Raw genomic sequence first — 57,671 nt, forward strand, 5'->3', positions numbered from 1 at the left:
GCCCGGTTGGAAAGCTGTGACCTGCTTGAACAGTCGAGCAAAGCTCAATGATCGTTCCGAAGCCAGCTAAATGAGCGGCAGGAAATGGTAAGGCGCGCGCATTTTGCGATCGAACTTGCACGTGGCCGCGGTATCCGCGTCGATAGCGACATTGATACCGAAGCGCTTGCACGTATTCTCGACCGCGTGATGGGGCTCAGATGATCCCGGTCCCGGCTGGGGAGAAGGCGCTACTTACGCCGGCGAAAATCCGTTTTCGCAAAGCTCCCGCAGCTCCCTCGGAGCGAGATGATCAAGCGAAAGCTCCGGCAGCAGATCATTGTCCGCTTCCAGATTGCGCGCGACCGATGCGGTGAAGATGCGAATACCGGCTTCGTGCAGGATGGCAGGACGATTGACGATGCGGCCTAGAAGGACGGTTGGTAAAAGACCGAAGGGCACATCCTCGAAGATATAGCGGCTGTCGATGGAGGAAGGTCCCATCCCGCCTCGTCCCTCACGATGCATCTGCTGGTTCATTTCCGACACAGAGGCGAGAGGTACATGAAAGGAGAGAGAAAAGTGCTCTCGGACCGTCTTTACCCCAAGGCCAAAGCTCTCGGCGATTGACAGTCGCTCGGCGTCGAGCGCTTCGATCAACTGCCCGACCGCCGGTGTGACATGTTCGCCCTGTCCCCAGCTCTCCGCCTTTTCCATCCGTGTCAGATTGAGCAATGCGATGCCGAGATGATTTTGCGGATTGAGGTTTGAGAGCGCGATGGCGAGCAAACCGTCGCGTTCGACGAAACGATCACCGAAGAGTTCAGTGCACAGGCTATGACCCTCAGCGGCTGCCGACTTCGGCAGGGTGGCAAAGTCCACCTTCTGGCGGATGGTGTTGACAACGACGCTGCGCCCGTCCGGTTGGCGGCGCGCCGTCAGAAGCGTCGTCCCCCAGGCGATGATCGGCAAATGGAGGTTGCGTTCGGCCAACCTCTTGGACAGATAAAGCGCTCCAAAGGAGCTATGAGAGCTGATGATGACGGGGAGTCCCTGCCGCAAATGCGGCAGTGCCGCGTCGATAGCGGCACGATGACCGTTGGCGGGCATTGCAATGATGACCGCATCTGCATCCGCAACAGCGGCCTCGCAGGTTGCCGCGACGTCGACTGGACCGACGAAGTCCAACGCGCCGGTAGCGATGAGCGGTTTGCCTTCCGACAAGGGCGTAGCACTGCGCCCGGAGGGCGACCACAGTGACGGGCGATGTCCCGCTTCGGCGAGAAAAGCCGCCATGCCATAAGCAATCGAACCCGCACCGAGAATGGCTATCCGCATGTCATCTATCCTTTCGGTTGTAGGAGTAGGCGTGGCGCCACCCTCTGGTCTCTATCTTTCGCGCAGGACACAAACCGGTTCTGTACATTGCCCGCCGATCGTTGCGCAAATGCATCATTTTTTCTGGCACGCCGGAAACCGCGTTCTCGGTTCTCCTGCCTCATTTATCAGCGCGCCTGCCTACACCCTCAGCAAGTCTTGGCTCCTTCGAGTAAATGCATGTGCTGCATGAGCAAAAGCCGCGCCCTGAGGCTTAATTTTCTGCACAGTTCGAAGTCAGCGAGCCATCTTTTTCATCTTCTCCCCCTCGAACGAAAAATTCTCTTTTGTCACTAGCAGATATCATGCGTTTAATGCACATTAAATTTGTCATAATGCAAAGGATGCATGATAGCGATGGAGATACGCGAGCTCGAGGCGTTTCTGGCGGTAATGTCCGCAGGCAGCATTACCGGTGCTGCGCGCCTCCTTGACCGTTCGCAATCTCAGGTGACGCGCCTCATTCAAGATCTTGAGACATCGCTCGGATTTCCGCTGTTCGATCGCAATGGCCCGCGTATTACGCCGAGTGACAAGGGGGTGGCTTTCCACGCCGAAGCGGAGCGCTTCATCAGCGGCATCGAGCATCTGCGCAACCGTGCCCAACGCATCAGTCTCAAGGAGCCTGAGCCGGTCGAGATCGCGGCGACCCCTGCTTTTGCAACCGGAATGGTGCCGCTCGCTCTCGCGGAGTTACCCGAAGCTCTTCTGCCGCATACGGTTTTTTTAAGAAGCATGCCGGCCGAGGCTGCGGTCCAGGCGGTGCTGGGACGGACTGCGGATTTCTGTGTGACGTCGCTTCCGGCAGAGCAACCGGGTCTCGAGGCGCATGGCTATTTCCAGGGCCGCTGTGCAGCGGTCTTGTCCGTCAACGATCCGCTGGCGGCCAAGGATGTCGTTTCTATTAGCGAACTTGCCGACCAGACGATCATTACGCTTGCAAACCCATTCCGTCTGCGCCGCCGCGTCGACAAGGCGCTGCAAGAGGCAAATGTCCGCGCACGGCGGATCATCGCCACGAGCGCGGCGATGAGTGCGGTACAAGTCGCGTCGACCGGCATGGGAATTGCGATCGTTGAACCGGCTACCGCTTACGGTCCCTTGACTGCGGGCGTGACTGTGCGACCGCTCGACGTCGACATTCCGTTTCTCTGGGGAATTTTCTCGGCAACAGCACGCCCGTTGTCGGCCACCGCCCAGGAGTTGATTCAGCTGATTATCCGTGTCGCCTCAGCCCGCATGCCGGATTTCATCGCCCACGATCCGCGCGCCTCAGGGCGTGTGGCTGACGTCACCTATGGGGGAACCGTCGAAGGGGACGCTCCCTGATCAGAATTTTTTGCCCCGTCGACCCCAACCAAGAAACAACAAAGGAGAGTGCCATGAATGAGTTTAAAGCGACCCGCCGTTCCACCCTCAAACTGCTCGCCGCCGGCTCCGGCATCCTGGCGGCGCCTGGCCTGATGCGCTCCGCCCACGCGCAGGGAAAGGTCGTCAACATCACGACCTACGACAAGTTCGTGCCGCAGTCTTTCATCGACCAGTTTCAGAAGGACACGGGGATCGAGATCCGCATCCGTCTGACGGACGATCAGGGCAAGCAGTATAACATTCTGACGGCCGAAGGCGCCACGCCGTCGACCGATATCGTGACGGTAACCGGCCACCGGCTCTCCCAGTTCATCGGCTCCAACCTCCTTTCGCCGCTTGATACCAGCCGACTGAAGAATTGGGACAAGCTGGCGGCAGCCTACAAAGGCGCACCACAGCTCACCATCAACGGCTCCACCTACGGCGTTCCGCTTCTGGCGGGCTTTGAAGGTCTGGCCCGCAACACGGAGTACACCAAGCCTTCCGACAGCTGGGGCATGATGTTCGACGAGGAATACAAGGGACTGACGTCCTACATCATTTCGGACTTCCTCTCTCTGACCATGCTGTATCAAGGCAATGACGGCGATTATGTCGCCTATGAAGGCAAGGAAGCCGTTGCCCAGGAAGCAACCAACAAGGCGCGCGACTTCCTGATCAGCCAAAAGGACAAGGTTCGCAAATATTACGATGCGGGCTCCGAGGTTCAGCAAATGTTCCTGAACGAGGACATCTACGTCGCGCAGGCCTGGTCCGGTCCGACGTCCAAGCTGATCATGGACGGTCACCCCATCGAACTGTCGGTTCCGAAGGAAGGCACCTACGGGTTCCTCTACTCCTTCAACGTTGTGAAGAACGGTCCGAATGCGGACGCTGCCTATGCCTTCCTGGACGCCATTCTCGCCTCACCGGAAATCGGTGCTGCCATGGTTCGCCAGTCCGGCTTTGCCTCGGCCTTTGATGGCGTCGACAAGCTGCTCAACGACCGCGAACGGGCCGCCATGGCGCTTCCACAGGACCAGATGGAGCGCATCAAGTTCTTCAGCTCGGTCAACCGGGCGATGAAGAACGCGATGATCGACAAGGCAGCTGCCGAAATCAAGGCTGCCTGAGTTACCGCTGCGATGCGACGCGAACCCGGCCTGCACCGGGTTCGCAGACCCCAATAAAAAGCTTGTCCAGAGCTGGGAACGATCATGGTGAACACGACAATGACTGAACTCCGAGAGGAAAGCGCGCCAGCCCCGGCGCCTTATTCCGGATGGATTGGCAAGGTGACAGGCTCAGCCCTTTACCGAACCACCATAGGCCGGCTGGCAGACAGTCGCCATGCGCGCCTCGCACTCCTTGCCGGTATACCCGTGATATGGCTTTTCGTCCTGCATGTCGGGCCGATCCTGCAAATGGCCAATATCAGTTTCACGGACAACTATCCGCCTCAACCGAACGAGACCACGCGCTATACCCTCGCCAACTATGCTTTGTTCTTCTCGGATTCGATTTACGTGCTGCCCTTCATACGCAGCCTCGTATTTGCGGCCGTCGTTACCGTGTCGACCCTGGTGATCGTTTATCCGGTTGCCTATTACGTGGCGAAGGTGCTCCAGCCGAAGCAGCGTATGCGCGCGCTGCTGCTCCTGCTCATCCCGTTCTGGGCCGGAGAACTGATCCGTACCTTTTCGGTCATCATGCTGCTGGCCAATCGCGGAGCCGTCAACGTTCTGTTGCGCGAGATCGGCCTCATCGATCGGCCTATCCCGATGCTTTACACGTCCTTTTCGCTGAGCTTCGGCGTCATCTACCTCCTGGCGCTCTACATGCTGCTCCCGCTCTATTCGGCCATAGAAAAGATCCCGGTACAGCTGGTGCATGCCGCTGCCGATCTTGGCGCAAGTCCTTTCCAACGCTTTCGTCGTGTTATCCTGCCGCTGTCGAAAGACGGTATCGTGTCCGGCTGCAGCCTGGTTTACCTAACGGCCGTCGGTGTCTTCGCGGCTCCCCTGCTGCTCGGTGGCCCGAACGCCGTCATCTTTCCGGAGGTGATCGCAACACTCTTCCACTCCTCCAACGACAAATGGCCTGAAGGCGCTGCCTTCGCCATGCTGATGCTCGCCGTATCGCTGACAACGGTTGGTCTCTTCATGCGCGTCGTTGGCGGTCGCTCTGTCCGGCTGATGTAGGAGATAACGATGCGGTCCCCGTTAAATGACCTTCCGAAGACGGCACTTGGTGCCTGTTACGCCATTTTCGTTATCTATCTGCTTTTGCCGCTGGCCCTGATGATGGCAATGAGCTTCAAGGATGCAAACTTCATCGCCTTTCCGATCAGTAACTGGACCCTGGACTGGTACGGCAAAGTGCTGCAGGACAAGCAGTTCATAGAAGCGTCGGTGTATTCGGCCGGCATTGCGCTTGCTACCACGATTGGTGCGACCGTCATCGGTGTGTGGATTGCCCTGCTGATTTCAGCCGAAGGCATCCGCGGCAAGGCTATTCTCTTTGCGCTCGCCTGTCTGCCTGCCGTCGTTCCCGGTCTCATCAACGCCATCTCGATGCGGATATTCATCCGGATGGTCGATATTCCCACGGGCACCTTCGCCATCATTCTGTCCCACACTGTACACGCGGTGCCGTTTGTCGTGATCATGGTGCTGACGCGCCTTCGTTCCATGCCTGCCAATCTCGTCGATGCTGCAAGAGACCTAGGGGCGGACGCTTTTATCGCCTTCATGCGCGTCACGGTCCCCTACATCCTGCCGGCGCTGATCGGCGGCATGATCTTCTGCGTCCTGACCAGTATCGACGATTTCGTGCGCACCTTCTTCCTGGGCGGATACAAGCCGACGCTACCGATGCTCATCTTCGCCAAGGTCCAGGGCGGCATGTCACCCGAGATCAATGCGATGGCGACCATCGTCCTCATCGTCACCGCCGCCATCGGCCTTTATGCCGAGCACTTCACCCGCCGTTCGAGGAGCTGAGTTATGCAGCCGGTTGTTCATTTTAAAAACGTCAACAAGTCGTACGGCGCTTCTCTTGCTGTCGACGATCTGGACCTGGCGGTCGCGCCGGGCCAATTCGTTACTCTGCTTGGCCCCTCCGGTTGCGGCAAATCCACGACGCTGAGAATGCTGGGCGGGTTTGAAACGCCATCTTCCGGCGAGATCTATCTCGACGGGCAGCCGATCTCGCATCTGCCGCCCAACAGGCGAAACGTCAATATCGTCTTTCAGGACTATGCCCTGTTTCCGCACCTGTCAGTCCAGCGCAACATTGCTTTCGGACTTGAACTGAAGGGGCTGGATTCGGCGTCCATCCACCGCCGGGTCATGGAACTCCTCGGTCTCGTCAAGCTGCAGGATTTTGCAGGGCGCATGCCTGAACAATTGTCAGGTGGTCAGCGCCAGCGCGTGGCTCTCATGCGGGCGCTGGCGCCGGACCCGAACGTCTTGTTGCTCGACGAGCCGCTATCGGCGCTCGACGCCAAGCTGCGTCATGAGATGCAGATCGAGTTGAAGTCGATCCAGCAGACGACCGGCAAAACCTTCATCTTCGTCACCCATGACCAGGAAGAGGCGCTGACCATGTCTGATGTCGTGGTGGTGATGAACAAGGGGCGGATCGAGCAGATGGGAGCGCCTGATGATCTCTATGCGCGCCCCCGCAGCCGCTTCGTCGCCGACTTCATTGGTCAGAGCAATTTTCTCGAAGGCCGATTAGTCTCTGCCGAGGGCGGGGTCGCTACGGTCGACTGGCAGGGCAGCTTGATCCGGGCCGATCTTAACGGCCACCATCACGCCATTGGCAGCCACGTTACGATTGCGCTGCGTCCGGAGGCTCTGTTCTGTCTGCCCGAGCAGCCGAGTGATCGTTTTGCCCTCAAGGGCCAGATCGAGCGGCGTGTGTTCAAGGGCGCGCACACGACGTTGACTGTCCGTCTGGATAACGGCGCCCTCCTGTCGGCCCAACTCGATCCGGTGGCGCTCTCGCATCTCGAAGGCGAGACAGTCTGGGTCGGCTGGCGTGATCGCGATGCCGTGGTGCTGGCCGATTAATCCTCATGCCCGTCGGTGCCGATGGGCAACAATATATTTCAGGAGATCACCTGATGACATTGGAACATCAAGACCGGACCGAGCAGCAGAGACTAGCTGCGCTCAACGCCCGGGTGAGGCAGGATCTGTCCTACCTCAACTATCCCGCAGCAAACTGGTCGAAACCGGTCTCGACCTCAGAGGGCCAGCGCGCCAGTGACGTCGTGATCATCGGCGGCGGCATGTGCGGCCTCGTTGCCTGGCATGCCCTGACACGGGCAGGGATCGCCAATATCCGGATTGTGGACCGGGCGGCAAAAGGCGAGGAGGGGCCCTGGGTGACTTACGCGCGCATGGAAACCCTGCGCTCGCCCAAGAACCTGCTTGGACCCGCCCTCGGCATGGCGTCGCTCACCTTCAGGGCTTGGTTCACCGCCCGCTTTGGCGAAGAGGCCTGGGAAGAACTCTTCCGCATTCCGCGCCCCATGTGGATGGAATATCTGGGCTGGTACCGGCAGGTGATGGAAATCCCGGTTGAAAACAATATCCACGTCACCCGCGTCGTCCCACGGCCCGATGGGCTTCTGGAGCTGGAGATCGAGGGTGGGAAGGCTGCCCCGATCGTCACCCGGAAACTGGTAATGGCAACGGGGCGCGATGGCCTTGGAGAACCGACGATCCCGGACTTTGTGAAGGGCATGCAGCGCCACGTCAGCTGGGCGCATTCCGCCGACATGATTGATTTTCAGCGTCTGAAAGGGAAACGCGTCGTTGTCATCGGGGTAGGGGCGTCCGCCGTGGACAATGCCGCCGAAGCGCTGGAGCAGGGGGCCGGTGAGGTGCGTCTCCTTGCCAGACGCAAGACAATGCCGACCATCAACAAGTTGATGGGCATCGGATCCTACGGCGTCACCGCCGGCTTCGCCAAAATTGACCCTGAGTGGCGCTGGCGTCTCATGGATTATTCCGTCAAGCAGCAGACCCCCGCCCCGCACAACTCGACGCTGAGGGTGAGCCGACATCCCAACGCCTATTTCCATTTCGACTGCGGTATCCAATCGATGAAGGAAGAGGGTGGCGAGGTTGTGATCACGACAATCAACGGTCGCGTCTTTCGGACCGATTTCGTGATTTTGGGAACGGGATTCTCAATCGACCCCGTCAGTCGTCCCGAGCTCGAAATGTTCAATGGGCAGATCGCCTGCTGGGAGGACCGCTACACACCGCCAGCAGGTGAGGAAAACCCCGGTCTTGGCAGGTTTCCCTGGCTGCAAGACGACTTCTCCTTCACCGAGAAAGAGCCGGGTGCCGCCCCTTGGCTGGAGCACATCCATTGTTTCAATTACGGTTCATCGGTCAGTCTGGGCAAAGTCAGCGGCGATATTCCGGCCATCAGCGAAGGTGCGCTCTGGCTCGCGCGAGGTATCGCCGCTTCGCTGTTCATCGCCGACATCGATCATCACTGGGAAGCGCTGAAGGCTTACGAAAAGCCTGAACTCGATGGGTCCGAATGGACCGATGCGGATGCCGGCCCTTCCATGCAGAAGACAGCCTGAGGCTAAAGTGATGAGCAGAAAAACGGTTTATTATTACCACGCGCTCAGTTCGCCCTGGGCCTATCTGGGCTGGCCACAGTTCAAGGCGCTGATCGAAAAATACGATCTTGATGTCGTCGTCCGCCCCACCCGTATCGTCACCGAAAACGGTGGTGTTCCGCTTCGTTCCAGACCTCAGCCGCGGCAGGACTACCACGCCGTCGAACTGGACCGCTGGCGCAAACGTCTGGGCATGCCGTTGGTGCTGAAGCCCAGATATTATCCGACCAACAACGAGTTTTCCGCGCGCATGGTGATTGCGGCCGACAGGCAGGGTTTGCCTGCACTGGAACTCAGTCATGCGCTTCTGCGAGCCCTATGGGCGGAGGAGAAGGACGTGACCGATCCGGACGTTCGCATTGCCGTGGCAAACAGCCTGGGTCTTGATGGTCGTGCGCTGCGTGCGCTCGAAGACACGCCCGAGATCATGGCGGCCTGGCATGACAGCCACGCCGAAGCGCAGTCGCGTGGTGTCTTTGGAACCCCCACCTGGGTTTATCGCGACACGCTCTATTGGGGGCAGGACCGCCTGACCTTTCTGGATGACGCTCTTTCCGAGGATTGAAAAAACAATGACAGCCACACCTCCAGAAGACGTGATCGACCGCGTCCTCGGCCTTGATGAAAGCTCCGATCTGCTGAAACTCCGCGAGCGGCGCTCTAACCTCAAACACCTGACGCAGACCAGCTATCTTGCGGCGTTGAGGCCAGCAGAGCCACGCAACTTTTCCTACGCCCTGCGGGCGGCACTTGCCGCGCGTATGTCCGCTTTGTGGAAGGCGAAAGAACTCCATGCGCACTACATTGAGCGGCTTGCCGAGGAGGAGGCAGGCTCCGACTACGCATCAGTCGCCGATCCGTCGTCGGTCCTTCAGCACGCGGATCCCCGTTTGCAAGCCATTCTAAACCACGTTGATCTCGTGACCCTTACGCCGAAGAACGCGACCCGGGAAAACATTGAAAAACTCTACGCCGTTGGTCTCGACGACCGCGATATCGTCACGCTCGCCGGCCTTATTGCCTATGTGAATTATCAGGTGCTGGTCGTCGCCGGCCTCAAGATGATGAGGGACAATTGATATGTCACAGCCCGTCCATGAATTCACCCTCGATGCGCTTGACTGGCATCCCTACGTCAAGCCTGTCGATCTCACGACGGCGACGCCCGAGCAATTGTCGGCCCTGAAGGTCACCCCTTCCAATACCAAGGTATCGGCCTATGTCCTGGTGCTCGCCAATGAGGCGGAGGCGCTGAACGAGCGCACCCCGCTCTTCAATGATATCATGTATAGTGAAAACGGATTATCACGCGGTGGGCGCGAGATCGGCGCGCTGGCGGCATCCTTCGTCAATCACTGCATCTATTGCGCCGCGGTTCACGCCAACCGCTATATCCAGCTGGAGAAACGGCCCGAGGTCGTTGACGAGATATACAAGAACGGGCTGGATGCGGACCTTCCGGATTTCGAGCAGGCGCTGTTCAATTTCGGTGTCGATCTGACCGCCCATCCAGACAATGTGGGGGTCTACCAATTTTATCACTTGCGGGAAATCGGCCTGGATGATCTTGAAATTCTCGACCTCATCCATTCCATCGCCATCTTCGGCTGGGCGAACCGGCTGATGCATACGTTGGGTGAACCACATCGGAAAGAATAAGTGAACGCAACGGCAATTACCGCGACCGAGGCAGCTGTCCGCCCGTTCAGCGTCGCGCACCGCGATGTCCTCAAAATCGCGATACCGATGATGATCGCGTATCTGTCGACGCCGCTAGTCGGTCTGGTGGCGACGGGTGTCATCGCGCATATGCGAAACGAGGCACTGGTGGGCGGTGTCGCGCTGGCCTCGGTTATCTTCGACGTCATCTTCGTGACCTTCAATTTTCTGCGCGGCGCCACGACCGGCTTTACGGCGCAGGCGATGGGCGCGGGCGACCGGGTGGCGGAACAGCGCATGTTGCTGAGCGGCCTTATCATCGCACTGGTGGCCGGTCTGTTGTTGCTGCTGCTCCAGGGCCCGATCGGCGCGCTTGGCATGAGCGTCATGGGCGCAGATGGGGTTGTCGCCGAAGCCGCCACGACCTACTTCCACTGGCGGATCTGGTCGGCCCCCTTTGTTCTGTTCAACTTTGTCGCCTTCGGCTGGCTTATTGGCCGCGGTGAGGCCATGTGGAGCATGATCCTTCAGACGCTGCTGAATGGCCTGAATGCCGCCCTCAGCGTTCACTGGGTCATAGGGCTCGGCTGGGGCGTGGAAGGTGTCGCGATCGCCACGCTGGTTGCAGAAGCCGTGACCGCTTTGGCAGGCGCAGCTTTGATCCTGGCCAAGACCGATCGCTCCTCCTGGCAGCTTCCTGATATACCGGCGATCAGGCGATCCTTTGCGGTCAACGGCGACATGATGATCCGCTCATTCGCATTGCTGATCGGCCTGTCCTTTTTTACGCGCCAGAGCGGCTTTCTCGGGATCGAGGTGCTTGCCGCCAACACCATTCTCTTGCGGTTCTATTTCTTCGGCGTCGCCTTCCTCGATGGTGTCGCTACAGCGGCAGAACAGCTTGCCGGCCGCGCCGTCGGCGCACGTTATCGACCCGCCTTCGATCGCACGATCAAATTGACGACGCTCTGGGGCGTCATTTTCGCGGCGCTGGTTTCCTTGGCATTCCTGGCTGGCGGGGATTGGGTCATCGCGCTGACGGCGCCTACCGATGCCGTTGCGAGAATGGCTGACGGTTATCTGATCTACGTGGTGGTTTTGCCTGTCGTCGGCATCATCGCCTTCCAGATGGACGGCGTCTATATCGGATCCACATGGTCGCGACAAATGCGCAACCTTATGGTGGCGTCTCTGATCATCTATTTCGCCGCCTGGGCGGTCCTGCAGCCTCTTTATGGCAACGATGGCCTATGGATTTCCCTGCTGTTGTTCCAGGGCGCTCGAAGCATCGCCTTTCGGCTTATGCTTCCGAGACTTGCGGCGGCAACGTTCCGGTAAAGATATGACGACGAATTGCCCTGGGCGGTCAGCCGTTGGAGAAATGGCGAGCGGCTTTGAATGAAGTCACTGAAGTCAGCGGGCTCGGTTTGTGCTATCCCCGCACATAATCCAGTTATTCCGCAGCGATTGTTGCGTTCTGATAACGTGCTTTTACAAGCAAGGCAGCCTCTGCGACTGCCTGATTTATCCGCGCGTTTATGGTCGGTGAAAGCTCACCTTCTACGAAATCCCGGCCGGAAGTGTAGATCGCGGTTGGTGTCACGAAGGCTTCGAAAAATGCAAATAGCGGCCTGAGCTGGTGTTCCACCACAAGCGAATGCCGGTCTCCGCCGCCGGTTGCCGTCAGGATGATCGGTTTACCTCTGAGGTCCGCGGGGTCGAGAAGATCGATGACGTGTTTAAAGAGCCCTGTATAGCTCCCCTTGTAGGTCGGTGAGCCGATCACCAGAGCCTCGGCATTGATGATCGTCTGAACAATCTGCCTTGCATCGCCATCGAGATCAGCAACGGACCGTGCCGAGCTCAACGATGCCCCGAGATCCTCGATGTCGAAAACCCGGTGCTTCAGGCCCAGTTGCCCGGCCAGCCCTTCGCTGACACTTTCGACAAAACGCTTCGTGCTGGATGGGCGCGATGTGTTGCCGGAGAAACCGACGATCAGATTATTGCTCATTGGGCGTTCTTTCGAGTGGTCTTGAGGAAAGGCGTTTTGCGCCATCGCACCTTAAGCTGTCTTCAGAATTGACAGGCCGCCTGGGTGTGCCGACCGGTCATTCTCGCCGGTTTTCCAACGCTCAAAGGCGGCGCGTCCCAGAATGGCGACGGACGTATCTTCCTGAGGGGCATGGACGAGAACCGACTGGATATCGCGAAAATGCCGCTCCAGGCCGAGATCGGCGTTGAGGCCGGGGTTGCCGATGCCTCGGACCGCCAGCTGGACAGCGTCGCGGATCTGCCTTCCGGCGAGAAGGCGGGCCCTTATCAGGTGTTCGGCATCGCCAATATGGTTTGCGAGCGTGCCAAAGATGATCTGGCGGGCGCCGGAAACCAGAAGGTCGATCTCACCCGAGAGCTCGACGAAACGGTCCGTCTGCGCAATCGGACGGCCAAGATTAGCCGGCACGCGCTCATGCGCGAAGCGGATGAACGCTTCTTGGGCGGCCTCCGCCGCGCCCAGATAGATGGCGGTGAGGGCAAGCGTCATTGCCGCATGGCCGCGATTATCCTGCTGGGCGACCGAGGGATCAACCAGCTCCAGCACATTTTCTGCCGGGATTTCAACCTCGGTATATTCGACGTCGTGCGAACCGGTCGCCCGCATGCCGAGGCTTTTCCAGTTCTCGATAATCTCGATGCCCGGCAGACCGTTGGGGACGACGAAGGTGCCGACCCGCGGCTGAACCTCATCGGTATGCGCCCAGACGAGAAAGTGGGTGAGGCCATGGGCACCCGTTACGAAGCGTTTGCGCCCGGTGATCGACCAGCCATTTGCGGTGCGGTGTGCCCGTGTGGCCGGTAATCCGCCGCGTGCCGGCGAGCCCAGTTCGGGCTCCACACGCGCGGCGTTCAGCAGAAGCGGTTGGTTTTTGGCCGTTGAAAGAAGGTCCCTGTAGAGACCGTCCGGCCAGTGGTCTTTTGCCGCTTGTCCCAGATGCGTGAAGATCGTCATCGCGCTGATGAGCGCCACAGAAGGATCACCGCGTCCAAGCGCCGCCAGAATATGGGCTGCGGTGTTCAAGGTGCCACCCGAACCGCCGTAACGCGTCGCCACGGTGCTCTCAAGAAGCCCAGCCTGATGAACGGCACGGATACCGGCCCAGGGAAATTGACCGGTCTGATCCGCAACCGGTGCGGCTTCGGAAACGACGCGCACGGCTGCGTCAAGGGCGGTGGGATCATAGGACATGCGGACAATGGCTTTCTGAAGGTCGGGATGCGGGATCACCCAATGCGGGCCTGGATGATCCTGGTCTTGGGGGAAGAGCTGGACAGGTCCAATGACCTGACCGGACTGCCGCGATCAGGCGGCAGCCTTCTTCTTTGCTTCTTCGCGTTCACGAATGCCTTCGCGGACGAGGGGCAGGATATATCGCCCGTAGTCGACAGCATCATTGTAGTTATCGTATCCGCGGATCGAAATCAGATCAGCGCCAAGATCGATATAATCGAGAATGGAGTCAGCGATCGTCCGCGGTGACCCGACCAAAGCGGTTGTCGCGCCGCTGGCATTGGTCGCGGTAACTGTCGGATACCAGAGTGCGCGGTCGTGAACATCGCCGCGCTTGGCAATGTCGAGCAGGCGCTGGGAGCCGATATTGGCGGGCGGCGTCGCATTGACCGGTGCGCGGGAAAGACCCTTCTGGCGGTTTTCGTTCAGTCGGTCGAGAACCCTGTGGGCCTTTTCCCAGGCCAATTCATCCGTTTCGGCAACGATCGGCCGGAAGGTGACCCAGATGCGCGGGCGATCGGTCCGGCCAGCTTTTGCGGCTTCGGCATAGATACGGTCAATCTGCTGCTTGGTTTCTGCCAGCGGTTCTCCCCACAGGCCGAAAATGTCGCACAGCGACCCGCCGATACGATAGGCGGCATCCGACGAACCACCGAGCGAAATCGGGATCAGCCCGTTGGTGGGACGCACGGCGCTGCGGAACTGCTTGAACTGGTAATATTTTCCGTCGAAATCGAAGGGTTCTTTCGACGTCCAGGCGAGGCGGAGAATGCGGATATATTCTTCCTGGCGTTCGTAACGCTCTTCCTTGTTGAGGAAATCGCCCTCACGCGCCTGCTCCTCATCGCTTCCGCCGGCGATGAAGTGAACGACGACGCGTCCGCCACTCAACTGATCGAGCGTTGCAAGCGATTTGGCCGCTACCGTCGGGTAAACAGTGTTGGGCCTGAGCGCGACGATGATCTTGATGTTCTTCGTATGCGCAAGCACCGTTGCGCCCAGCGTGAACGGATCGAACGAAGAAGAGGAATAGGGAATGAGCGTATAGTTGAATCCGTAGTCGTCCAATGCACGTGCATAACGCTCCAGAAACAGCGGATCGACCGGAGCATCCGGGATGGGGTTTAGATCATTGGACTCGTTGGGAAAGCTGACGCTGATGAATTCCGCAGCCATGGGAGCTCCTTGGTGTTTCTGAATATGGGTGAAAGCTAAAGCCGCGACGGCACATGAGGAAGACAGGTCTTTCTATTTCTATGGAAAATGTAGAAAATATTGCCCGACTTAGGCTCTGAGACCTTGGATTGTCATCTGTTACGGCTTTTCGTGATCCGGAGCGGGCGTCCACCCCAGAGATGGAGCGACCGTCGTTGCCAGATCGGAGAGCAATCGTAGATTTTCGGACAGCCCGAAAGCGGGTGGCAGAAACAGAACGAGTTCATCTGAGGCCGCCAATCCCGGGTCGCTCAATACGCTCTCGATGACTTCGTCCGGTGTGCCTTGAAAGACCGGAGAAATCTGGGCTCCGACGGGCTGGCCAGCAGGAGCCAGCGCTCCCTTGGGGCGTGAGGCGGCAATACCCACCGTGCGACGCTCAAGGTCGTAGGCGGCATATTTCTCACGCAATTCCGGGGTTGTGCCGACCAGAACGGAAGCGGCAACGGCGACCGGCGGCGGCGTCGTTTTCCAGAGGCGGAGCCAGTGGGTGCGATAAGCATCGATGATCCGCGCCTGATATTGTCCGAATGTCTCACCTTCGGCGTGATCGTGAAGGACGGTTCCCGAAATCAGCCCGATACCGAGCTCGGCGGCCTGGATTGCTGAATCGATGCTGGCTGAGCCCTGTCGGATGCGGCTGCGCAAGGTGGGGCTGTGCGGTGTAACCCGCAATTCGGCTCCTAAAGGTGCCCCTTGGTCCCGCTCCGTAACCTTGTGCAGAACATCTCCTGCAATAGCCGCGAGGAAGCGCGACTGACGGCGTTTTGCCTCCGTTCGCGCATCGGTATCGACCGTTCCGAACACGGCGTCAAACGCGCCGTTGGCCCCGGTCGAAATCGCCAGCTCAAGCCGGCCGTCTATCAACAGGTCTGTCGTTCCTGCCGCTTCCGCAAGGAGAATGGGATCTTGATAACGCATCGGAATGACGGCGGAGCCAAGCGTGATGTGCCTCGTATGCTGGCCGACTGCCGCAAAGAAGGGTAACGGGGAAGAAAGATAATGATCGAAGTGACGCTGATAGGCCCAGCCCGATTGATATCCCAGCTTTTCCGCCTGCCTGAACAGTTCAATGCCCTGCCGCAGTCCTTTCGCCGGACCGTCGTCGTCGTTGAACGATACCCGCGTATTGAAGCCCAGTCGCTGCTTCGGTCGAAACAGGAGGGGAAGATCGCCGGAAGGTGCCGCAATATTCATGCGTGTTGCTCCTTTCGTGGAGCGCGCTGGACAGCGGGAGCGTGAACCTTCCCGGCGATGCCCGACGGGATCGAGTTCAGCAGCGACGCGGTATAGTCGTGTTGCGGATTGTCGAAGATTTCGGTAACGGCCCCATGCTCCACAATGCGTCCCCGCTGCATAACGGAAACGCTGTGTGCAAGCTGCCGGACCAGGGCAAGGTCATGCGAAACGAAGACATAGGTCAGGCCGAGCTTCGCCTGCAGTGACAACAGAACCTCGACGATGTCCGCCTGAACGCTGACATCGAGAGCGGATGTGGGTTCGTCCAACACGATCACGTCCGGCTTCAGAACGAGCGAGCGGGCGATCGCCACACGCTGACGCTGCCCGCCGGAGAGAGCCGATGGCTTGCGCTCCAGCAGTTGCTCGCTCAAACCGACATTGGCGAGGGCTTCCCGTACCCGTTCGGACCGCTCTTTTGGCGTGCCGATTTTGAACCGGTCGAGCGGTTCACGAATAAGCTGCCCCACCTTCCAGGTCGGGTCGAGTGAGGTGAACGGGTTCTGGTAGACCAGTTGAAGATGCCGCCAGACGGACCGCAGCAAAGCCCTGCTCTGGCTCGTGACGGTCTCATCGGCAACCGTGATCGTACCGCTCTCCGGTTCTTCGAGCCCTAGCAGCAGGCGGATCGTCGTTGTCTTGCCGGAGCCGGACTCGCCGACGAGAGCATGGGTCGTGCCTGCCGGAACCGTAAATGAAATATCGTCCACCGCCGTCAGGGTTTTGCCATCCACTGTGAAACGTTTGGTGACACCCTCCACGCTGATCTTCGGTGCATTATCTCCCTTGAGGAGGCGGAACCCCGGATCGCGAAACGTCGCGTAGCGGTCCGGATTGAGTGCAGGCACGTCCCCATGGAGCTTTTTCGCATAGGGAGAAGAGGGGGAGGAAAAAACGGCGGATGTTTTGCCGGCCTCTTGCACGACACCGTTTTTCAGCACGACGAGCTTATCTGCCCGCTCTGCTGCTATCGCGAGATCATGGGTAATGAGAAGTAGGCTGATGTTCAGCTCATCGCGAAGGCGGGACAGGAGGTCGAGGATACGTTTCTGGATCGTGACATCGAGCGCCGAGGTCGGCTCGTCGGCCACCAGCAGGGCAGGACGCGGCAATATCGCCAGAGCGATCAGCACGCGCTGCAGCATTCCGCCCGAGAGTTGATGCGGATAGGAATCGTAGACCCGCTGCGGATTGTCGAGACCGACCTTGGCGAAGGTTTCGAGGATAAGTGCCTTGCGGATCGCCGGATTGACCTCTTCCGTCAGCGCTGCCGCCTCCAGCGCTTGTGCGCCGATTGTTCTCACAGGGTTGAGGGAGTTGCCGGGATCCTGCGGCACGAAACCGATCTCGCGACCGCGATACGGCCTGAAGCGCCGTTCCGGCAATGCCATAATGTCCTGCCTGTCGAAAACGACCCGACCGGTGGCGTTTGCGCCGGTGGGCAAAAGCCGCAGCACAGCCTTCGCAATGGTTGATTTTCCCGAACCGGACTCTCCGATCAGCGCAAGGCTTTCACCACGCCCGAGTTCGAAGCCGACACCATGCACGACTTCCTGCCGCCCGTAGGAGACGGTAAGATTTTCAACTCCGAGAAGGGGTATGGCGCGCTGTGGAGACGCTGCGACGATCTCGGGACGGATTGGCGCTGTTTTCAGTGCGATTTGCGAAGCCATCGGCTGATCCTGTTGACAGAGAGGACGGTCACGATCGTAACGAACGCGGGCGCATAAACGAGCCAGGGCCATTTGAGGTAGTCCTTGCCGATCGAAATCAGCAGGCCCCAGTCTGAAGAAGGCGGAGGATCGCCGTAGCCGAGGAAGGCGAGGCTGGCGATCACAAGGATGGACTCGCCGAATTGCAGGACGGCAAGCGGCAGCATTGAGCGGGATGCGTTTGGAAGCACATGTCTCAGCACGATGTAGCCGCGTGAGCCACCTGCGAGAAACGACGCCTCCACAAAAGTCGCCTGGCGCGTCTTTATGACCTCCGAACGCGCCACGCGGGCGAAGAAGGCGATCGCCGATATGCCTGTCGCAATCGCGGCGTTGATCGTCTCGAAGCCGATCGCCGTGACGATGATGACGGCCAGCAGGAACTTCGGGATGGACAGCAGCACGTCGACAAAACGCGCAAAGACGATATCCACCCAACCGCCGAAAAATCCAGCGAGAAGACCGATCACCCCGCCGATCAACACGCCAATGACGACGGCGACGAGCGCGCTCGATACCGAGGACGCGGTGCCATATACGACGCGGGTGTAGAGATCGCGCCCCAGATGGTCCGTTCCGAACCAGTGGGCAGCACTGGGCGCAAGGAGCTTGTTGGCGGGGACACCATTGACCGGGCTGAGACTTGTGAACAACTGCGGCGCAATCGACCAAGCGATGACGATTGCGATGACAAGCAGGGAGAGGGCGACCGTCAGGGTGATGTTGAGAGCTTTCAGTCGCTCCAACGGGTCGCTGACGGAAACCGGGCTGGAAATAAGGCTCATGGTTTGGCCCCCGTTTCAAAGCCAAGCGACGTGTCATCGATGGTCGAGAGGCGGCGTTTTCGGCCAACGATAATTTTCACCCGTGGATCGAGCAGCGGATAGAGAAGATCGGCGATGAGGTTGACGACGACGAACACCACGGCCCCCAGCGAGACGATGGCTTGCAAGACCGGAAGGTCCTGCGTACTGACGGAACGCTGGACGAGACTGCCGATACCGGTTCGGCCGAATACCGTTTCCGTGATCAGCGAGTTGCCCAAAAGCTCGCCAACCGTCAGGGCGATAACCGTCACCACAGGCAATGAGGCGGGCTTGAGAAGATGTGTTGCGAAAAGCCGTCTCGGCCCGATGCCGCGGCTACGGGCAACCGCTGCGTAATCCTGCTCGGCCTCATGATCGAGATTGGCAATCAGGACTTCCGCGATCTGTGCGGAAAACGGTATGCCGATGGTGATCGCAGCGAACAGCGTTGCCCAGAAACTGTCGGGTTCGATGACCCGGAACAGCCTGAGCTGAAAACCGAAAAGGTGGATCAGAAACAGGCCGATAACGAAATTCGGTGTCGACAGGAACAGCGAAGGGAAGGCCCTCAGAAGCCCCTGCCCATACCGTTTCGGCACGACCTGCGTGCCATAGGCAACCGCAAAGGCTAGGATCAACGCGACCGTGAGTCCGGCGGTGGCCAAAACCAGCGTCGATGGCAGCACCTCGGCGATAAGCGTCGAGACGGGTCGGTTGGAGCGCATGGAGATGCCGAGATCGCCCGTCAGGAATGCCGACAGGGAGTGCCAGAGTTGCACGATGACCGGCCTGTCCAGCCCCTGCGCAGCAATGATTTCGGCAATCTCCTGCTCGGTAAAGCCGTTCTGCGGGTTGCGCAGAACGCTGGTGATCGGGTCGCCAGGCAAGACGCTGACGACCACGAAAGTGAAGACATAGGCCAGAAGGATGACGACGATCGCCTGGCCGAGCCGCTTTGCGGCGTAGGTTAGGTAGGCATTGCTCATGCCGTCACCTCCTTGACGTTACTCGGTGGGTGCTGGCGTCATTCGGCAATGAACGCGGTGTAATAGCTGGCGTAGGCGACACCGTTGTAGACTTCGCCCTTCAGCTTCGGCGATTGCACATAGATGCGCTGAACGATTTGCGTGCGCGGGATGAAGTAACCCTGTTCCAGCACGTATTTTTGCAGGCCGTCCAGAAGAGGCTTTCTGTCCTCGACCGAACCTGCGCCAGCAATCTTGTCGCGCAGGTCGTTGAGCTTTGCATCACGCTCGTCCAGCGCAAACCAGTTCTCGCCATTATTGGCATTGGTCAGGATACTGGCGACCGTGCCGGCATCGATGAAGCTGCGCGTGACTTCATATGTGGGAACCGCGGCGCCACCGAATTTGACCTTCTCGCCATAGGTCACGACATCATAAGTCCTGATGTTGACCTTCCATCCGATTTTGCCAAGCTGCTGGGCAATCAGCTCATCGACGGACTTCGAGGTCGCAAGATAGGGGTTGGAATGGATCGTCAATTCCAGCGGCTTGCCGTCCTTCACCCGAATTCCGTCCGCGCCTTTGACCCATCCGGCCTTGTCCAGAAGTTTTTCCGCTTTGTCGGGGTTATAGGCGAGGAGATCGCTGTGATCCGTAGCACCTGGAACGTTGCTCTGGATGAAGGATGTCGCCAGCTTCCAGTCCTGCGTATAGACGGTGTCGATGATTTCCTGGCGGTTGATGCCGGCCTGAAGTGCCTGGCGGACTTTCACGTCATCATAAGGCTGAAGCTTGGTGTTGACGGCCCAGCCGTTGACGAAGCCGAGATAACGCGGCGTGGCAACGGTAAAGCCTTCTTCCTTCAACGATTTTAGTTCCTGGGGCGAGGCGTTGTAAGCGACATCCGCCTGACCGGACTGAACGGAGGCGACGCGGAGGGATGGCTCCGATACAAGCTTGTAGGTGATGGTATCGAGATAGGCGGGTCCGGTGTGGCCGACCGCGGCCGGACCCCAATTATAATCCTTGCGCTTGACGAGGGTGACATGGTCGCCCTCTTTCCAGGACTCCACCACATAGGGTCCGCTACCGGCGGTCTTGCTGAGGTCCGCTTGCTGGCCGGCAGGCTGGGCAATTGTTTTGGGGGAGATCAGGATGGAACCGTGGTAGCCAAGCGTTGGAATGAACCCGAGGGTCGGCTTCTTGAAGAAAACCTTGACCGTCGTCGCATCAACCGCTTCGGCGTGATCATAGGTCTTGGGGAAGAGGCCGATCGGGTTGATGCCCTCGTTCTTGCGGCCGGCATACCAGATGTCGAGATTGGCAACGACGGCCTTCGCATCCAGCGGTTCGCCATCGGAGAAAGTCACGCCGCTTTTGAGGTGGAGGGTGAACTCCGTCGCGGTGTCGTTCTGCTCCCAACGTTCGGCAATCCACGGGCTGACCTTGCCTTCGGCATCGACGTAAAGCAGCTTATCCGTAACATGACCCCATATGTGGCCCTGAAAACTGGAGATCGCGCTGTTATTGGGGATCCATGTGTCACCCAGTGAATCGATCAGAAACGTGATGTCACCGCCATCATTTGGCGTGTCTGCGGCCACGGCGGTTAGAGGTGCAGCTGTCGAGAAAAACAGCGAGGTGGAAACTGCGAGCGAGGCCGTAAGAAGCAGCCGGCGACGCGAGAGAGAGGATGAGAAAAGACGTTTTGTCATGGTATGATCCTGAAAATTCCAAAGTTTTTTCGTTGCAATTTCGGCATCTCCTCGCGGTGTGCATGCTGCTGCCGTCACTGGCGTAACGCATGACAAATCGGTACCGCGCCGGCCTTTCAGCCGTGCAGGAAAATGCTTGAGTTCATCTGGTGGTCGGGTTGGGCGTCGCGAGGCTAGCGAGCGGCTGCTGTGAGTCCGCGTGGCTGAGGAGCGCGCCCGCTTCTACATATTCCAGTCATGACGCGATCCCTCGTTGCGGTGTTTATCTTGCCCATAAACTAGCAGTCAGGCGCGAGGGAGAAAGACTGGTTATTCTTTTTCTATGGATTTAGTGAATTATTTTATCGCCATTTCGCCGACAGTTTGGATTGGTGTTTCAGACGCACTTGAATTGCCGTTGAACGCAGTAGATTGGTGGTGGCCCGATGGCTTTGTTGCAGTGTTGCGCGTCACAAATCTCATCGCTTCGAAAACTTTGACCGGCGGCAAATCGCCAGTGAAGCGCTCGATCTCCACCCTCGCGATCTGGCCCGTCGAACCCTGCGACAATTTCGATGTGCCGATATCGCGTGTCAGGATGTTGGGATTTCCATGGACGCAGACGGCGTTTTCGGTGGCCGCATCCGCCGGTTCGAACCAGGCGCCCGTTGCAAGCTGCATCACGCCCGCCATGACGGCGTCGCTCACGATAGCGCCGGCAAGGCAGCTGCCGCGCGCATTAAAGAGCCTGACGACGTCTCCGTTCGATATTCCTCGGGCTAAAGCGTCGGCCGGATTGATACGCACAGGTTCTCGATCTTTGATCTTGGTCGAGCGGCTGAAGTCACCGTAGTCCAGCTGGCTGTGCAGACGCTGATACGGCTGATTGCAGACTAGATGCAAGGGGTGGTTACGTTCGTCATTAGACGTTTCCGCTCTGGCAGGAAACCACCGCGGATGACCTTTGCAATCATCATAACCGAAGCTCTCCACGGTTTCGGAAAATATCTCGATTTTTCCCGATGGCGTCGGCAGAGGCTTCCGGACCGGGTCCTGGAGGAACGTGCGCGCCGGGCCACCGTCGTCGGGTTTCACCGGGAGGATTAGCTCCCCGCGTTCCCAGAAGGTTTCAAAATCTGGCGCTTCATGGCCGCCTTCCGCAAGCGCTTTTCGGGTCGTCTCATAGAGGAAGGCGAGCCATTCTATGCTGCTGCGGTTTTCGGTGAAGGCATCGAACTTGCCGAGCTCCCGCGCAATGCCGGCAAATATTTCATAATCGTCGCGTGCTTCGCCGACAGGGTCGATCAGGCGCTTCATGGCGATCATCAGCGGATCACGATCGGCGGCGCCGATATCGTCGCGTTCAAGCGTGGTCGTGGCCGGCAGAACAATGTCGGCGTGCCGGGCGGTCGAGGTCCAGGCCGACTCGTGGACGATGATCGTTTCGGGTCGGCGGAAAGCGGTTCGCAGCCTGTTGATATCCTGGTGATGATGAAACGGATTGCCGCCTGCCCAGTAGACCAGCCGGATGTCGGGGTAACGCAGCGCGTTCCCATTATAATGAAACTCGGCACCGGGGTTGAGCAGCATGTCGGCGATGCGGGCGCAGGGGATATAGTCAGGCACGGGATTTTTGAATTGTTGCAATGTTGGCAAAGGAACGGCCAGAAGGTTATTGCCGATATTACCAAGGGCGCCGAGCGAATAGGAAAATCCTCCGCCATCCAGCCCGATCTGGCCGAGCATGGCTGCAAGCACAATACCCATCCATACCGGCTGTTCCCCGAAGTCGGCGCGCTGCAGCGAATGGCTGACCGTGATCAGTGTCCTGGAGCAGGCCATCTTCCGCGCCAGCTCGCGGATCGTCTCCGCTGGGATATTGCAGATCGCCCCCGCCCATTCCGGGCTTTTTCGCTGACCATCTTGCTCGCCCAGAACATAATCCTCGAACCGATCGTATCCGACCGTATATCTGTCCAGGAATATCCGGTCGTGCAGTCTTTCTGTAACGAGCACGTAAGCAAGCCCCAGCATCATCGCCACATCAGTGCCGGGAGTGATGGGAAGCCATTCGGCATTCAAATTGCTCGGAAAATCGTCCGCCAACGGGCTGACGAATGTGAAATGTGCACCGCGCTCTTTGGCGCCGGAAAGTTTTTGCCGGACCGTGTGCTTGCTGATGCCGCCACCATGGACATCGGCGTTCTTGATCGCCATCCCGCCAAAAGCAAGAACCAGCTCGGTGCTGCGTTCGATCGCATCCCAGGTCACACTCTTGCGGTCAAAGCTGTCATAAGGACCAAGGACATGCGGGATTATGACCATGGCCGCACCGGAACTATAGGTGTTCACTGACCGGACATAGCCACCAAGAACATTCAAAAAGCGATGGACCTGGCTTTGCGCATGATGAAACCTGCCAGCACTCGACCAGCCGTAGGAACCGCCGAACACGGCGCCTGGACCGTGACTGTCGTAGACCCGTCTCAACTCATCCGCGACCAGCTTGTTCGCTTCGGCCCAGCTGACCTCCACATACTCGTCAGTCCCGCGCCTCTGCGCATGCCCCGTTTCGCGCTCCAGCCAACCGCGCCGCACCGCCGGCCGCCGAACGCGAACCGGGCTGTCGGCAACTGCTGGAAGATTGCCAAGCAGCGGCGACGGGTGCGGGTCATCTGGATGCGGCTTTATTTCCAGTCGCCCCTTTGCAAAACGCCCGGAGAACGCGCCCCAGTGAGAACTGTGTGTCGTTAAGGAAGTCATCGCGTCGCCTCGGGATTATGCAGTGCAAGGTGGAAACATTACTTGGGCAGGATTTTCCCAGGGTTCATGATACCGGTGGGATCGATCGCATGTTTGATGAGCGCCATAAGATCAACTGCGTCTCCGTGTTCCTCGCGGAGGTAGTCGATTTTACCGGTCCCCACGCCATGTTCGCCGGTTGAGGTGCCGCCGACGGACAAGGCATATTTCACCATCTGTTTGTTGATGGCTGCCACGTTGTTCAGCTCCTCCTGATTGTCAGGATCCACGGCGAAGACAACATGGTAGTTGCCGTCCCCGACATGGCCGAGGATGGCCGCAGGCACGCGGCACGCCTTCAAAAGTTCCCGGGTCTTCAAGATGCAATTGCTGAGTTGCGAGACTGGAACACAGACATCCGATGACCAGCCCTTGGCATTCGGTCTTTGCGAGACGACGGCATAAAACGCGTTATGCCGCGCCTTCCAGAGACGATTGCGTTCTTCCGGTGCATTGGCCCACTCGAAATCCTTACCCCCATTTTCACCCACGATGGCGGATACCATCTCGACCTGTTCCTGAACGCCGGCCGGCGAGCCGTGAAACTCGAAGGCCAAGGTATCTTCAATCTTCAGGTTCAGCCCCGAATAGGCTTTGACCGCATTGATCAGGCCACGGTCCATGAGCTCCATGCGTGCGACGGGGATGCCCAGCTGTACGACCTGGATGGCGGATGCCACCGCCTGTTCGACGCTCTCGAAAGAACAGAGCGCTGCCGAGATGGTTTCGGGTACTCCGTAGAGACGAAGCGTCACTTCAGTAATGATCCCCAATGTCCCTTCCGAGCCGACGAACAGCCGCGTCAGATCGTAACCGGCGGAAGATTTTCGGGCGCGACCGCCGGTCTTGATGATCTGGCCAGTGGGCAGTACTACGGTCAACCCGAGCACGTTTTCTCGCATCGTTCCGTAGCGGACGGCATTGGTGCCGGAAGCACGGGTCGCTGCCATGCCGCCAAGCGAGGCATTTGCGCCGGGATCGATGGGAAAGAACAGTCCCATGTCTCGCAGGTGTGTATTCAACTGCTCCCGGGTGACGCCAGCTTCAACCGTGCAGTCCAGATCTTCACTGCTGATACGGACTATCTTCGACATGCGCGAGAGGTCGATCGAAACGCCGCCATTGACGGCCGTCAAATGCCCCTCAAGTGAGGTGCCGGCACCGAACGCGATGACGGGCACGCCCTCAGCCGCACATAGCCGCACGATTTCGGAGACCTCGGCAGTGGTTTCAGCGAAAGCCACCGCGTCGGGAAAACCGGCCGCATGATGCGCTTCTCCGCGCCCGTGCTGCTCGCGCAACGCCATGGATGTTGAAAGACGATCCCCGAGGAGGTTCCGAAGGGACTGGATAAGGGAGGATGGCAGGTCAGGCATGAAAAGGGTCCATGGAAATCTGACGGCAGACTGCTGCGACAGACTTGGAAGATCGACGGGAAAGGCTCGGCCCGGCAAATGCAGGAACGTCTCCGCCGTCTTGCGGCGATATCAGGCGGCGAGCTTTTCCCCAGCCAGATGACGCTCGAGGAACGGAAGGCTGTCCTGCCCCCAGTAGAGTTCATCCTGATAACGATAAGTCGGCACTCCGAACACGCCGGCTGCTCTGGCCGTTTCGAAGCTTGTTTTTTGCAGCGTTGCAACGGCATCGCTTCGGCTGTGCTCTTCGAGCGCTGCGGCATCGAAGCCCGCAGCCGCTGCGATCGCCCGGCGGATGTCGGCGTTGCCGATATCTGCCCCGCCAACCCAGAAGGCCTCTTGAAGCGCAATTGCAAGCTTCAACCAGTCCTCGCCCGTCTCGATTGCTGCCGCAACCAACAGGCCGGCAGGCGAAGGATCAGAGAGAGCTGCGCGATTATCGAAATTGAGCACTTTCCCACGCAATGCCGCCCAGCGCTTCAGATCCCTGATCCAGTAGGCGCGTCTCGCCTCCGGGCGGTTTTTCGAATAAATGCCGCCATTCTCCTCGATCAAAGGAATGACATGGGGGCGGATTGTGGCGCCCTGTTCGTTCGCCAGCGCAGCAAACGGCTCAAGACCGATGAAGGCCCAGGGGGAGCCAATGCTGAAAAAGTAGTCGATCGTTTTGGTCATTATCTGCTGCTTTCAGTTGCGTTGATTGATGGTGGCGGCCGTGTCGAACACGGACAGCGCACAGTCACGGGCGATCAGGACTGCCTTGGGATCGCGCCCGACCGCGACGGTCGCCAATGCCCCTTCGTAGAGAAGCGACAGATGTGCAGCAGCAATCTCCACGGCGCTGCCGGCTCTGGCCAGGATAGTGGCGAAGACCTCCCTGACCATCGCTTTATGGGCGCGGGCAACGACGACCACGCGCTCGGACTCACCATGTTCTGCGACAGCAAGAGCGAAGGCGCAGCCGCGAAAATCGGGGCTGTCCGCTTTTTCATGTAACTGCTCAAAAATCAGTTTGACCTGCTCCTTCGGAGCGATGCCTGCTTCCAGCACCTTTTGAAGCGAATGGATCACTCGCTCGTGACGCGCCTGCAGATAGGCAGCAACGAGGTGATCTTTCGACGGGAAATGCCGATAGAGCGTCGCCTTTGCGACATTCGCTTCTTCGATGATCCGATCTATGCCGACAGCCCGAATGCCCTCGCGATAGAAGAGTGCGCCAGCGGCGGTGAGGATATGGTCTGATATGGCTTCTCGCATTATCGTTTCACACTGTTGTTTCAAAAATCGCGCTGATAAAACTTGCCGATCACGACGTGACGGCACGATTGGCATGTGCTGCCGGGTCCGGGGCGGCGACGAGGGACGTAATGGCATCAAGTGGCAGCGGCTTTGAAAAACCGCCCTGAAGTGCAAGCTTTCCGGCGAGCGTTTGAACAGCTTCGTTATAGGGCGTGGGAACACCGTGAATACGGCCAAGCAGGACGATTTCGCCGTTCAGGAAATCCACTTCGCTCGAGGCTCCACGCTTGAAGCTCTGCCATGTCGATTGCTGGCCCGGTTGAATTCCGCTATTGGCCGCAATGCGCCAATTCGATATGTCGACGGTTCGCTCCGAAGGCGAGGCGAGGGTGTAGCCTGCTGTCTCAAGCACATGGCGGGCTTCATCTACCAAAGCCGCGCTGACCCTGTCGTTAAGGTCGCCTGGACCGTCGAAAAGTTCAAGGACGTTGCGGACGTTGTGGAGGAGCTTTGCTGCTTTCCATCGGCGGATATCGTCGGTCGCCTCGGCCAGATATCCGGCCCTGTTGAGGTCCTCCGTGACCTGTGCGCTCACGTCATCCTGGCCGGTCGGATAACGCCCAACCGTCACGATGCCCAATTGCGGTTCGCCGCCAACCACCACCTTGCCGGTTTCGGTGAACCGCGCCGGTGTCAGAATACTGGCGCCATAAACCCTGGAAAATGTTCTAAGGGCGTTTGCCTCGGTCGCCAGTCCATTTTGAAACGTCACGATCGGAAGATTTGCCGCTGCCGGTGTCGTCGTGTTGGCGACGCTCTGCCAGGACCAGAAGGCGAGTGCGCTGACGGCATCCTGAGCTTTCACGGTGAGCAGGAGAATATCATCCGGCGTCAATTCCGGAAGATCGGTGAGGTCGAAAACCTTTAGATCGATCTGTTTCGTCTCTGCAGGGCGCTGGAAGGTGAGGCCATGCTGCCTGATATGGCTGATCTGGGCGCCCCGTCCGAAAAGTGCATAGTCAATGCCGGAAAGTGCGAATTGTGCCGCAAGGCTCGCGCCCACCGCACCGGCGCCGATGATAACATAACGTGGCATTTTTCGTGTCTCGTCTTTTCTTTTTATGTCCGGGCTTGCCGGAGAAATCAGCTGCTGAAAGGAACGGATGGCGATTGAGAACGGCCCTGAACGCGATTCAAAAACATTCTGAAAACCATCGTAAGGCCCGTGACCGGTTTGGAGGAAGACCGGTCATTCTATATCTACTAATTTTATAGAAAATAAATTCGTGAAAACGGTGATTTTGGGAGGTCCTTATCGTGACGCGCGAAGCAGGGACGCAAAAGCGATCGCGTGCATGCCGGCTGATCTGTTGCGGCCAAGCCAGAACATGTGCAGACCATACCAACAAGATTTGAATAGTCAGCACGTCAACGATTTTAGACTTGAGCGTGGCAGGTATGGCAGCTGCGGTAGCAGGGAACCCGTGCGTGCCATGCAGAGCGACCGGGTGCTTTTCCGTGACGAAAGGATCGAAAGCTTCCGCATTCGATCCTGTTGGCATCAGCGGCGGTCACTTGATGCCGAAACCAAGCCGGCGCAATGTCTGGCTCAGTTCCGCGCGACCCTTCAGAGCATCGGTGTCCTTGACGCGCTGGGCGATAGGCGCTGTCCAGCCGTTTTGTGGCAGGCCCTGTTTTTCCTGAAACGTCTTGAGCACCGTGTCATAGGAATCGAGATCATCCCGTGCGGCCTCCGAATAGGTTTCATGAAACAGAATGGAAGATTGTGGCAGGCGCGGTTTGACGTCAGTCTTCACCTTCGGGTCGGGATAGCCCACGGTAAGGCCAAAGACGGCAACCGTCTCGGCAGGCAGGTTTAGTTCGCGGGATACATCTTCCGGCCTGTTGCGAATACCGCCAACGTAGCAGGAACCAAGACCGAGTGAATCGATAGCGGCAACAGCGTTCTGCGCGGCCAGCGCAGCGTCGATGGCACCGATCAGGAAGCTTTCCAGGTAATCCAGCCCTTCTGCGTTGTTGCCATGGTTTGAAGCGACCGTTCGCAGCCGCTTGAGGTCGATTAGCCAGACAAGGAAAACAGGCGCATCCTTAATATGGGCGTTACCGCCCGTGAAGCCCGCCAGCCGTGCCTTGCGCTCTTTGTCCTGCACCGCCACCACGCTCCACGCCTGAAGATTGGAGGACGTGGGCGCTGATTGGGCGGCTGCGACCAGAAGTTCTAGGCTGCCCTCCGGCAAAGCCTTCGGCAAATAGGCGCGAGCGGTGCGGTGGTTCAGCAAGGCGTCGATCGTATCATTCCAGAAAGGTGGAGAAAAATCGGCCTGTGTCCCGTAACGGGCCTCGACACGCTGCTGTGGGATTTCCGGTTTGGCGATCGGTCTGGACAGGGTCATCGGGTGAAACTCCATAATGTTGGGAGCGGGAGGGTGGGCATGAGGTAGGATCAGCAAGGCTGCGAAATACCCGCCATTTGATATGCCTCGCCAAGGCATCTGCCGAGCAATGTCCTTCTCATTTGCGATTTTTCGATGAAACAACATTTCCACGGGAGGTCTGAAACGGCCGTCGGCAAGATTTCTTCGTATTTCACCATGGGTTCCAGAGACGCAACGAAGATCCCGATCAATGCCGTAATCCAGCGCAAGTTTTGGTGCCTCGTTCCCTATGTACCGGAATAAAATTCCGCAAGTAACGATTTCTTTGGGCGACAGGAAGAATTTTCTCCTTAGGAATGGGCTGCTTTGCCCTGATGCTTTCGTCATCGAAACGACGTTTTCAAACGGGGATATTCATGACGATAGGACGCCGGCAGTTCAATAAAATGCTTCTTCTGGCAACAGCGGGAACGGCCCTTCCGGGTTCGGTCTTCGCAGCGAGCGGCAACACGGGCCGGCCCGTTTCCGGCGGCACGCTCAGGCTGCTTTATCGTGTCGATCCCGGCAACGCGCTTTTCGCCATCAACACATCGTCAGGCACGGGCCAGGCGATCGGCCCGAAGATTGTTGAAGGTCTTCTGACATTCGATTTCGACCTCAAGCCGCAGCCCTTGCTGGCAACGGAATGGTCCGTTTCCGATGACCATCTGCGCTATACGTTCAAACTCAGGCCAAATGTGAAATGGCATGATGGCAAAGATTTTACATCGGACGACGTTGCCTTCTCGATTTTTCGCCTGAAAGAAGCGCACCCCCGCGGCCGCATCACGTACCAGAACGTTCAGGCGGTGGAGACGCCGGATCCGCTCACTGCAATTATCGATCTCTCCAAACCGGCACCTTTTCTGATTGCTGCGCAATCAAGTTCGGAATCGCCGATCGTGCCAAAGCATATTTTTGAGAAGCTGAAGCCCGCCGATGGTCAGACGCTGCAGACCGCGGTCGGCACCGGTCCATTCAAGCTGACCGAATGGACGCCGGGGAGCCATTTGATCTTCGATCGAAATCCCGATTATTGGGATGCCGGCAAACCTTATCTTGATCGCATCATCCTGCGCATCATCACCGATCCGGCTGCGCGGGCGGTTGCGCTGGAGACTGGCGAAGTCGATCTGGGCGACAACCCCGTGCCGCTGGCGGATCTCGAACGGTTGAAGCAGAACCCTGATCTCGTTCTGGATACGAACACCTATGCCTATGCGGGTCCGCAGCAGCAGTTGTTCTTCAATTACGATAACGAAATCTTCCGCAAGAAAGATGTTCGCCTGGCCGTTGCGAAGGCAATCAACCTCGACGAGATCGTCAACGTGGCGCTCTTCGGGTATGCGCAGATATCGCCGAGCCCCGTCAGCACGGCCCTTCCCAACTGGTATGATGCTTCGGTCAAGCCATATGCCTACGACCCGAAAGAAGCGGAAAAGTTACTCGATGCGGCGGGATATCCGCGCAAGGAGGACGGCAAGCGTTTTCCAGTGCGGTTGACCTACAATTCCTATCTGACGCCGGGCTATGCCGATGTCCTTCGCAGCCAGCTGGAAAAGATCGGCATTGCCGTCGAAATCCGCAAATACGACCTGCCGACCTATCTGAAAACTGTCTACACGGACCGTGCCTTCGATCTGGTGGTGGAATCCCTCTCCAACACCTTCGACCCGTCGCTCGGCATACAGCGTGCCTATTGGAGCAAGAATTTCAAGATCGGGCTGCCCTTTTCCAATGCGGCAAACTACGCCAATCCAGAGGCGGATGCGCTTCTTGAGGCGGCCGCCATCGAACCGGATCCCAAGAAACGCTGGGTGACCTGGAGCAAATTCCAGCATCTCATCCATGACGATGTCGCCTCCGTCGATCTCGTGGCGGCGGGAAGCCAGATCGTGGCGCACAAGCGGGTCAGGAACTATGTCACCGGCGCGCAGGGGCTGAACTGGAGTTTCGGCGATCTGTGGCTCGATCCGACCGCTTGAAATCCCGCATGAAAATTCCGGATTTGTCAGGAGAAGACGCAATGTCCGTATATGCTGTAACAAAAGATCGTCTCATAGAATGGCTGCGGGATGGCAGGGAACTTGCGGTTCTGGATATCCGTACAGCCGACGAGGTGGGGTATGCTTCACCGCTATTTGCCACCAACCTTCCGGTGGACAGGCTGGAGGCGGAAATCGATCGCTTCATTCCGCGCCCCGTCGTGCGCACCGTGCTGGTGGATGACGGAAAAGGCAGCGCGGAGCAGGCGGCCGAACGGCTTGCCGCAAAGGGTTGGACCGACGTTCACTTTCTGCGCGGTGGAATTCCGGCATGGATCGAAGGTGGCGTCGAGGCGTTGCCGACATTCGATATTCCCGGCGTTCCTTTCGTTCAGAAGGTGAGAGGCGAGAAAAACACGCCTGTGGTTTTTGCGCGTGAGCTCAAGGCGTGGCAGGAAGCCGGTGAGGATGTTGTCATCCTCGATACCCGCACATTGCCGGAATATGAAAAAGCGCACGTGCCCGGTGCGATCGGTGTGCCGGGTGCGGAACTCCTGCTGCGCTTTTCCGATCTCGTTCCCTCGCCCAAAACAAGGGTCGTCGTCTCCTGCGCGGGCCTGCCCCGCGCAATTCTCGGCGCGCAGACATTGATCGACGCCGGCGTCGAAAACGATGTCAGTTACCTGCATGATGGGACGCGCGGCTGGACGGATGACGGATTTGAGCTGGAATCAGGCCGCTTCCGGACATATTCGCATGTCAGCGCCAACGCGAAAGAGATTGCAGAAGACCGATTGAAGGCCTTTTCCGGGGATGACGATCTGCTCTTCATCGACCGCCCGACCACCGAGACATGGTTGAAGGACCCATCACGGACGACCTATTTTTTGGACGTGCGCACACCGGAAGAGTTCGAGGCCTCCCATCTGCAGGGCTCAATTTCGTCGGAAGGTGGGCAGCTTCTCGGTGTCGCCTATCGAACGATCGCGGTGCGCGGCGCCCGGGTCATTTTGGTGGATGACCTGCTGGGCGCCCGCGCCAGGGTCGTGGCCCACTGGCTGAAACGCAGAGGGTTCGAAATCGCGCTCCATTTACACGACTTCGAACAGGGTGCCGAAGCGGCAGCCGCCTAGACCCGGTCGGGTATCCGCCAGACTGCTCCACAGACAGGAACTTGCAATGACCAGTGCCAGCCATGCCTGGGGTTCTGCGCCCAGCAAACGTTTTGACGCGATCGCCGAGAGGTTTCGGGGAATTTTTTCCGAAATTGGCGAAGATTCAATACGACATGATCTGGAGCGCGAGCTTCGTTTTGACGACTACGAAGCCTTGAGGAAGGCTGGCTTTTCAAGACTGCGCCTGCCGGAGAAATTTGGCGGCCTGGGCCTGACGCTTCCCGAGCTTTTTGGCTTGATCATTGAACTCGCGCAGGCGGATCCCAACCTCACCAATGCCTACCGCAGCCACCTTGGCTTTACGGAGGATCTGCTGAATGCAGCGCCGTCACCATGGCGGGGTGCGTGGCTGGAGCGGATCGGGCGTGGCGAAACCATTGGCAGCGGCTTTTCGGAAATTGGAGATGCCAAGCTTGGAACCTATTCCACCCAACTCACCCGGGATGGCGGCGGCTGGCGGCTGAATGGCGAGAAATATTATACGACCGGCTCGCTCTATGCCGACTGGATCACCCTCGGAGCCGTGGATGGCGACGGTGTACCGGTTGGTGCGCTCGTTCCCACAAAGGCCGAAGGCGTCGAGATCCTCAACGACTGGGATGGTTTCGGACAGGCGCTGACGGCCAGCGGCACGGCGCGATTTACCGACGTGGCAATTTCCGAGGACCTCATCAAGCCCAGCGCGCTTCGTTTCAGCTATTCAGGCGGCTTTTTCCAGCTCGTCCATCTCGCCTCGCTTGCCGGGATCGGCCGCTCGGCCGCATTGGAAATCGCCCGCCATGTTGCGGAGCGCAAACGGATCTATCAACGCAGTAACGCTGCGCGTTTTTCCGAAGACCCGCAGGTGCTTCAGGTCGTGGGGCGGATCAGAGGTGCGGCCTATAGCGCCGGCGCCATCGTGTTAAAGGCCGCAGAAGCTCTGCAGGCTGCCTACGATGCCAATCTGTCTGGAGACGAGAAGCGCATTGCATCTGCCAACCGTGACGCGGAGCTGGAGGTCAGCCAGTCGGTTACGGTGGTCAGCAACCTTATCCTGGACGCGTCCACTGTCCTCTTCGACGCGCTTGGCGCCTCGGCTGCAAAACGCAGCCATGGTCTCGATCGTCACTGGCGAAACGCCCGCACGATAACCTCGCACAATCCCCGTATCTATCACGACCGTATCGTTGGAGATTTTGCCGTGAACGGCGCCTTACCAGCGCCAAATGGAGGCGTGGGGATAGCACCGCAAGCGCAGAAGGAAAAATCCGAAGCATGATCAAAACATGCGGTCCGACGGGCGATACGCATCAGAGCCAGTCGTTCTGTATCCACGCAGTGCAAACAGGATAGTGAAATTGGGCAGGATTTATCGGGATTTTACAGAACTCGTCGGCAATACGCCGCTGGTGGAACTTGCCAGAATTCGGACGAAATACGATCTTCATTCGCGCCTTCTCGCCAAGATCGAGTACCTCAATCCCGCAGGCAGTATCAAAGACCGCACCGCCTGGGGCATCATAAGTGAGGCTGAGAAGAGCGGCCGACTGAAACCGGGCGATCTTCTGTTCGATTTGACCAGTGGTAATACGGGCATTGGAATTGCTGCGGTTGCCTCCGCACGCGGCTATCGCACGAAATTTTATCTCCGCAATACCATCAGCGAAGACAAGATCAATATCCTCAGGCAATTCGGCTCCGAGATCGAACTGATCGAAAATGAGGAGCTCTTCCAGCCGGATGCCATCCATCGCATCATAGACAGGATCAAAGCTGAAAATCCGGATGCTTTTTATACCGGCCAGCGTTCCAATGATGCCAATCCGCAGGTGCATTTCGAGACGACCGGGCCGGAAATCTGGCGCGATACCGAAGGTGACGTCGATATTCTGGTCGCCACAGTGGGTACGGGCGGCACCGTGTCCGGTGCCGGACGTTTCCTGAAGGCGCAAAAACCGGAGATAAGGATCGTCGTCGCCGAGCCGACGCCGCAGTCCGTTCCATCCCCCGAAAACCCCGATGCTTCCACGATTGAAGGTGTCCACAAGGTCACCGAGGTGGAGGAAGGGACCTTGCCGGAAACCTACGACAAGAGCGTCGTGGATGAAGTCATCGCCGTCACCACCGAGGAGGCGCGGCGGGCAGCGCTTGCGGTGGCCAGAGAGGAGGGCTTCCTCGTGGGAACCTCATCCGGTGCGGCCATCTTTGCCGCGATCGAGCTTTCGCGCCGCGCGGAAAACAACGGCAAGACGATTGCGGTCGTCTTGCCGGATAGTGGCGAGCGCTATCTTTCGCTCTTTGATGCCCTCGACTGAGAAGATTGCTCAGATGGTTCGCGGCTGGGTATTGGAGGCGCTCGTCTGAGCACGGGCGCCAGCAAAAGGGCATTCCGGTCGTTTCTGTATTTCGCGATCACCGCGGCGTTTTCGCAAGAGCCAGAGAGTTGAAACACTCAGTGCACCGCGAGGCCGAGATTGCCCCGCAATGTCTGTGTCTGGTAATCTCTGCGGTAAACGCCCCATTCCTGAAGATAAGGAATGACCTTGTCGACGAAATCGTCGAAGCCCGTTGGCGTCAGATGTGGAGCAAACACAAAACCGTCGGCGGCATTTTCCTGAACATAGTTGTTGATCTGTCTCGCCACCGTTTCCGGCGTGCCGGTGAAATGTTGGCGTGCCGTAACCTTGATGATGAGCTGCCGAATGCTCAATTTTTCGCGCTTCGCGATTTCCCGCCAGGTGCGAGCAGTTTCGAGCCGGTCTTCAATGCGGTTTGCGCGCCCCTGGGCAAGGGCTGGGGAGGATACTTCTGGATCGATCTCGGGTAGTGGTCCGTCGGGATCGTAAGAGGACAGATCACGGTTCCAAACCTGCTCAAGGAAAACGATCGCGTTTTTCGGGCTCACCTGCTGCAGACGAATGGCGCGCTGTCGTTCCTCCGCATCCTCCTGGCTGTCGCCCAGCACGAAAGCCGCGCCCGGCAATATTTTAAGATCATCCACGGCCCGGCCATATCTGGAAAGCCGCGCCTTGACATCACGGTAGAAGGCTTGCCCGTCCTCAAGCGTGCCATGGCGGGAATAGATGACATCGGCGTGGCTTGCCGCCAATTCGCGCCCGGTCTCGGAATCTCCGGCCTGGGCAATGACGGGACGACCCTGCGGCGATGGCGGCAGGCTGGAGCGGCCGGCAATATCGAAGTGCCTGGACCTGAAAGCGAAATCGCTGCCTCTCCAGATCGTCCGCGCCGCCTCGATAAATTCCCTTGCGCGCTCATAACGCTCGGCAAACGGCAAATGGTCTCCCCTGCGGAAATTCGCGCCCGTAAAGGCTCCCGGCGAGGTGACGACGTTCCAGCCGGCTCGACCATTTGAAAGTACATCGAGCGTCGCAAGCTGACGGGCGAGCGGATAGGGTTCATTGAAGGTCGTTGTCAGCGTTCCGATCAGGCCGACATTGCGGGTGACGGCGGCGATTGCCGTCAGGATCGCCAGCGTGTTTGGTCGTCCGACGACATCCAGTTCGTGGAAACGGCCCTTTTGCTCGCGCACCCGAAGCCCTTCTGCGAGAAAGATGAAATCCAGCTTGCCCCTTTCGACAGTCTCGGCGAAATGCCTGAAGGACGAAAAGGCGATCTGGCTGCCGGCCGCCGGATCGCTCCAGACCGTGAAATTGTTGACGCCCGGATACTGGGCTCCAATGATGACTTGTTTCTTCGACATGATGTTATTTCCGATGGCGTTCAGGCGGCCGTGCCGACGTAGCGGTTGGCGGCGGCGGGCAGGGACAGGCGTTCACGCAGGGCCGATCCATGTCGTGGCTGGAGAAGACCGGCATTCCGGATTGCCGGCAGGACATGCTCCACCAGAGGCACCAGGTCCCGTTCAGGCTCACGGGGCAGGAAGCGGATGCCGTCCAGACCGGCGCTGGCCAATGTGCGCGCCCTCGTGATCGCGGCGTTGGCGTCTGCGGCCCATTGCGGGATGGTGTCGTTGCCGGACCAGCCGGCTCCGAACCCGACGTCGGCAAAAAGCCGCAGTTCCGGATGCCTGGATTTGATGTCTTTCACCAATGATGGAAGCTGTTCGCCGCTTGCGCGCAAAAAGGCAAGGTCGATTGAGGAAGCAAGAGAGGCGCGGTTTTTAGGCTCGATGATGGCGGCTATGACGGGTTGGCCCTGTGGAGGCCGCGGTGTGATCGAGGGGCCAAGGACGTTGAAATTCGTACCCCTGAAATCGACATAGCGCAATTTTGCTCCATCGATGAAGCGCTGGCTTTCCCGATCTCGGATAACGGCGTCATCTTCCCAACTGTCCCAGAGCCGGCGGATAACGTCTATCGATTCGTTGAAATCCTGTTCGAGCGCCTTGCGGCTGTCATCAGGGTAGCCGTTAAGTTCACCGGTCGCGCGTCTTGCCGCCGCCGCGCGGCTGTCATCAAGCGGCTGCGCAAGCAGGCCGGCACGACCTTCTGTAACGTAGTCAAGCGTGGCGATGGCCGTCGATACATGGAAGGGTTCAAGAAAATTGACGGGCGCGCCCGCAAGGATGCCGGCGTGGCTGGTTCGCGCGCCAAGCCAGTTCGCGAACAATATGCCATCGAGACCATCGCCCGTCGGGAGGGCAAAGCCGTCTTCGAGAGTGATGAGATCGAAACCTCTATCTAGCTGCTGAAGCAGGCCGTCTGATCTGCCGTCCTGCCTGATTATATCATGTGAGGGCAGGCCGAGATCGATGCTCAAATAAAAATTGGTTGCTGAAGTCACGTTGCACTCCGTGCCGAGAGTTCGGCGGTGCGGGCTGACAGCGCATCCTGATAGGACAGTCTGTCGACGCTCGCCTCAGCCTGTGCGGCGCCATGTTCGGCAAAGCGAGCCAGGATCCTCGCCTCCTGTCCTTCCTTCAACGCTTTCACCCTCAGGGTCGCCTCTTCGAAGGAGGCGGCAGGCGGGTAGACCGGCGTGGTTCCTCTTTGGCCCGCCTTGGTGCCGATGTATTTTTCGAAAGGAAGCGAGCGATAGAGTTGCGGATCCGCGTCGGTGTCAAAAAGCGGGCGATATCCGAGGGTGAGATACAGTGCGACTGCTTCCGGTTGGCGGAAGCCGGTCGAGAGATAGGTGCGGGTGTAGCCGAGTGCAGCGGCGCTCTCTTCCAGTGCCGACATGATGGTGCGGGCAAGCCCCTGCCTTCGCAATGAAGGGTCCGTCCATATCCGCTTTATTTCCGCCGTTTCGTCGTCATGGCTCATGAAGGCGCCGCCGGCGATGGTTTTACCATCCCTTTGCACCAGCAGGAGATCACCCAGCGGTGGAAAATACAGTCCTTCCGGATAGCGATATATCTCGCCGCGAGCGCCGCCCGGGCGATCTCTTGTGCCATATCGCCCGTCATATTCGGCGATCAGGCCTTCGATGAGGGGTTGGGTTGAGGGGTGCAGTAGAGAGGAATGAATAATCACATCGGGCATGGCTTGTCTCGCTTGGGCACGATAGCCGGCTGTCCGGGCGGTGTGTGTCAATCGTTGGATTTGAAAGCCTGCACCTGCCTCAGCCGCGGCTGAAGGATGGCGCAAGCCGGACCGCTTTGGCGCGGCATGATGTTTTATTGTGCAACTGAATAAGGAAATATCATTGCTCGATTAATTACATCACTAAAAATATAGATTTTATCAAATCAATGACAGGTTCCTCAGGGAGTATCGATGACCTTTGGTTTGAGTTTCCTCGACAAAAGCCCGATAGATCAGGATGAAAGCGCGACGGCGGCGCTGCGGCGCACTGTTGCGCTTGCACAAAAAGCCGAAGCACATGGCTTCCGCCGCTTCTGGGTTGCCGAGCATCATAACTCGCCGAAGCTGGCGAGTTCGTCTCCCGAAGTGCTGATCGGCTTCCTGTTGGCTCAGACACAGCGGATCAATATCGGCTCCGGCGGCGTCATGCTGCAGCACTACAGCGCTTATAAGGTCGCCGAAAACTTCAAGCTGCTGTCCGCTCTGGCGCCGGGCCGTGTCGATCTCGGCGTTGGCAAGGCGCCGGGGGGCCTTCCGCTGTCAACGCGCGCTCTCCAGGGAGCCTATGATCCGGCACGCAAGCCCTCTTTCGAACAGCAGCTTGAGGATCTGGACCTGTTTGTCGGTGACGGAAAGGCGGACATCGCGGACGAGGGCAAGCTTGCGGCTTACCCTCTGCCGCCTTCGCCGCCCGAACGCTTCCTTTTGGGTGCGAGCCCGGAGAGTGGCCGGCTTGCCGGCAGGCTGGGGTGGAACTTCGTTTATGCCGGTCATATCCACGGCAATGAGGCGGCGATTTCCGAAGCGCTGGGCGCGTTCAGGGCATCGGGCGGCAAACAGGCGGTTCTGGCGGTCGCCGTGGTGGTTGCTGAAACCGATCAGGCCGCAGAGGCGCTTGCGGTTGAAGGCCGCCGCTTCCGCGTCGAGGTCGAGGGTGGCCAAGGCGTGAATGTCGGCAGTGAGGCGCAGGCGCTGGAATATATCCGGCAGGCAGGCGCCACGCAGTATCGCATTGAAGAGCGCAGCCCGCTCATCCTTCGCGGCTCGCCATCCACGGTTCGTGCCGAATTGCTTCGACTGCATCAACATTACGGCATCGACGAATTCATCGTGGAGTGCCCCGTTTCCGAGGGCGCACACCGTCTGAAGACGATTGAATATCTGGCGGCAGGCAGCCGCTCTCTCGCCGCGTGACGGCAGGCCGTTCGGCACAAAGGATTAGATTTAGATATGGTAACCAGACGTCATTTCATTCTGGCAACGAGTGCCGCAGCCATTTTTGCCAGCACCCGGGTTGCTTTCGCAGCGGGTGACGCCACTGAGAAGCCAACAAGCGGTGGTTCGCTGACCTGGGCCGTGGAGACAGAGCCGAGCACGCTCAACCCACATCTGAACGGCCAGGCCAAAGCAAAGCTCATTCTGCGCAATGCGTATGAGTCGCTTCTGGCCCGCACGCCTGATGGCGGTTACGCGCCCTGGCTGGCCAGGAGTTATTCTATCTCCGACGATGGCAAGCAGTATACGTTCATACTGCGCGACGACGTGACGTTCAGCGATGGCGAAAAGTTCAATGCGGCCGCCGTCGCGCTCAACTTCACCAAGCTGAAAGAGCCGACCTATTCCGGCAGCATCAGTGCTGGTCATCTCTCCCATGTTACCGAGGCGTTGGCGGTAGATGACCATACGGTCGTGATCAAGCTTGGGCGCGTCTATGCGCCTTTCCTTGACGGGGCCTCGGGAATTGAAATCCTGTCGCCGCGGGCTTTCTCTTCACCGCAACTCAAATCCGGCGGTTCGGGTATCGCCGGTACCGGCCCGTTTGTCCTCGACCGTTACGTCAAGGGTCAGGAAATCCGCTTCGTCAAGAATCCTGCTTACAATTGGGCGCCGGCGACCGCCGGTCATCAGGGGCCAGCCTATCTGGATGAGGTCATCTATCGGTTCCTGCCGGAATCGGCCGTGCGCAGCGGTGCCCTGTCTTCCGGGCAGGTGCAGGTGATCGAGGGAATCCCGGGTAACGATGCCGGTCTCTTCCGGGACGACCCTGAATTTTCCTATCAGACGGCCATCAATACCGGCACGCCCTATACGCTCTATCTTAACGTCAACCAGCAGCCGACCGCCGACCTCAAAGTGCGCAAGGCGTTCCAGGCGGCGGTGGATGTGGACCAGATACTGCAGGCGGTTTATCGGGGCGAGCGTCAGCGTGCCTGGGGTATTCTTACCCCGGCGGATACCGATTTTTACGACAAGAGTATCGAAAATGCCTACGGCTTCGACCCCAAGCTTGCCAACAGCTTGCTTGACGAAGCCGGCTGGTCCGCCCGTGACGGCGATGGTTTCCGCGTGAAGGACGGCAAACGATTGACGATCGAGGTCGTACAATCGCAATCGACGGTGCGTGACCAGCGTGACATTCTTTTGCAGGCGGTACAGGCGCAGGTTCGCCAGCATGCCGGCATTGATCTCGCCTTGCAGTATGTCGATGCGGGAACCTATTCGAGCCGTCAGAAAGACGGTCAGTACGGCATCATTCCGAACTCGACGACGACACAGGAAAACGGCGTTACGATCTATTTCCACTATCTGCCACGCGACAAGGGCGGATCCATCAATTACAGCCGCACGGAAGCGCCGGAAATATCCGCCTGGCTCGACGAGGCCGCATCCACGCTGGATCAGAAACAGCGGTTCGAAATCTACGCGCAACTGCAGCGCTATGCGATTTTGGAGCAGGCGCTCGGTCTGCCGCTTTATGTGCCCGATGACCAGATAGCGGCCGCGGTCGCTGTCAAGGGCGTCGGCTTCAGACCGTTCAAACGCCTTCCCGACAATGCGTACGATATCTGGCTTCAGCAGAACGCCTGATCTGTCGGCTATTCAATTTTTTATGGAGTTATGCATGTTTAATCGCAGACAGTTCGTTCTTGCAGGCACCACCTTGCTGGCAATCTCGGCCTTCCCGGTCCTTTCCCTGGCCGAGGAGGGGAAACCGGTCAGTGGCGGCTCATTGACCTGGGGCGTGGAGACCGACCCCGCAACCCTCAACCCGCAGCTGAACGGCCAGGACAAGACCAAGCTTTTATTGCGAAACGCCTATGAATCCCTGCTGGCGCGCACGGCGGACGGTGGATACGTGCCATGGCTTGCAACAAGCTACAGCATTTCCGAGGATGGCAAGACCTATACGTTCAGGCTGCGCGACGATGTCAGCTTCACGGACGGCCAGAAATTTGACGCGAAGGCGGTCGTCACCAATTTCGAAAAACTTAGAGCTCCGGCCTACTCTGCCAGCGTCAGTGCGGGGCCGGTTTCACGCATAGCCGAGTTGAAGGCCGTGGATGACCATACCGTATCTTTCACGCTGAAAGATATATACGCGCCCTTTCTCGATTATGTCGCCGGCCTTGAAATCCTTTCACCGGCTGCCTTCTCCTCGTCGCAAATCAAATCGGGTGGAACAGAGATTGCCGGAACCGGTCCTTTCATCCTCAAACGTTACGTCAAGGGCCAGGAAATCCAGTTCGAAAAGAACCCGGCCTATAACTGGGCGCCGAAGACTGCCAAACATCAGGGTGCGGCTTATCTCGACCAGATAACTTATCGGTTCCTCCCGGAATCGTCGGTAAGAACCGGTGCCCTGACATCCGGCCAGCTTGACGTCATCGAAGGGATTTCGGGCAACGATGCCGCTCTCTTCAAGGATAATCCGGACTTCACCTATCAGACGGCGCTCAATACGGGGACGCCATATTCGCTTTTCCTCAATGTCACCTGGGGTCCGACGCAGGATGTGAAAGTGCGCAAGGCGCTTCTCGCCTCGCTCGATATCGACAAGATCCTGAAGGCCGTTTATCGCGGCGAACGCACGCGCGCCTGGGGCATCACCTCGCCGATTGATCCGCAGTTCTATGACAAGAGCATTGAGAAGACCTATGGGGCGGATGCAGGCGTAGCCAACAGGCTGCTGGATGAAGCGGGCTGGAGCGAAAAGGACGCGGACGGCTTTCGGATCAAGGATGGCAAGCGCCTGACCATCGATGTCGTACAGGCACAAGCGACCGTGCGCGACCAGCGCGACGTTCTCTTGCAGGCTTTGCAGGCGCAGGCGCGACAGGTGGCGGGTATTGATCTTGCCATCAACTATGTCGACGCCGGCACTTACACCGATCGTCGCAAGACCGGCCAGTTCGGGTCGATCGCCAACTCCAACACGCCGACGGACGCGATCGATATCGAATATCACTACCTGCCGCTTCAGAAGGGTGGCACCATCAACTACAGCCGCGCCGAAGCACCCGAACTGGCGCAGTGGCTGAACGAGGCGGCATCGACTCTCGATCAGAAAAAACGTTTCGAGATTTATGCAAAGCTGCAGCGTTTCGCGATCCTCGATCAGGCTTACGCCATTCCGCTCTACGAGCCGGAAGACCAGGTAGCCGCCGCAAGTTATGTGAAGGGCATTACCTTCCGGCCGTTCAAGCAATTGCCGGAAAATGCCTATGACCTGTGGCGTAGCGAGTAATTTTTACGGCTGGTGAAGATAACAACGGAAGGTGGACGGCCATGACCGCTGATAACGTGACATCGCTCGGCCAGGCGCCGGCGTCCCTTTTCCGCCGGGGACGCTTCCGGCGGCGAAGCGGCCTGCTGTTGCAGGTTCTCGGCCGTGTCGGCTCCGGCATACTTGTCCTGTGGGCGGCGGTGACGCTGAGTTTCATCAGCATACAGCTTGCGCCCGGGGATATTGTCAGCCTGTTGATCGGCGAACAGATCCGTACCCCGGAAATCGAAGCCGCCATCCGCTCGGAGTGGGGACTGGATCAGTCCATCCCCGAGCAATATCTCGCTTATCTGACGCGATTGCTGCACGGTGATTTCGGCCGTTCCTATATCCTGCAAACCGATATATCGAGCCTCGTCACAACGCAGATGCTGCCGACCCTGAAGTTGACGGCCGCCGCGCTTGCAGTGGCCATCATCTTCGCCGTTGCGAGCGCCGTTTTAACCGCCGGCAAACCCGTCGCGCGCAGCATTGCAGGCGGTCTTGAACTGACCTTGATTTCCACGCCGACATTCTGGCTGGGTATCCTGCTGCTTTACGTCTTTTCATTCACGTTCAAGATCTTCCCGGTCTCCGGAGATCGCAACCTGTCAGCGCTGGTGCTTCCGGCGCTGTCACTGGGCCTGTCGCTGGGGGCCGTCCTCGGCCAGGTACTGCGGGAAGGTCTGGAGCGCGCGCTTGAGGAGCCCTTTGCGCTGACCGTTCGCAGCTGGGGCGCCAGCAATCTCGTTCTCAGGCTGCGTCACGGTTTGCGCCACGCCGCGCTGCCGACCGTGACCCTTGCGGGCTGGCTGGTCGGCAATCTCCTGTCGGGTGCTGTCATCACCGAAGCGGTATTCGGACGGCCAGGGCTTGGGCGGATCACGGTTGATGCCGTTCTTGCGCATGATATGCCGGTTGTGCTGGCGGTCGCCATCCTTTCCGCGCTCATCTACGTGTTGATGAGCACGCTCGTGGATATTCTGTACCTTTTGCTTGATCCCCGATTGCGCAATGAGGGCGGGAGGACGAGGTCATGAGCATTTCCTACGATGCTCCGGTGTCCGCAACAGGTCGTTTGCGGCAGGTGGTAGCGGCGTTGCTTACAAGGCCGGCGCTCACTCTCTCTTCGCTGTTCCTGCTTTTTGTGGCGGTGGCAACCCTATGGCCGCATCTTGTGACCGCCGCCGATCCTCTTCTGGCAGACCCGCTCCAGGCGCAGCTGCCGCCTTCAGTCGAACATTGGTTCGGAACCGATCATCTGGGGCGTGATGTCTTTTCGCGGGTTGTCTATGGCGCGCGTTATTCGATCCTGATCGGCGTCAGCGCTATCGCCATCGCCGCGCTGGCCGGTTCCCTTCTCGGTCTTGTCGCCGGTATGGCACGCGGCGCGATCGATGAACTCATATCGCGGTTTCTCGATGTCGTATCGTCTTTTCCGGATTTGCTCCTGGCGTTGGTGCTGATTTCGTTTACCGGGCCGGGAACAGTCAATCTGATCTTCGCACTCGGTGTCGCCTCCGTGCCGCGTTTTGCCCGCGTCGTGCGCGCGCAGACATTCGTCATTGCCAGGAGCGGTTATGTGGAGCAGGCGAAAACCTTTGGCCTCAGCCGCTTCACGCTGGTCACCCGGCACATCCTGCCACATGCGATAGCCCAGGTTCCCATTCTGGCGACGATCGGCCTCGGCTCGACCATTATTCAGGCGGCGGGCCTGAGCTTTTTGGGCATGGGGCCGCAGCCGCCGACGCCGGAATGGGGTGCAATGCTGGCGGAGGCGCGCAACTATCTACGTGTCGCGTGGTGGATCGGTATCTGGCCGGGCCTTGCCATCACACTCACCGTCATCGCCATCAGCATTCTTGGAAAGCGCTGGCAGCTCGCATTTGAAGGCAGGAGACAGGCATGACGCCGCTGGTGAAAGTGCGTAATTTGAAGATCGGCTTTGCGCAGGGGGATCGTGAAAATACCGTTGTGCACGGGATCGATATTGCCATCCACCGCGGCGAAACCGTTGCGCTTGTCGGGGAATCCGGTTCGGGAAAATCGGTTACGGCCCGTTCCTTGATCGGGCTTGCCGGAAATACCGCCCGGGTGACCGCTGACACATTCGAGATAGCGGGGGAAAATGTGCTCGGCCATCGCGAAGGTGACTGGCGGCGTCTGCGCGGGCAGAAGATCGGTTTCGTCTTGCAGGACGCACTGGTTTCTCTCGATCCGTTGCGCCGCATTTCGCAGCAGCTTTCGGATGCCGCGGGTCGTCGGACGCTGTTTTCCCGCGCGCCTGCAGGTTTCGACAGCCACGCGCTGCTGCAATCGGTCGGCATTCCCGATCCCGTCCGGCGCTTGCGGCAATATCCCCATCAGCTCTCTGGTGGATTGCGGCAGCGCGCCTTGATCGCGACAGCGATCGCTCGCAATCCGTCGCTGCTGATCGCCGATGAGCCGACCACGGCGCTTGATGCGACAGTGCAGAAGCAGATTCTCGATCTCTTGGCCGAACGCCGGAAAGCCGGGCACACGCTGCTGTTGATCAGCCATGATCTGGCCGTGGTTTCGCGCCTTGCCGACCGGGTTCTTGTGATGAACGAGGGTCGCATTGTCGAGGAAGGGGCGACACAAGAGTTGCTGCGTCGGCCGAAGCATCCATATACGCGTCAGTTGCTTGATGCCGTGCCCTCGGCTGGATCGAAAGGCTATCGGCTTTCGGCAACGGTCTCGCCGCCGGTCGACGGTCAGGAAACGCCCGTTGCGCACCGTGTGCCGTTGCCGCCGAGGACGGTCCACCCGGGCAAGCACGTGCTGTCAGTGCACAATCTCGTCAAGCATTACGGCGGTCCGGAAAATGCGCCTGTCGTCAATGATGTATCCTTCGATCTTTCCGCCGGAGAAGCACTCGGTATCGTGGGCGAGTCCGGCTCTGGAAAAACCACCGTGGCCAAAATGGTCCTCGGGCTGGTTGAACCCGAAAATGGCGAGGTTTTCATCGAGGGTGAGCGGTGGAGCAATGTAGCCGAGAGCCTGCGCAAATCCCGCCGCAGCAGCATGCAATTGATCGCCCAGGACGCTTTCAGTTCGTTTGACCCACGCTATACGGTGGAAAAGATCGTTGGCGAGAGCCTCAATGTCACCGGCCTTCGCGGTGCCGAGCGTCGAGACCGCGTGCTTGAGGTTCTCGAAGCCGTCCGGCTGAGCGGTGATTTTCTCACCCGTTACCCCCGCGAGCTTTCAGGCGGCCAGCGTCAGCGCGTGGCCATCGCCAGGGCATTCGCGCCGCGTCCACGTCTTCTCGTCGCCGATGAGCCGGTGAGCGCGCTTGACGTTTCGGTCCAGGCCCAGGTGCTCGATCTCCTGGCTGAACTCCAGGCGGCCTCTGGCACGTCGCTGCTGTTCATCTCCCATGATCTCGGCGTCGTGCGTCACCTGACGGACCGGGTGCTGGTGATGAAGGACGGCCGGATCGTCGAAAGCGGCGAGGTTGGCGAGGTATTTTCCGCTCCACGGCACGGTTACACACGAAAACTGATCGATGCCGTTCCCGCGCTTGCATAAGTCCGCGGTTTGCCCGCCGCCCGAGAGAAACACGACACAGCCTTGAAGAGGAAACGATCATGGCGCTTACCCGACCCCGACGTCTGAAAACGCTGACAGGTGCCAGCAGCGTGATTGCCGCAGCTAACGACGCCGATGCAACGACAGGCATCAAACGCGCCGTTGAACTGGCCCAAAAGGCTGAGGCCGAAAAGATCACAGGGCTGTTCACCGCCGATCTTCTCCATATCGATCCCGCTGGACTGGCTGGTACAGCCGGTATTCAGGAACCGATCGTCACCTTGTCGGCGCTCAGTCAGGCAACGTCGCGCATTGGTCTGATTGCCACGATTTCCACCACGTTCCACCACCCCTTTAATCTGGCGCGTCAGATCGGCACGCTGGACCATCTCAGTGGCGGCAGGGCCGGCTGGAACGCGGTTACATCTTCGGTTGGCGAAGAGAATTTCGGTGAGCAATTGCCGAGCCCGGAAGAGCGTTACGAGCGAGCGGCGGAGTTTATCGAGGTCGTCAACGCCCTTTACGACGCCAATGAGCGGGATGCAGCCCAGCGCAAAGCCTCCGGCGCGGTTGGGGTGGATCCCGCCAAATTTCACCGGATCGACTATAAGGGTCGATATTTCAACGTACAGGGACCGCTCAACGTCCCGCCTTTACCGCAGGGCCGGGCCGTGCTGTTTCAGGCTGGGCAGTCGGATGCTGGCGTTACCGTTGGCGCGCGTTACGCCGAAGTCGTCTATACATCGCAGCCGCGTTTCGAAGATGCGGTTACCTTCGCAACCGAACTGCGCCGTCGCGCAACCGCTTTCGGCCGTGCCGGCGGCTTGCCTTTCATCATGAACTCCTTCCATTCGGTTATTGGCGAGTCCGACGCGGATGTTGCGCGCCGGCTGAAGGAAAAACACGAGCGTATCGATTATGAGCAGGGTCGCCTGAAACTTGCCGACATGCTGGGCGGCGATCTCGACTTGTCTGACCTGCCGCTGGACCAGCCTCTGCCGGATGCGCTGCTGCCCGATGTGACGAGCATCAATCGCCGGCGCGGCCGGGTGGAAGTTTTCCGCCGATACGCCAAACAGGGGCTGTCGTTGAGAGAGCTTATCGTCCAGGCGCAGGAAACAGGGCACTGGTCCGTGGCGGGTACACCTGAACAACTCGCCGACGCCATTGAGGAACGCTATCGGGCGGGAATTCTTGACGTGCTCTCGCTTCATGGATTTGGCAACCCGGAGCAGGAAGACCTGCTTGTCAACGGACTTCTGCCGGAACTGCGTCGTCGCGCCATAATCGATACGGATTATGTGGGCGACGACTTTCGAGCCAATCTGCAGTTACCGGGATTTGCCGTGTCGCATAACGTTGCGGGATCACGAACCGCCTAGCTACCGTCAGAACCAAAGAAATAAACAGAACCAGCCCGCCACGATGATGGCGGGCTGGTTTTTCCACGTCTAATATATCCCGAAGATTATTTATCGGAGCGACTGGCAACGTGTCCGGCATTATTGCGGAAGGCGAAAATGATCGTCGATGTGGCGGCGGTAACGCGTTTCCTTGTGCCAACCAATGGCCTTTCGGTAACTGCCGAAGAGATTGCTCGCCTTCACGCTCTCAAGGGTGAGGCCCTGTAGGGCCTCGGCATCCGGGTCGACGTAAAGCGCATCCACCGGGCAATAGGCCTCGCACATGAAACAGGTCTGGCACGAATCCTGTCGCAAAATGATGGGCGGGCCTTCCGGCATTGCCTCAAACACGTTGGTGGGGCAGACCTGAACGCAGAGATTGCAGTCCGTGCAGGCGTCTTTATCCAGAACCTCGATCATTATTCCGCTGCCTCCTTGTTAATGCCAGGATCTATGGTTTCCCGCCGGATGGCGATTGCATCGAGGCCGCTGAGAATGAGCCGGTGATGCTGGGCAGGATCCTGCTTCGGAAAATCGTCGCGTCGGTGCATGCCGCGCGTTTCCGTCCGCGCCAAGGCCGCGCGATACATGAAGCGCGCGGTCGCTATCATGGCCTGCGCCTGATGCAGCGACAGTATCTGGCTTTCGTCGGTCACGGTAGCGGCGGCGACCTCTACCCACAGCGCGTCAAGCCGCGTCAATGCTGCCGAAAGGCCGGAATGCGTGCGGAAATAATTGATTTCGAGGGGAAAGACTTCGTCCTGCACTGCCTTGATGATAGCTTCGGGATCAACAGCCTCCCTGCGTACTGCGGTTGGCATAGTGGGTTGCGGAAGATCATTTCCCGATAGCCCCACCTTTTCGCGGGCGAAGGCTGCGGCCGAGGCGCCGGCGAAAGCGCCCGTGGAAATTGCCCAGGCTGCATTGTGGCTGCCGCCGCCGGTAAAACTACCACAGATTGGCTCGCGCGTGGCGTTGTCGCCAGCTGCATAAAGGCCGGCAACTGTCGTTGCGCAGTCGAGGCCGGTCAGCCGCAGCCCACCGGTGCCGCGCACCGTGCCCTCCAGTCGAAGCTTGATCTCAAAGAACTCGGCGAAGGGATCAATGCCGCGGCGATCGAAAGGCACGAAGAAATTCGGCTGGGCGCGTCGCAGGATCGCTTTCACCTCGTCGGTTCCGGCAAGGTCCAGCCGGGCATAGACGGGTTGTGAAAGCAGGGTGCGGGCGATGATCGATCTTCCCCGCGCCGAACCCGCGCCTTCAATCAGGCTATGGTCCTTGCGATAGAACTGCGCGAACCGGTAGAGCGCCGTCTTGGTGATTGACGCGAAAGCCGGCGAAATCGCATAAGCCGACGAGAATTCCATACCGGAGAGCTCGGCGCCGACCCCAGCGCCCATCAAATAGCCATCCCCGGTCAGGACGTCACAGCCAAGCGCCTTGCTCATGAAGGCGCAGCCGCCCGTTGCCAGTACCACCGCCCCGGCGGCGATGCGCCACTGCCCGCCTTGCTGCCGGCGCACGCCGGTTGCACCGACAACGCGCTTACCCTCGGTCAGCAGTTTGGTCGCGGGGTGATGATCGAGAATGGTCACACCGACGCTTTTCACCCGGCGGCGCAAAAGCCGCATATATTCCGGTCCCTGAACAGAGATGCGCTGCTGCTCGCCGCTGTCATCGCGTGGGAAGGGATAACCCCAGTCCGCCAGCCGGTTGACGCTCTCGAATGTCTTGTCGAGGACCGGTGCCATCCATGAGCGTTCGGAAAGATAACCGCCCATGGCTTCGCGGCTTGCCATGGCCGCATCGCGTGCGGCCGGGTCCGGCGGTACATACCAGATCTGGGTGCCGGCCGAGGCCGTTGCGCCCGAGCTTCCGCAATAGCCTTTGTCGACCAGAACAACGTTTGCTCCGGTGCTGGCCGCCTCCAACGCTGCCCAGCAGCCAGCGGGTCCGCCGCCAATGACGAGCACATCGCAGCTATCTCTGGCGGTATTCGTGGGAGGAAAGCGAGTATCTTGCAGGGGCATGCTCATGGCGGGCATCCTTTGAACGAAGAAATCGAATTGCACTTTAAATCTATGTATTGCATAGGTTTTTGAGTTGTTTTCCTGGAGTTTCCCCGATGCCGCTCGCAAGCCTTGCCATGTATGCCAGTCCTTCGCCCGTCAGCGAAGCGACGACGTTGTTCTGGGTTGCGCTCGGCACACGCCTTCGCGCCGCTGGAGTTGATGCGCCCCGGGCGCTGGACGATGAGATCCGCTACGACGAGGCATGGTTGCGGCCCGACCTGGTGTTCGGTCAGACCTGTGGATATCCCTATGTGCAGCGCCTGCGTGGCAAGGTGCAACTGGTGGCGACCCCCGTCTACAACCTTCCCGGCTGCGACGGTCCGCTCAAATGCAGCTTCATCGTCGTCAAGGCGTCGTCGCCGGTCCAGTCGATCGAGGAGCTGCGGGGCGCCAGAGCTGCCATCAACGAGCCGGGCAGCAATTCCGGTTACAACCTCTTTCGCGCTTTCATTGCGCCGCATGCCAGGGATGGCCGGTTTTTTTCCTCGGTACAGGAAACCGGCGGTCATCTGGCGAGCATCGATGCGGTTTCGAAGGGCGAGGCCGACGTCGCTTCCGTAGATTGTGTCACTTTTGGCAATACGCAACGCTTCGATCCGCAGCGCGTCGCAGGCGTGCGCATCCTTGCCGAAACGGCCAGGGGACCAGGCCTGCCTTTCATCACGGCTGCGGCGACACCGGCCAGGGAACTGATCATTTTGCGGAGGGCACTGGCGGAGACCATCGCTGATCCCGAGCTTGCCGGCGTCTGCGATACGCTTTCGTTGCGTGGCATCAGTTTGCTTGGAGATGCCGATTATGAGGTACTGGCTGAGCTTGATCGGGATGCTGCGCGTCATGGTTACCCCGTAATCGCCTGAGGCGTGGCGTCGGCGTCCACCAGGAGCGGGAAATGGCAGGCGACGCTACGGCCCAATGAGCCGGCAGGAACAAGCGATGGCACTTCGCTTGAACAGCGGAGACGCGCCAGCGGACAGCGTTTGTGGAAACGGCAGCCGGAAGGCGGGCTGCCGGGGCTTGGCAATTCTCCGGAAAGCACAATGCGTTCACGTCGGCGGCCGGGATCGAGCGTAAGGTTGGCGGAGAGCAACGCCTGCGTATAGGGATGCGCGGGATTGCGAAACAAATCGGATGTCGGCCCGCTCTCAACGATCTGGCCAAGATACATCACGGCGACACGATCGGTAACGCGGCCAACGACATTGAGATTGTGCGAGATGAGCAGATAGCTGAGCTTCAGACGATCCCGAAGCGTGCGCAGGAGATTGAGCAGTTCGCCCTGAATGGAGATGTCGAGACCAGCGGTGGGTTCATCGGCAACGATGATCGAGGGTTCGGCTGCAAGCGCGCGCACAAGCGCCACACGGCGCGCTTGCCCGCCGCTCAGTTGATGCGGATACCGTGAAAGAAGCTGTTCGCCGAGACCGATGCTTTCCGCAAGCGCGGATATCCGCGCCCAGCTCTCGGCGGAATGCACTTTGCGGATTTTAAGCGGCTCGGCCAAAAGTGCCCCCACCTTCATGCGCGGTGAAAGCGAGGCGGCAGGATCCTGGAACAGGAGCTGAATGCGGCGCTGCAGATCTTTACGACGGGCCGCCGTCACATTGGTGAGCGTTTCTCCGGCGACGGAAAGCGTTCCTGCGGCAAGTGGCTGAAGCCCGACGATTGCACGGGCGAGGGAAGATTTTCCGCATCCGCTTTCCCCGACCAAACCCAGGGTTTCGCCAGAATACAGATCAAGCGATACGCCATCAACGGCGGTCAGCCGGTCATAGCGGATCACGGCATTTGTCAGGGAGAGGACAGGGGTGGTCGTCATGCCGCCGCCTCCAGCCAGCAAGAGAAGGTCTGCCCGGTTTTTGCCAGCCGGCGTGGCGGCTTTTCAACGCACCGGTCGTGTCGGGAGGGACATCGTTGCGCAAAGACGCAACCCTGTGGCCGCCGGGCGGGATCGGGAACGGTGCCGGGAATAGTGGCAAGATCCTGCAGCCGGTCGTAGGCGGCGTAAGGGTCGATCTCGCAGTTGAGCAAGGCGCGGGTATAAGGATGTTTGGGATGATGCAGAACGTCTGCTACCCGGCCGTTTTCCACCACCGTTCCCGCATACATTACGATGACGCTGTCGCAGAGTTCCGCAATCAGCCCCATGCTGTGGCTGACGACCAGCATGGAAGCGACAGTGCGTTGCCGCAGCCTATGCAGCATCTCCACCACCTGCGCTTCGACCGTGGCGTCAAGCGCGGTCGTCGGTTCGTCGGCAATCAGCAGCTTCGGCTCGACCAGAAGCGCCATGGCTATCACAACGCGTTGCCGCATGCCGCCGGAGAATTCGTGCGGATAACGGTGCATGCGCAAGGCGGCATCCTGCAACCCCACATCGGACAGCACCGTCTCTGCCCGTGCCCAGAGCGTACGCCGGCTTTCCTTTGGAAACCGCCGGCGCTGAATATCGACAAGCTGAGTGCCGATCGTGAACATCGGGTTCAGCGCGGTCATGGGGTCTTGAAAAACCATCGCAATGTCGGTACCGCGCAGACCCGCTGTCTCCGCTGGTGTCAGGTCTGTCTCACGCCCGTCAAAGGCTGCACGGTCTGCCGAAATTTCAGCATTATCGGCAAGCAGGCCGAGCAGGGTGAAGGCAACCGTTGATTTGCCGCTGCCGCTTTCGCCGACAAGGCCGACTGACTGGCGGCGGCCGATAGTGATGTCGACGCCGTCGAGAATATGCGCGCTGTGTCCGGCGTTCTTGTAAGACACGTTGAGATTTTCGATGAGGAGCAGTGCGTCTGTCACAGGCTTTTCCTCAGCTTCGGATCGAGCGTGTCGCGCAGTGCTTCACCGAGAAGTGCAAAACCGAGCGTCGCGAGGATCAGCGCCAGGCCGGAAAAGGTGGCAAGCCATACCGACTGGTCGAGATAGGTGTAGCCGTCATTGAGGAGATTGCCCCAGCTTGCCAGTGGCGGGCGCACCCCAAGCCCAAGAAAGCTCAACCCCGCTTCGATGGTGATGACGACGGGGATGTCCATGCATGCCAGCACGAAAATCGGACCGATGATGTTGGGCGTGACGTGATGCGCCACCACCCGCCACGTTTCCGCGCCGAGAACCCTTTCTGCTTCGATGAAGGGGCTGTTGCGGATCGCGATCGTCTGGGCGCGGGCAACCCGGCCGAAATGCGGGATGAAGACGATACTGACAAGCAGGACGACGTTGCCAAGACCTGGGCCGAAGACGGCGACAAGCGCCAGGGCAAGAATGATGCTTGGAAACGATGTCACGACATCGAAGATACCGACGATGAAGAGGTCCACGACACGTGAGGAAAGCGCGGCAGCCACGCCAAGCGCCACACCCGCCGTCAGCGAAATGGCGATGACGGAGAGAGAAATGCCGAGCGCTATCCGAGCGCCGTAGATAACACGGCTCAATATGTCCCGCCCGAGATGGTCGGTGCCCAGAAGATGTTGCAGCGACGGGTCCATGAACCGGTTGGCCGGCGCGATCGCGTTCGGGCCATACGGGGCGATCAGCGGAGCAGCGATTGCCACCAGACAGAGCAGCGTGACGGCAAACAGCGCGAAAGTGCCGCCGGGCCGGCGGGACAGATCGTGGAGGACGGTCATTGTTCTTGCCTTCCAGATAAGAGCCGGGCGCGCTCGCGCGGATCGAGCAGGCTCTGGGAAAGGTCCGCAAGGAGGTTGGTCAGGATGTAAAGCAGCACGATGACAAAGACGCCGCCCTGAACCACGGGATAGTTGCGGGTGCGGATCGCATCGTAGATCAACGAACCGAGGCCGGGACGGTTGAAAATGACTTCGGCAAAAACCGCCCCGCCCAAGAGCTCGCCGAAGCCCATGCCGAGCACCGCCACAGTGGGCAGCACCGCCGGCTTTAGCGCATATTTCACGAGTATTTTGATTTCGCTGACACCATAAGCACGCAAGGTGCGGATTTGGTTTTCGCCCAGTACCTCAAGCAACGAGGCGCGCAGCAGACGAGCGATATAGCCGATCCAGCCGGCGGCCAGCGCCGCCGTGGGCAAGGCGAGATGCCAGAGCTGGTCGGTGATGTCGCCGCTCTGTCCGGCGCCCAGTACCGGGAACCAGCGCAGCTTCACCGAGAACATCATCAGGAGGAAGACCGAGACGACAAAGCTCGGCGTCGAGATGAACCCGACGCTCAGGAACGCGACGAGGCGGTCCATCCTGCCGCCCGGCCAGCGCGCGGAGACAAGAGCAAGCGGCACGCCGAGCGCAATGGCGCAGAGCATGGCGGAAACGGCCAACGCCACGGTGTTCGGCAAGGCGGCTGCAACAAGGCTAATTACCGGGCGACCGTTGAAAACGTCTTCGCCAAGATCCCCGAAAACCAGTCGGCCGAAAAAGGTGAATACCTGTTCGATTAACGGCTTGTCGAGACCGATGCGCGCGTTGAGCGCCGCCACTGCCTCAGGCGTTGCGCGTGAGCCGAGGATCACCGTTGCAGGGTCGCCGGGGATCAGCCGGGTTAACGCCATCAATAAAACAACGGAGCCGGCCACGGCGAGGAGCGCCGTGACCAGCTTGAAGGCCAGATGAATGTGTAAGGACGTGCTCCTCACCTCAGCACATCCCTGTCAGCATTGAAAAAACGCGCACAATATCAGGCCGTTGCTTCCGTGAATGCCGTATAGATCCAGTTGTTGCCATTTGGAAGAACACCAGGCTTAAGCCACTTGCGCGAGGCAAAAGCATTCAGATTATGCGTGATCCAGATGAAGGCCGCGGATTCGTCGAGCAACTTCTGGGCCTCGATGTAAATCTTTTCGCGTTCGGTGCGATCGACTGTGACGCCGCCCTTTTCATGCAGCGCATCGTAATCCGGGTTCTTCCAGCGTTGCCAGTTCCACTGGCCGACCTGCGCGGAAGTGAACCATTGCGTCTGGAAGCCAGGGTCGAATTTTCCGTTGAATTTGACGAGCGAGAGTTCGAGATCTTTGCTGGCGTCATTTTTGCCGAGCGCCCAGTAGGCGGCGGATTCCAGCGCCTCGATTTCCACCTCGATACCGACTTCGGAGAGGTTGGCCTGAATGATCTGGGCGATGGCCTCGTAACGCGCCGTCGCTTCAATGGTGAGCTTGGTCTTGAAACCGTTCGCGTGGCCGGCTTCTGCAAGCAATGCCTGCGCCTTTTCCAGGTCTCTTGTGTAGACCGGAGCCTCTTTCCAGTAGCCGAGCAGGCTTGGCGCCAGCAGCGAATTGGCGCGCGGATAGATACCGGAATAGGCGCCCTGCAGGATCGCGTCGATGTCGACGGCATAACGGATCGCCTGACGCACTCGAATGTCGTTGAAGGGAGCCTTCTCGATATTCGGACCGAACCAGACATAGTCGATGGCGGGAATTTCCGTCACGCTCGCATCCGGCAGGTTCGCGAGCGCCTTGCCGCTCTCCGGGTCGATCGCTGTAAAATCGATCTCGCCGGACCGGAAGGCGATTTCCGACGTCTTTTGTTCCCCGATGGGTTTTCCGACGATCTGCTGGAAGTGAGGCTTGATCGGACCCTTGTAGTCGGGGTTGATTTCCAGGGTGAAGTGCTCGCGCGGAACCCATTCCTTGAGAAGGTATGGACCGCTGCCGATCAGTTTCGTGGCAATGTCCTTGCCCAGCGCTTCGAACGCCTTCCTGGAAATGATACGGCCCGATCCATCGGCCAGTGCGATCGTATAGAGCGCCGGTGCCGGCTGCTTCAGGATAATGCGGCCTTCGAGCGGGCTTGTGACCTCGACGCGGTCAAGAGCGGACCAGTCCTTGGCATAGGTAACGGGTTTGCCTTCGGCATCGGGTTTCAGGAAACGTTCGAAGGAAAATTTCACGTCTTCGGCTGTCAGTTCGCCATAACCGCCGGTAAAGGTAAGGCCACTGCGCAGTTTGAAACGGATTTCGGTGTCGCTCACCTGTTCCAGTTGTTCGGCAGCATCGAGTTCCCAGTCCGTCGAACCCGGCTTGAAAGAGATCAGGCCCTGCTGCACTGACCACAGGACGTTGAGATCGATCGGGCCGGAGCGGTTGGCCGGATCGAGATTTGAAAGGTCCTTCTCGACGCGGACGACAATCCTGGATCGGTCGGCATTGGCAAAGACGGGATTTACACCCCCAAAAGCGACGAGACCCGCAATGGACGCGCCGCCGACGAGCACCTGCCGGCGTGTAGTGTTAAAAGTCAAGAAGAGCCCCTCCGGTACGAAGCGCTCACCGGCCAAAAAGCAGGTAGCGCTCATCAATTCGATGGAGGGATTAAAGCCAATAATCTACAATATTTATAGAATAAATATTTTCTCTGGAACTCTGTTGCAAAACCATTTTTCCCTTTTTGGCTTCCTCGATGCAAAGCCGTGCGGCGCGGCCGCGAACGCCCGGAACTATAGTGGTGCGCGAAACCAGTCTCGGCGGAAACCTTGCTTATGTCCCATCGTCCATCTCCTGATACCTTCCTCTCCTCCGCCAATCCTCCAGTCATAGCCCGCATCGAATGGCAGACGGTGTCTCTGGCAGTCGTTATCTACGGTGGCTTCCTTGCCGTGACATGGTTCTGGCAATCTCTGCCGGTTCTCGTCATTATCGGTCTTGGCGGATGGCTGGTCGCTTGGCATGGGTCGCTTCAGCATGAGGTTATTCACGGGCATCCCACCCGCTCTCGCGCCGTCAATGATGCGATAGGCTGGCCACCTTTATCCCTCTGGCTGCCCTACACCATTTACCGGGAAGGACATCTGACCCACCACCGCGACGAACATCTGACCGATCCGATCGAGGATCCGGAATCCTCTTATTTTACCCGGACCGCCTGGGAGAAAATGGGGTTGATTGGCCGGTATCTGGCGCTCTGGAACACGACCTTGCTGGGGCGATTGACGCTTGGACCGCTGGTGATGATCGCCAGTTTTCTGTTGCAGGAGGCTTCATCGCTCTTCAAGGGGGACAGGAGACGGGCGGTGCTGTGGGCGCGGCATGCGGTTGGTGTTGCGGTCGTTCTGACCTGGGTAGTGGTGGTTTGCGCAATGCCTCTCTGGCTCTATCTCTTTGGGTTTGTTTATACTGGCGCGGCGCTGAGCAGGCTCCGGTCCTATGCGGAGCACCGCTACGCCGAGCATCAGGATGAGCGCACCGCGATCGTTGAGAACAGCCCGCTATTCGGGCTGTTGTTTCTTTACAATAATCTGCATGTGCTGCATCACAAATTGCCTGCCGTCCCCTGGTACAGAATCCCTGTTCTCTACCGTCGCCACCGAAACGCTCTAGTCACGATCAATGGCGGCCTCGTCTATAACGGCTATCTCGATGTTGCCCGTCGCTTTTTCCTGAAATCCCATGACGATCCCCGTCATCCTCGTCATCATGACGCAACGTCCGTTGATGCTGCAACGAATGCTTGATCGTATCGGGTGACAAAGGTCACGGCACCTGTTGCGGCGACAGAAGATCGGCGTGATGTGCGAGGGCGACGTCAGGATGCGAGCGCAATCGGCTTTTCAGATGGTTCTGGCCCACTTCCCGGAAAATCGGATTCAGGGGGTCGACGGTGATGCCCCGTTCAGAGCGCTTCAACTCGTCCGGCAACTCGATGACCGGTATTGTCGCATCATAGCGTGACCCGAGGAAGAAGGCGACGGAGAAGCGCTCGACACCCGCCGGCGGCGCCACGACGTCATGGACGTCTGCGCGGACGAATCCGTTGGTAGCCAGTTCCAGCAATTCGCCGGTGTTGATGATGAAGGTTCCTGGCACCGGCGGCGCGTCAATCCAGTCTCCTGTCTCAGTGCGCACCCGTAGTCCCGGCGTCGTATCCTGGAGAAGCACGGTGACGAAGCCGCCATCCTTGTGGGCACCAACGCCCTGATCGGTTTGGGCAACATCCCGTCCGGGATAGCGGATGATTTTCAGAAGCTGCGTCGGCTGGGGCTCGTAAATTTCGGCAAAGATATTTTCCGGCTGTCCGAGAGCGGCGGCAATCGCCTTGAGGAGATCGATGCCGATCCGAGTCACCTCCGCCTGATATCGCAAGAGCAGGGGCTTGAGTTCGGGCAAAGCCTCCGGCCATTGGTTGGGTCCAAACAGCCGCTTCCATGGCGGTGAATCCGGACCGATCTTTACCGGTTCGCCTTCGGTATTGATATCGAGTTGTTCGCGCCAGTCCTGCTCGCCACGCGTCCGCTCCTGACCAGCCCGGTTATATCCGCGGAAATGCGGTGATTTCACCATCTCGATCTTGAGCTTTTCCTCAAGCGGCAGGGCGAAAAAACGTTTGGAGGTCGACAGCACATCTTCAACCAGCCGGGGGTCAACGCCGTGGCCTGTGAGATAGAAAAAACCGTGGTGATGGAGCACGTTACGAAGGTCGCCGACAAATTCGGCGCGCTTCTCCGGCGAATGGAAAAAGGAAAAGTCGAGTGTTGGCAATGCCGTATCTTCGTTTGGTTCGGATTGAAACGCCATGTCCAGTTTCCAGCTTTTTTCGGGTGGTTCCTTGATCGCTCGGTACGCGGCACGCCCGATGATCTAGTCCTCAGCGGCTCAGGCAGCCAATGCCTGTGTGCCGTCCAGATGCGCCCGGATCGCCGACTTCAGCTCCGCAACGCTGGAAAACTGTCG

The 57,671-nt window shown here is 59.0% G+C and carries 50 protein-coding genes (1 of these 50 cut by a window edge); 23 read left to right on the forward strand and 27 right to left on the reverse strand.

The genetic code is table 11. The annotated features are described in order from the left end of the window. Positions 1-234 precede the first annotated feature (234 nt). Positions 235-1,317 carry an NAD/NADP octopine/nopaline dehydrogenase family protein gene (locus ACFVTJ_RS10425; RefSeq protein ID WP_386907047.1) on the reverse strand — a complete coding sequence of 361 codons (1,083 nt, stop codon included), beginning with the start codon at positions 1,315-1,317 and terminating at the stop codon, positions 235-237. A gap of 387 nt (positions 1,318-1,704) precedes the next feature. Here ACFVTJ_RS10425 and ACFVTJ_RS10430 point away from each other — a divergent pair, with 387 nt between their 5' ends. From ACFVTJ_RS10430 to ACFVTJ_RS10475, 10 genes are all read left to right on the forward strand, one after another. Continuing rightward, complete coding sequence (locus ACFVTJ_RS10430) at positions 1,705-2,685, forward strand: LysR family transcriptional regulator (RefSeq protein ID WP_386907049.1); 981 nt, start codon at positions 1,705-1,707, stop codon at positions 2,683-2,685. Positions 2,686-2,738: 53 nt separating this feature from the next. After that, on the forward strand, positions 2,739-3,839 hold the full coding sequence (locus ACFVTJ_RS10435; RefSeq protein WP_386907051.1) for an extracellular solute-binding protein: 1,101 nt from the start codon (positions 2,739-2,741) through the stop codon (positions 3,837-3,839). 84 nt (positions 3,840-3,923) lie between these two features. Next, positions 3,924-4,907 (forward strand): ABC transporter permease, encoded by a 984-nt coding sequence (locus ACFVTJ_RS10440; protein WP_386907053.1) that lies wholly within the window; start codon positions 3,924-3,926, stop codon positions 4,905-4,907. A 9-nt stretch (positions 4,908-4,916) separates the two neighbouring features. After that, positions 4,917-5,708, forward strand: a complete 792-nt coding sequence (locus ACFVTJ_RS10445; protein WP_386907055.1) for an ABC transporter permease — start codon at positions 4,917-4,919, stop codon at positions 5,706-5,708. 3 nt (positions 5,709-5,711) lie between these two features. Beyond that, entirely contained in the window at positions 5,712-6,782 is a 1,071-nt protein-coding gene (locus ACFVTJ_RS10450; protein ID WP_386907057.1) for an ABC transporter ATP-binding protein, read from the forward strand. 53 nt (positions 6,783-6,835) lie between these two features. Further along, positions 6,836-8,317, forward strand: coding sequence for an NAD(P)-binding domain-containing protein (locus ACFVTJ_RS10455; RefSeq protein WP_386907059.1), 1,482 nt, complete (start codon positions 6,836-6,838; stop codon positions 8,315-8,317). A gap of 10 nt (positions 8,318-8,327) precedes the next feature. Then, the gene (locus ACFVTJ_RS10460; protein WP_386907061.1) at positions 8,328-8,921 is read left to right on the forward strand and encodes a 2-hydroxychromene-2-carboxylate isomerase; all 594 of its coding nucleotides are present in this window, start codon (positions 8,328-8,330) and stop codon (positions 8,919-8,921) included. A 7-nt stretch (positions 8,922-8,928) separates the two neighbouring features. Continuing rightward, on the forward strand, positions 8,929-9,435 hold the full coding sequence (locus ACFVTJ_RS10465; RefSeq protein ID WP_386907063.1) for a CMD domain-containing protein: 507 nt from the start codon (positions 8,929-8,931) through the stop codon (positions 9,433-9,435). Position 9,436: 1 nt separating this feature from the next. Next, the gene (locus ACFVTJ_RS10470; RefSeq protein WP_386907065.1) at positions 9,437-10,015 is read left to right on the forward strand and encodes a peroxidase-related enzyme; all 579 of its coding nucleotides are present in this window, start codon (positions 9,437-9,439) and stop codon (positions 10,013-10,015) included. Further along, entirely contained in the window at positions 10,016-11,353 is a 1,338-nt protein-coding gene (locus tag ACFVTJ_RS10475; RefSeq protein WP_386907066.1) for an MATE family efflux transporter, read from the forward strand. It abuts the gene before it with no gap. A gap of 115 nt (positions 11,354-11,468) precedes the next feature. Here the strand turns inward: ACFVTJ_RS10475 and ACFVTJ_RS10480 are convergent, their stop codons facing one another. The 14 genes from ACFVTJ_RS10480 to ACFVTJ_RS10545 all read right to left on the reverse strand — a co-directional run bounded on the left by ACFVTJ_RS10480 (position 11,469) and on the right by ACFVTJ_RS10545 (position 28,805). Further along, positions 11,469-12,029, reverse strand: a complete 561-nt coding sequence (locus ACFVTJ_RS10480) for an NAD(P)H-dependent oxidoreductase (RefSeq protein ID WP_386907068.1) — start codon at positions 12,027-12,029, stop codon at positions 11,469-11,471. Between the two features lie 51 nt (positions 12,030-12,080). Beyond that, positions 12,081-13,262: an acyl-CoA dehydrogenase family protein gene (locus ACFVTJ_RS10485; RefSeq protein WP_386907070.1), complete on the reverse strand. Its 1,182-nt coding sequence runs from the start codon at positions 13,260-13,262 to the stop codon at positions 12,081-12,083. Between the two features lie 114 nt (positions 13,263-13,376). Continuing rightward, complete coding sequence (locus ACFVTJ_RS10490) at positions 13,377-14,480, reverse strand: LLM class flavin-dependent oxidoreductase (protein WP_386907072.1); 1,104 nt, start codon at positions 14,478-14,480, stop codon at positions 13,377-13,379. 138 nt (positions 14,481-14,618) lie between these two features. After that, entirely contained in the window at positions 14,619-15,716 is a 1,098-nt protein-coding gene (locus ACFVTJ_RS10495; protein WP_386907074.1) for an LLM class flavin-dependent oxidoreductase, read from the reverse strand. After that, positions 15,713-17,431: a dipeptide ABC transporter ATP-binding protein gene (locus ACFVTJ_RS10500; protein WP_386907075.1), complete on the reverse strand. Its 1,719-nt coding sequence runs from the start codon at positions 17,429-17,431 to the stop codon at positions 15,713-15,715. Before ACFVTJ_RS10500 ends, ACFVTJ_RS10495 begins: the two co-directional genes overlap by 4 nt. After that, the gene (locus ACFVTJ_RS10505) at positions 17,410-18,255 is read right to left on the reverse strand and encodes an ABC transporter permease (protein WP_386907077.1); all 846 of its coding nucleotides are present in this window, start codon (positions 18,253-18,255) and stop codon (positions 17,410-17,412) included. The genes ACFVTJ_RS10500 and ACFVTJ_RS10505 overlap by 22 nt, the downstream gene beginning before the upstream one ends. Next, positions 18,252-19,262 (reverse strand): ABC transporter permease, encoded by a 1,011-nt coding sequence (locus tag ACFVTJ_RS10510; RefSeq protein ID WP_386907079.1) that lies wholly within the window; start codon positions 19,260-19,262, stop codon positions 18,252-18,254. The genes ACFVTJ_RS10505 and ACFVTJ_RS10510 overlap by 4 nt, the downstream gene beginning before the upstream one ends. Positions 19,263-19,300: 38 nt before the next feature. Continuing rightward, positions 19,301-20,956 (reverse strand): ABC transporter substrate-binding protein, encoded by a 1,656-nt coding sequence (locus ACFVTJ_RS10515; protein WP_386907081.1) that lies wholly within the window; start codon positions 20,954-20,956, stop codon positions 19,301-19,303. A 336-nt stretch (positions 20,957-21,292) separates the two neighbouring features. After that, a complete protein-coding gene (locus tag ACFVTJ_RS10520; RefSeq protein WP_386907082.1) occupies positions 21,293-23,698 on the reverse strand; it encodes a molybdopterin-dependent oxidoreductase in 2,406 nt (801 codons plus the stop codon). A 38-nt stretch (positions 23,699-23,736) separates the two neighbouring features. After that, a complete protein-coding gene (locus ACFVTJ_RS10525; RefSeq protein ID WP_386907084.1) occupies positions 23,737-25,113 on the reverse strand; it encodes an FAD-binding oxidoreductase in 1,377 nt (458 codons plus the stop codon). A gap of 111 nt (positions 25,114-25,224) precedes the next feature. After that, positions 25,225-25,827: a 2-hydroxychromene-2-carboxylate isomerase gene (locus ACFVTJ_RS10530; RefSeq protein ID WP_386907086.1), complete on the reverse strand. Its 603-nt coding sequence runs from the start codon at positions 25,825-25,827 to the stop codon at positions 25,225-25,227. A 12-nt stretch (positions 25,828-25,839) separates the two neighbouring features. Beyond that, positions 25,840-26,409, reverse strand: a complete 570-nt coding sequence (locus ACFVTJ_RS10535) for a TetR/AcrR family transcriptional regulator (protein WP_386908015.1) — start codon at positions 26,407-26,409, stop codon at positions 25,840-25,842. Positions 26,410-26,458: 49 nt separating this feature from the next. Further along, entirely contained in the window at positions 26,459-27,487 is a 1,029-nt protein-coding gene (locus ACFVTJ_RS10540; protein ID WP_386907088.1) for a ketopantoate reductase family protein, read from the reverse strand. Between the two features lie 475 nt (positions 27,488-27,962). Then, on the reverse strand, positions 27,963-28,805 hold the full coding sequence (locus ACFVTJ_RS10545) for an NADPH-dependent oxidoreductase (RefSeq protein WP_386907090.1): 843 nt from the start codon (positions 28,803-28,805) through the stop codon (positions 27,963-27,965). A 398-nt stretch (positions 28,806-29,203) separates the two neighbouring features. On the opposite strand from ACFVTJ_RS10545, the gene ACFVTJ_RS10550 reads away from it, so the two are divergent. From ACFVTJ_RS10550 to ACFVTJ_RS10565, 4 genes are all read left to right on the forward strand, one after another. Then, positions 29,204-30,811, forward strand: coding sequence for an ABC transporter substrate-binding protein (locus tag ACFVTJ_RS10550; RefSeq protein ID WP_386907092.1), 1,608 nt, complete (start codon positions 29,204-29,206; stop codon positions 30,809-30,811). 41 nt (positions 30,812-30,852) lie between these two features. Next, on the forward strand, positions 30,853-31,944 hold the full coding sequence (locus ACFVTJ_RS10555; protein ID WP_386907093.1) for a rhodanese-like domain-containing protein: 1,092 nt from the start codon (positions 30,853-30,855) through the stop codon (positions 31,942-31,944). 46 nt (positions 31,945-31,990) lie between these two features. Next, a complete protein-coding gene (locus tag ACFVTJ_RS10560) occupies positions 31,991-33,244 on the forward strand; it encodes an acyl-CoA dehydrogenase family protein (protein ID WP_386907095.1) in 1,254 nt (417 codons plus the stop codon). Between the two features lie 73 nt (positions 33,245-33,317). Further along, positions 33,318-34,280 carry a PLP-dependent cysteine synthase family protein gene (locus ACFVTJ_RS10565; RefSeq protein WP_386907097.1) on the forward strand — a complete coding sequence of 321 codons (963 nt, stop codon included), beginning with the start codon at positions 33,318-33,320 and terminating at the stop codon, positions 34,278-34,280. Between the two features lie 137 nt (positions 34,281-34,417). Here the strand turns inward: ACFVTJ_RS10565 and ACFVTJ_RS10570 are convergent, their stop codons facing one another. From ACFVTJ_RS10570 to ACFVTJ_RS10580, 3 genes are read right to left on the reverse strand one after another with little or no spacing between them, the layout of a single operon-like run. Beyond that, positions 34,418-35,686 (reverse strand): LLM class flavin-dependent oxidoreductase, encoded by a 1,269-nt coding sequence (locus ACFVTJ_RS10570; RefSeq protein ID WP_386907099.1) that lies wholly within the window; start codon positions 35,684-35,686, stop codon positions 34,418-34,420. 20 nt (positions 35,687-35,706) lie between these two features. Continuing rightward, on the reverse strand, positions 35,707-36,729 hold the full coding sequence (locus ACFVTJ_RS10575) for an LLM class flavin-dependent oxidoreductase (protein WP_386907101.1): 1,023 nt from the start codon (positions 36,727-36,729) through the stop codon (positions 35,707-35,709). Next, the gene (locus ACFVTJ_RS10580; protein ID WP_386907103.1) at positions 36,726-37,430 is read right to left on the reverse strand and encodes a GNAT family N-acetyltransferase; all 705 of its coding nucleotides are present in this window, start codon (positions 37,428-37,430) and stop codon (positions 36,726-36,728) included. Before ACFVTJ_RS10580 ends, ACFVTJ_RS10575 begins: the two co-directional genes overlap by 4 nt. A gap of 234 nt (positions 37,431-37,664) precedes the next feature. On the opposite strand from ACFVTJ_RS10580, the gene ACFVTJ_RS10585 reads away from it, so the two are divergent. From ACFVTJ_RS10585 to ACFVTJ_RS10615, 7 genes are read left to right on the forward strand one after another with little or no spacing between them, the layout of a single operon-like run. Beyond that, entirely contained in the window at positions 37,665-38,666 is a 1,002-nt protein-coding gene (locus tag ACFVTJ_RS10585; RefSeq protein ID WP_386907105.1) for an MsnO8 family LLM class oxidoreductase, read from the forward strand. 36 nt (positions 38,667-38,702) lie between these two features. Next, entirely contained in the window at positions 38,703-40,340 is a 1,638-nt protein-coding gene (locus ACFVTJ_RS10590) for an ABC transporter substrate-binding protein (RefSeq protein ID WP_386907106.1), read from the forward strand. Between the two features lie 34 nt (positions 40,341-40,374). Next, entirely contained in the window at positions 40,375-41,997 is a 1,623-nt protein-coding gene (locus ACFVTJ_RS10595) for an ABC transporter substrate-binding protein (RefSeq protein WP_386907108.1), read from the forward strand. 41 nt (positions 41,998-42,038) lie between these two features. Continuing rightward, a complete protein-coding gene (locus tag ACFVTJ_RS10600; RefSeq protein WP_220360140.1) occupies positions 42,039-43,055 on the forward strand; it encodes an ABC transporter permease in 1,017 nt (338 codons plus the stop codon). Further along, a complete protein-coding gene (locus ACFVTJ_RS10605) occupies positions 43,052-43,924 on the forward strand; it encodes an ABC transporter permease (protein WP_386907110.1) in 873 nt (290 codons plus the stop codon). Before ACFVTJ_RS10600 ends, ACFVTJ_RS10605 begins: the two co-directional genes overlap by 4 nt. Continuing rightward, complete coding sequence (locus ACFVTJ_RS10610; RefSeq protein WP_386907112.1) at positions 43,921-45,567, forward strand: dipeptide ABC transporter ATP-binding protein; 1,647 nt, start codon at positions 43,921-43,923, stop codon at positions 45,565-45,567. The genes ACFVTJ_RS10605 and ACFVTJ_RS10610 overlap by 4 nt, the downstream gene beginning before the upstream one ends. A 59-nt stretch (positions 45,568-45,626) precedes the next feature. Next, positions 45,627-46,949 carry an NtaA/DmoA family FMN-dependent monooxygenase gene (locus ACFVTJ_RS10615; RefSeq protein ID WP_386907114.1) on the forward strand — a complete coding sequence of 441 codons (1,323 nt, stop codon included), beginning with the start codon at positions 45,627-45,629 and terminating at the stop codon, positions 46,947-46,949. Positions 46,950-47,069: 120 nt separating this feature from the next. On the opposite strand, the gene ACFVTJ_RS10620 is transcribed toward ACFVTJ_RS10615, so the two are convergent. Together ACFVTJ_RS10620 and ACFVTJ_RS10625 are read right to left on the reverse strand one after the other, a co-directional pair. Further along, the gene (locus ACFVTJ_RS10620; RefSeq protein WP_386907116.1) at positions 47,070-47,390 is read right to left on the reverse strand and encodes a 4Fe-4S dicluster domain-containing protein; all 321 of its coding nucleotides are present in this window, start codon (positions 47,388-47,390) and stop codon (positions 47,070-47,072) included. After that, positions 47,390-49,006: an FAD-dependent oxidoreductase gene (locus ACFVTJ_RS10625; RefSeq protein ID WP_386907118.1), complete on the reverse strand. Its 1,617-nt coding sequence runs from the start codon at positions 49,004-49,006 to the stop codon at positions 47,390-47,392. Before ACFVTJ_RS10625 ends, ACFVTJ_RS10620 begins: the two co-directional genes overlap by 1 nt. Before the next feature lie 89 nt (positions 49,007-49,095). Between ACFVTJ_RS10625 and ACFVTJ_RS10630 the strand changes: the two genes are divergently transcribed. After that, positions 49,096-49,902 carry a phosphate/phosphite/phosphonate ABC transporter substrate-binding protein gene (locus ACFVTJ_RS10630; RefSeq protein ID WP_386907120.1) on the forward strand — a complete coding sequence of 269 codons (807 nt, stop codon included), beginning with the start codon at positions 49,096-49,098 and terminating at the stop codon, positions 49,900-49,902. On the opposite strand, the gene ACFVTJ_RS10635 is transcribed toward ACFVTJ_RS10630, so the two are convergent. The 5 genes from ACFVTJ_RS10635 to ACFVTJ_RS10655 all read right to left on the reverse strand — a co-directional run bounded on the left by ACFVTJ_RS10635 (position 49,884) and on the right by ACFVTJ_RS10655 (position 55,246). Beyond that, a complete protein-coding gene (locus tag ACFVTJ_RS10635; protein WP_386907122.1) occupies positions 49,884-50,861 on the reverse strand; it encodes an oligopeptide/dipeptide ABC transporter ATP-binding protein in 978 nt (325 codons plus the stop codon). The genes ACFVTJ_RS10630 and ACFVTJ_RS10635 overlap by 19 nt on opposite strands. Beyond that, positions 50,858-51,835, reverse strand: a complete 978-nt coding sequence (locus tag ACFVTJ_RS10640) for an ABC transporter ATP-binding protein (RefSeq protein WP_386907124.1) — start codon at positions 51,833-51,835, stop codon at positions 50,858-50,860. Before ACFVTJ_RS10640 ends, ACFVTJ_RS10635 begins: the two co-directional genes overlap by 4 nt. Further along, positions 51,832-52,665 carry an ABC transporter permease gene (locus tag ACFVTJ_RS10645; protein WP_262622670.1) on the reverse strand — a complete coding sequence of 278 codons (834 nt, stop codon included), beginning with the start codon at positions 52,663-52,665 and terminating at the stop codon, positions 51,832-51,834. The genes ACFVTJ_RS10640 and ACFVTJ_RS10645 overlap by 4 nt, the downstream gene beginning before the upstream one ends. Further along, on the reverse strand, positions 52,662-53,582 hold the full coding sequence (locus ACFVTJ_RS10650) for an ABC transporter permease (RefSeq protein WP_386907126.1): 921 nt from the start codon (positions 53,580-53,582) through the stop codon (positions 52,662-52,664). Before ACFVTJ_RS10650 ends, ACFVTJ_RS10645 begins: the two co-directional genes overlap by 4 nt. 101 nt (positions 53,583-53,683) lie before the next feature. Beyond that, positions 53,684-55,246, reverse strand: a complete 1,563-nt coding sequence (locus tag ACFVTJ_RS10655; RefSeq protein ID WP_386907128.1) for an ABC transporter substrate-binding protein — start codon at positions 55,244-55,246, stop codon at positions 53,684-53,686. A 237-nt stretch (positions 55,247-55,483) separates the two neighbouring features. Between ACFVTJ_RS10655 and ACFVTJ_RS10660 the strand changes: the two genes are divergently transcribed. Then, complete coding sequence (locus tag ACFVTJ_RS10660; protein WP_386907130.1) at positions 55,484-56,455, forward strand: fatty acid desaturase; 972 nt, start codon at positions 55,484-55,486, stop codon at positions 56,453-56,455. A gap of 19 nt (positions 56,456-56,474) precedes the next feature. Here the strand turns inward: ACFVTJ_RS10660 and ACFVTJ_RS10665 are convergent, their stop codons facing one another. Both ACFVTJ_RS10665 and ACFVTJ_RS10670 read right to left on the reverse strand, forming a co-directional pair. Then, on the reverse strand, positions 56,475-57,515 hold the full coding sequence (locus ACFVTJ_RS10665) for an isopenicillin N synthase family dioxygenase (protein WP_386907132.1): 1,041 nt from the start codon (positions 57,513-57,515) through the stop codon (positions 56,475-56,477). A gap of 78 nt (positions 57,516-57,593) precedes the next feature. Beyond that, positions 57,594-57,671, reverse strand: the 3' portion of a protein-coding gene (locus tag ACFVTJ_RS10670) for a hypothetical protein (RefSeq protein WP_386907134.1). It continues 111 nt past the right edge of the window; the window shows 78 of its 189 coding nt (coding positions 112-189); its start codon lies beyond the right edge, outside the window — the gene reads right to left on this strand; its stop codon occupies positions 57,594-57,596.

Source organism: Agrobacterium sp. NPDC058088, assembly GCF_042885035.1.
GTDB lineage: Bacteria > Pseudomonadota > Alphaproteobacteria > Rhizobiales > Rhizobiaceae > Agrobacterium.

Coding starts and splice junctions, on each gene's coding strand:
- ACFVTJ_RS10585 (WP_386907105.1), top strand. CDS start 37,665: ATGACCTTTGGTTTGAGTTTCCTCGACAAAAGCCCGATAGATCAGGAT.
- ACFVTJ_RS10610 (WP_386907112.1), top strand. CDS start 43,921: ATGACGCCGCTGGTGAAAGTGCGTAATTTGAAGATCGGCTTTGCGCAG.
- ACFVTJ_RS10460 (WP_386907061.1), top strand. CDS start 8,328: ATGAGCAGAAAAACGGTTTATTATTACCACGCGCTCAGTTCGCCCTGG.
- ACFVTJ_RS10620 (WP_386907116.1), bottom strand. CDS start 47,390: ATGATCGAGGTTCTGGATAAAGACGCCTGCACGGACTGCAATCTCTGC.
- ACFVTJ_RS10580 (WP_386907103.1), bottom strand. CDS start 37,430: ATGCCCGATGTGATTATTCATTCCTCTCTACTGCACCCCTCAACCCAA.
- ACFVTJ_RS10645 (WP_262622670.1), bottom strand. CDS start 52,665: ATGACCGTCCTCCACGATCTGTCCCGCCGGCCCGGCGGCACTTTCGCG.
- ACFVTJ_RS10615 (WP_386907114.1), top strand. CDS start 45,627: ATGGCGCTTACCCGACCCCGACGTCTGAAAACGCTGACAGGTGCCAGC.
- ACFVTJ_RS10605 (WP_386907110.1), top strand. CDS start 43,052: ATGAGCATTTCCTACGATGCTCCGGTGTCCGCAACAGGTCGTTTGCGG.
- ACFVTJ_RS10520 (WP_386907082.1), bottom strand. CDS start 23,698: ATGACTTCCTTAACGACACACAGTTCTCACTGGGGCGCGTTCTCCGGG.
- ACFVTJ_RS10665 (WP_386907132.1), bottom strand. CDS start 57,515: ATGGCGTTTCAATCCGAACCAAACGAAGATACGGCATTGCCAACACTC.
- ACFVTJ_RS10530 (WP_386907086.1), bottom strand. CDS start 25,827: ATGACCAAAACGATCGACTACTTTTTCAGCATTGGCTCCCCCTGGGCC.
- ACFVTJ_RS10470 (WP_386907065.1), top strand. CDS start 9,437: ATGTCACAGCCCGTCCATGAATTCACCCTCGATGCGCTTGACTGGCAT.
- ACFVTJ_RS10510 (WP_386907079.1), bottom strand. CDS start 19,262: ATGAGCAATGCCTACCTAACCTACGCCGCAAAGCGGCTCGGCCAGGCG.
- ACFVTJ_RS10560 (WP_386907095.1), top strand. CDS start 31,991: ATGACCAGTGCCAGCCATGCCTGGGGTTCTGCGCCCAGCAAACGTTTT.
- ACFVTJ_RS10635 (WP_386907122.1), bottom strand. CDS start 50,861: ATGACGACCACCCCTGTCCTCTCCCTGACAAATGCCGTGATCCGCTAT.
- ACFVTJ_RS10450 (WP_386907057.1), top strand. CDS start 5,712: ATGCAGCCGGTTGTTCATTTTAAAAACGTCAACAAGTCGTACGGCGCT.
- ACFVTJ_RS10465 (WP_386907063.1), top strand. CDS start 8,929: ATGACAGCCACACCTCCAGAAGACGTGATCGACCGCGTCCTCGGCCTT.
- ACFVTJ_RS10595 (WP_386907108.1), top strand. CDS start 40,375: ATGTTTAATCGCAGACAGTTCGTTCTTGCAGGCACCACCTTGCTGGCA.
- ACFVTJ_RS10540 (WP_386907088.1), bottom strand. CDS start 27,487: ATGCCACGTTATGTTATCATCGGCGCCGGTGCGGTGGGCGCGAGCCTT.
- ACFVTJ_RS10490 (WP_386907072.1), bottom strand. CDS start 14,480: ATGGCTGCGGAATTCATCAGCGTCAGCTTTCCCAACGAGTCCAATGAT.
- ACFVTJ_RS10495 (WP_386907074.1), bottom strand. CDS start 15,716: ATGAATATTGCGGCACCTTCCGGCGATCTTCCCCTCCTGTTTCGACCG.
- ACFVTJ_RS10455 (WP_386907059.1), top strand. CDS start 6,836: ATGACATTGGAACATCAAGACCGGACCGAGCAGCAGAGACTAGCTGCG.
- ACFVTJ_RS10440 (WP_386907053.1), top strand. CDS start 3,924: ATGGTGAACACGACAATGACTGAACTCCGAGAGGAAAGCGCGCCAGCC.
- ACFVTJ_RS10570 (WP_386907099.1), bottom strand. CDS start 35,686: ATGTCGAAGAAACAAGTCATCATTGGAGCCCAGTATCCGGGCGTCAAC.
- ACFVTJ_RS10545 (WP_386907090.1), bottom strand. CDS start 28,805: ATGACCCTGTCCAGACCGATCGCCAAACCGGAAATCCCACAGCAGCGT.
- ACFVTJ_RS10515 (WP_386907081.1), bottom strand. CDS start 20,956: ATGACAAAACGTCTTTTCTCATCCTCTCTCTCGCGTCGCCGGCTGCTT.
- ACFVTJ_RS10425 (WP_386907047.1), bottom strand. CDS start 1,317: ATGCGGATAGCCATTCTCGGTGCGGGTTCGATTGCTTATGGCATGGCG.
- ACFVTJ_RS10435 (WP_386907051.1), top strand. CDS start 2,739: ATGAATGAGTTTAAAGCGACCCGCCGTTCCACCCTCAAACTGCTCGCC.
- ACFVTJ_RS10430 (WP_386907049.1), top strand. CDS start 1,705: ATGATAGCGATGGAGATACGCGAGCTCGAGGCGTTTCTGGCGGTAATG.
- ACFVTJ_RS10555 (WP_386907093.1), top strand. CDS start 30,853: ATGTCCGTATATGCTGTAACAAAAGATCGTCTCATAGAATGGCTGCGG.
- ACFVTJ_RS10625 (WP_386907118.1), bottom strand. CDS start 49,006: ATGAGCATGCCCCTGCAAGATACTCGCTTTCCTCCCACGAATACCGCC.
- ACFVTJ_RS10485 (WP_386907070.1), bottom strand. CDS start 13,262: ATGTCCTATGATCCCACCGCCCTTGACGCAGCCGTGCGCGTCGTTTCC.
- ACFVTJ_RS10500 (WP_386907075.1), bottom strand. CDS start 17,431: ATGGCTTCGCAAATCGCACTGAAAACAGCGCCAATCCGTCCCGAGATC.
- ACFVTJ_RS10525 (WP_386907084.1), bottom strand. CDS start 25,113: ATGCCTGACCTGCCATCCTCCCTTATCCAGTCCCTTCGGAACCTCCTC.
- ACFVTJ_RS10550 (WP_386907092.1), top strand. CDS start 29,204: ATGACGATAGGACGCCGGCAGTTCAATAAAATGCTTCTTCTGGCAACA.
- ACFVTJ_RS10445 (WP_386907055.1), top strand. CDS start 4,917: ATGCGGTCCCCGTTAAATGACCTTCCGAAGACGGCACTTGGTGCCTGT.
- ACFVTJ_RS10630 (WP_386907120.1), top strand. CDS start 49,096: ATGCCGCTCGCAAGCCTTGCCATGTATGCCAGTCCTTCGCCCGTCAGC.
- ACFVTJ_RS10535 (WP_386908015.1), bottom strand. CDS start 26,409: ATGCGAGAAGCCATATCAGACCATATCCTCACCGCCGCTGGCGCACTC.
- ACFVTJ_RS10660 (WP_386907130.1), top strand. CDS start 55,484: ATGTCCCATCGTCCATCTCCTGATACCTTCCTCTCCTCCGCCAATCCT.
- ACFVTJ_RS10480 (WP_386907068.1), bottom strand. CDS start 12,029: ATGAGCAATAATCTGATCGTCGGTTTCTCCGGCAACACATCGCGCCCA.
- ACFVTJ_RS10505 (WP_386907077.1), bottom strand. CDS start 18,255: ATGAGCCTTATTTCCAGCCCGGTTTCCGTCAGCGACCCGTTGGAGCGA.
- ACFVTJ_RS10600 (WP_220360140.1), top strand. CDS start 42,039: ATGACCGCTGATAACGTGACATCGCTCGGCCAGGCGCCGGCGTCCCTT.
- ACFVTJ_RS10590 (WP_386907106.1), top strand. CDS start 38,703: ATGGTAACCAGACGTCATTTCATTCTGGCAACGAGTGCCGCAGCCATT.